This window comes from Microbacterium sp. RURRCA19A (genome assembly GCF_900156455.1).
Lineage (GTDB): Bacteria > Actinomycetota > Actinomycetes > Actinomycetales > Microbacteriaceae > Microbacterium.
Window position 1 is genome coordinate 1597479 of the sequence record NZ_FTNQ01000001.1, and the last position, 56186, is coordinate 1653664.

Annotated in this window: 55 protein-coding genes (2 of these 55 cut by a window edge); 23 read left to right on the top strand and 32 right to left on the bottom strand. The window is 70.8% G+C overall.

The window, feature by feature from the left end; genetic code table 11:
• A protein-coding gene (locus tag BW982_RS07675) for an AlbA family DNA-binding domain-containing protein (protein ID WP_076491532.1) crosses the window boundary here: on the bottom strand, positions 1-4 show its 5' end (the start). 833 nt of this gene lie to the left of the window's left edge; the window shows 4 of its 837 coding nt (coding positions 1-4); the start codon lies at positions 2-4; the stop codon falls past the left edge of the window.
• Between the two features lie 22 nt (positions 5-26).
• On the bottom strand, positions 27-647 hold the full coding sequence (locus BW982_RS07680; protein ID WP_076491535.1) for an NUDIX hydrolase family protein: 621 nt from the start codon (positions 645-647) through the stop codon (positions 27-29).
• Positions 648-857: 210 nt separating this feature from the next.
• Here BW982_RS07680 and BW982_RS07685 point away from each other — a divergent pair, with 210 nt between their 5' ends.
• The 4 genes from BW982_RS07685 to BW982_RS07700 all read left to right on the top strand — a co-directional run bounded on the left by BW982_RS07685 (position 858) and on the right by BW982_RS07700 (position 7672).
• On the top strand, positions 858-1511 hold the full coding sequence (locus BW982_RS07685; protein ID WP_076491538.1) for an alpha/beta hydrolase: 654 nt from the start codon (positions 858-860) through the stop codon (positions 1509-1511).
• A 64-nt stretch (positions 1512-1575) separates the two neighbouring features.
• Complete coding sequence (locus tag BW982_RS07690) at positions 1576-6228, top strand: ATP-dependent helicase (RefSeq protein WP_076491541.1); 4653 nt, start codon at positions 1576-1578, stop codon at positions 6226-6228.
• Positions 6221-6997, top strand: coding sequence for a DNA-formamidopyrimidine glycosylase family protein (locus BW982_RS07695; RefSeq protein ID WP_076491543.1), 777 nt, complete (start codon positions 6221-6223; stop codon positions 6995-6997). The genes BW982_RS07690 and BW982_RS07695 overlap by 8 nt, the downstream gene beginning before the upstream one ends.
• A gap of 267 nt (positions 6998-7264) precedes the next feature.
• A complete protein-coding gene (locus BW982_RS07700) occupies positions 7265-7672 on the top strand; it encodes a transferase (protein ID WP_076491546.1) in 408 nt (135 codons plus the stop codon).
• Positions 7673-7860: 188 nt separating this feature from the next.
• Here BW982_RS07700 and BW982_RS07705 read toward each other — a convergent pair whose 3' ends face one another.
• On the bottom strand, positions 7861-8250 hold the full coding sequence (locus BW982_RS07705; protein WP_076491548.1) for a DUF1304 domain-containing protein: 390 nt from the start codon (positions 8248-8250) through the stop codon (positions 7861-7863).
• 22 nt (positions 8251-8272) lie between these two features.
• Between BW982_RS07705 and BW982_RS07710 the strand changes: the two genes are divergently transcribed.
• On the top strand, positions 8273-9028 hold the full coding sequence (locus BW982_RS07710; RefSeq protein WP_076491551.1) for a LysR substrate-binding domain-containing protein: 756 nt from the start codon (positions 8273-8275) through the stop codon (positions 9026-9028).
• A gap of 19 nt (positions 9029-9047) precedes the next feature.
• On the opposite strand, the gene BW982_RS07715 is transcribed toward BW982_RS07710, so the two are convergent.
• Positions 9048-9365, bottom strand: coding sequence for a hypothetical protein (locus BW982_RS07715; protein WP_076491554.1), 318 nt, complete (start codon positions 9363-9365; stop codon positions 9048-9050).
• A gap of 63 nt (positions 9366-9428) precedes the next feature.
• Between BW982_RS07715 and BW982_RS07720 the strand changes: the two genes are divergently transcribed.
• Positions 9429-10151, top strand: a complete 723-nt coding sequence (locus BW982_RS07720; RefSeq protein WP_076491556.1) for a glutamine amidotransferase-related protein — start codon at positions 9429-9431, stop codon at positions 10149-10151.
• A gap of 91 nt (positions 10152-10242) precedes the next feature.
• Positions 10243-11070 carry a tryptophan-rich sensory protein gene (locus BW982_RS07725; protein ID WP_076491559.1) on the top strand — a complete coding sequence of 276 codons (828 nt, stop codon included), beginning with the start codon at positions 10243-10245 and terminating at the stop codon, positions 11068-11070.
• A 24-nt stretch (positions 11071-11094) separates the two neighbouring features.
• Here BW982_RS07725 and treZ read toward each other — a convergent pair whose 3' ends face one another.
• From treZ to BW982_RS18170, 7 genes are all read right to left on the bottom strand, one after another.
• Positions 11095-12846 carry a malto-oligosyltrehalose trehalohydrolase gene (gene treZ / locus BW982_RS07730; protein ID WP_076491562.1) on the bottom strand — a complete coding sequence of 584 codons (1752 nt, stop codon included), beginning with the start codon at positions 12844-12846 and terminating at the stop codon, positions 11095-11097.
• Positions 12847-12871: 25 nt separating this feature from the next.
• The gene (gene treY, locus BW982_RS07735; RefSeq protein ID WP_076491565.1) at positions 12872-15253 is read right to left on the bottom strand and encodes a malto-oligosyltrehalose synthase; all 2382 of its coding nucleotides are present in this window, start codon (positions 15251-15253) and stop codon (positions 12872-12874) included.
• Between the two features lie 6 nt (positions 15254-15259).
• Positions 15260-17482, bottom strand: a complete 2223-nt coding sequence (gene glgX / locus BW982_RS07740; RefSeq protein WP_254845538.1) for a glycogen debranching protein GlgX — start codon at positions 17480-17482, stop codon at positions 15260-15262.
• Positions 17483-17563: 81 nt separating this feature from the next.
• Positions 17564-18046 carry a glutaminase gene (locus tag BW982_RS07745; protein WP_076491568.1) on the bottom strand — a complete coding sequence of 161 codons (483 nt, stop codon included), beginning with the start codon at positions 18044-18046 and terminating at the stop codon, positions 17564-17566.
• Entirely contained in the window at positions 18043-18888 is an 846-nt protein-coding gene (locus BW982_RS07750; protein WP_076491570.1) for a transposase, read from the bottom strand. The genes BW982_RS07745 and BW982_RS07750 overlap by 4 nt, the downstream gene beginning before the upstream one ends.
• 22 nt (positions 18889-18910) lie before the next feature.
• Positions 18911-19588 carry a GTP pyrophosphokinase gene (locus BW982_RS07755; protein ID WP_076491573.1) on the bottom strand — a complete coding sequence of 226 codons (678 nt, stop codon included), beginning with the start codon at positions 19586-19588 and terminating at the stop codon, positions 18911-18913.
• A gap of 42 nt (positions 19589-19630) precedes the next feature.
• Entirely contained in the window at positions 19631-19768 is a 138-nt protein-coding gene (locus BW982_RS18170; protein ID WP_175611055.1) for a hypothetical protein, read from the bottom strand.
• A gap of 119 nt (positions 19769-19887) precedes the next feature.
• On the opposite strand from BW982_RS18170, the gene BW982_RS07760 reads away from it, so the two are divergent.
• Complete coding sequence (locus BW982_RS07760; RefSeq protein ID WP_076491576.1) at positions 19888-20214, top strand: DUF7882 family protein; 327 nt, start codon at positions 19888-19890, stop codon at positions 20212-20214.
• A 2-nt stretch (positions 20215-20216) separates the two neighbouring features.
• Here the strand turns inward: BW982_RS07760 and BW982_RS07765 are convergent, their stop codons facing one another.
• Positions 20217-20534, bottom strand: a complete 318-nt coding sequence (locus BW982_RS07765; RefSeq protein ID WP_022879211.1) for a DUF7882 family protein — start codon at positions 20532-20534, stop codon at positions 20217-20219.
• Between the two features lie 111 nt (positions 20535-20645).
• Here BW982_RS07765 and BW982_RS07770 point away from each other — a divergent pair, with 111 nt between their 5' ends.
• On the top strand, positions 20646-20963 hold the full coding sequence (locus BW982_RS07770; RefSeq protein ID WP_076491578.1) for a DUF7882 family protein: 318 nt from the start codon (positions 20646-20648) through the stop codon (positions 20961-20963).
• 1 nt (position 20964) lies between these two features.
• Here BW982_RS07770 and BW982_RS07775 read toward each other — a convergent pair whose 3' ends face one another.
• Both BW982_RS07775 and BW982_RS07780 read right to left on the bottom strand, forming a co-directional pair.
• Positions 20965-21219 (bottom strand): hypothetical protein, encoded by a 255-nt coding sequence (locus BW982_RS07775; RefSeq protein WP_076491581.1) that lies wholly within the window; start codon positions 21217-21219, stop codon positions 20965-20967.
• Between the two features lie 89 nt (positions 21220-21308).
• The gene (locus tag BW982_RS07780) at positions 21309-21854 is read right to left on the bottom strand and encodes a MarR family winged helix-turn-helix transcriptional regulator (protein WP_076491584.1); all 546 of its coding nucleotides are present in this window, start codon (positions 21852-21854) and stop codon (positions 21309-21311) included.
• A gap of 147 nt (positions 21855-22001) precedes the next feature.
• On the opposite strand from BW982_RS07780, the gene BW982_RS07785 reads away from it, so the two are divergent.
• Positions 22002-22466 carry a MarR family winged helix-turn-helix transcriptional regulator gene (locus tag BW982_RS07785; RefSeq protein ID WP_076491587.1) on the top strand — a complete coding sequence of 155 codons (465 nt, stop codon included), beginning with the start codon at positions 22002-22004 and terminating at the stop codon, positions 22464-22466.
• Between the two features lie 19 nt (positions 22467-22485).
• Here BW982_RS07785 and BW982_RS07790 read toward each other — a convergent pair whose 3' ends face one another.
• Entirely contained in the window at positions 22486-22731 is a 246-nt protein-coding gene (locus BW982_RS07790; RefSeq protein ID WP_076491590.1) for a DUF3072 domain-containing protein, read from the bottom strand.
• A gap of 79 nt (positions 22732-22810) precedes the next feature.
• Between BW982_RS07790 and BW982_RS07795 the strand changes: the two genes are divergently transcribed.
• Positions 22811-23776: an alpha/beta fold hydrolase gene (locus tag BW982_RS07795; protein WP_076491592.1), complete on the top strand. Its 966-nt coding sequence runs from the start codon at positions 22811-22813 to the stop codon at positions 23774-23776.
• Positions 23777-23779: 3 nt separating this feature from the next.
• Here the strand turns inward: BW982_RS07795 and BW982_RS07800 are convergent, their stop codons facing one another.
• The 5 genes from BW982_RS07800 to BW982_RS07820 form a co-directional block, all read right to left on the bottom strand.
• Positions 23780-25030 (bottom strand): ADP-dependent glucokinase/phosphofructokinase, encoded by a 1251-nt coding sequence (locus tag BW982_RS07800; RefSeq protein ID WP_076491595.1) that lies wholly within the window; start codon positions 25028-25030, stop codon positions 23780-23782.
• 18 nt (positions 25031-25048) lie between these two features.
• Positions 25049-25912 carry a ketose-bisphosphate aldolase gene (locus BW982_RS07805; protein ID WP_076491598.1) on the bottom strand — a complete coding sequence of 288 codons (864 nt, stop codon included), beginning with the start codon at positions 25910-25912 and terminating at the stop codon, positions 25049-25051.
• A 32-nt stretch (positions 25913-25944) separates the two neighbouring features.
• Positions 25945-26790 (bottom strand): carbohydrate ABC transporter permease, encoded by an 846-nt coding sequence (locus BW982_RS07810; protein ID WP_076491601.1) that lies wholly within the window; start codon positions 26788-26790, stop codon positions 25945-25947.
• A 1-nt stretch (position 26791) separates the two neighbouring features.
• Positions 26792-27721 (bottom strand): carbohydrate ABC transporter permease, encoded by a 930-nt coding sequence (locus tag BW982_RS07815; protein WP_076491603.1) that lies wholly within the window; start codon positions 27719-27721, stop codon positions 26792-26794.
• 73 nt (positions 27722-27794) lie between these two features.
• Positions 27795-29087 (bottom strand): ABC transporter substrate-binding protein, encoded by a 1293-nt coding sequence (locus tag BW982_RS07820; protein ID WP_076491606.1) that lies wholly within the window; start codon positions 29085-29087, stop codon positions 27795-27797.
• A gap of 233 nt (positions 29088-29320) precedes the next feature.
• Between BW982_RS07820 and BW982_RS07825 the strand changes: the two genes are divergently transcribed.
• Positions 29321-30127, top strand: coding sequence for a DeoR/GlpR family DNA-binding transcription regulator (locus tag BW982_RS07825; protein ID WP_076491607.1), 807 nt, complete (start codon positions 29321-29323; stop codon positions 30125-30127).
• Between the two features lie 3 nt (positions 30128-30130).
• On the opposite strand, the gene BW982_RS07830 is transcribed toward BW982_RS07825, so the two are convergent.
• From BW982_RS07830 to BW982_RS07845, 4 genes are all read right to left on the bottom strand, one after another.
• A complete protein-coding gene (locus BW982_RS07830; RefSeq protein ID WP_076491610.1) occupies positions 30131-31150 on the bottom strand; it encodes a zinc-dependent alcohol dehydrogenase family protein in 1020 nt (339 codons plus the stop codon).
• 76 nt (positions 31151-31226) lie between these two features.
• Positions 31227-34070: an aminotransferase gene (locus BW982_RS07835; RefSeq protein ID WP_139327353.1), complete on the bottom strand. Its 2844-nt coding sequence runs from the start codon at positions 34068-34070 to the stop codon at positions 31227-31229.
• Between the two features lie 116 nt (positions 34071-34186).
• On the bottom strand, positions 34187-35542 hold the full coding sequence (locus tag BW982_RS07840; protein ID WP_076491615.1) for an APC family permease: 1356 nt from the start codon (positions 35540-35542) through the stop codon (positions 34187-34189).
• A 16-nt stretch (positions 35543-35558) separates the two neighbouring features.
• On the bottom strand, positions 35559-37160 hold the full coding sequence (locus BW982_RS07845; RefSeq protein ID WP_076491617.1) for an amidohydrolase: 1602 nt from the start codon (positions 37158-37160) through the stop codon (positions 35559-35561).
• 172 nt (positions 37161-37332) lie between these two features.
• Between BW982_RS07845 and BW982_RS07850 the strand changes: the two genes are divergently transcribed.
• Positions 37333-37956 carry a TetR/AcrR family transcriptional regulator gene (locus tag BW982_RS07850; RefSeq protein WP_076491619.1) on the top strand — a complete coding sequence of 208 codons (624 nt, stop codon included), beginning with the start codon at positions 37333-37335 and terminating at the stop codon, positions 37954-37956.
• Between the two features lie 3 nt (positions 37957-37959).
• Here BW982_RS07850 and BW982_RS07855 read toward each other — a convergent pair whose 3' ends face one another.
• The 6 genes from BW982_RS07855 to BW982_RS07880 form a co-directional block, all read right to left on the bottom strand.
• A complete protein-coding gene (locus tag BW982_RS07855; RefSeq protein WP_076491622.1) occupies positions 37960-38763 on the bottom strand; it encodes a DUF1206 domain-containing protein in 804 nt (267 codons plus the stop codon).
• 16 nt (positions 38764-38779) lie between these two features.
• Entirely contained in the window at positions 38780-39469 is a 690-nt protein-coding gene (locus BW982_RS07860; protein ID WP_076491624.1) for a phosphatase PAP2 family protein, read from the bottom strand.
• Between the two features lie 149 nt (positions 39470-39618).
• Positions 39619-40197 (bottom strand): hypothetical protein, encoded by a 579-nt coding sequence (locus BW982_RS07865; protein WP_139327354.1) that lies wholly within the window; start codon positions 40195-40197, stop codon positions 39619-39621.
• 126 nt (positions 40198-40323) lie between these two features.
• Entirely contained in the window at positions 40324-41703 is a 1380-nt protein-coding gene (locus BW982_RS07870; RefSeq protein WP_076491628.1) for an HNH endonuclease signature motif containing protein, read from the bottom strand.
• A gap of 266 nt (positions 41704-41969) precedes the next feature.
• Positions 41970-42641, bottom strand: coding sequence for a TetR/AcrR family transcriptional regulator (locus BW982_RS07875; protein ID WP_175611056.1), 672 nt, complete (start codon positions 42639-42641; stop codon positions 41970-41972).
• A gap of 165 nt (positions 42642-42806) precedes the next feature.
• Positions 42807-43577, bottom strand: a complete 771-nt coding sequence (locus BW982_RS07880; protein ID WP_076491632.1) for an SDR family NAD(P)-dependent oxidoreductase — start codon at positions 43575-43577, stop codon at positions 42807-42809.
• Between the two features lie 182 nt (positions 43578-43759).
• On the opposite strand from BW982_RS07880, the gene BW982_RS07885 reads away from it, so the two are divergent.
• Genes BW982_RS07885 through BW982_RS07910 form a run of 6 tightly spaced genes read left to right on the top strand, consistent with a single transcriptional unit; the run spans position 43760 to position 50806 of the window.
• A complete protein-coding gene (locus BW982_RS07885) occupies positions 43760-44185 on the top strand; it encodes a DUF3237 family protein (protein WP_175611057.1) in 426 nt (141 codons plus the stop codon).
• Positions 44186-44217: 32 nt separating this feature from the next.
• Positions 44218-45774, top strand: coding sequence for an ABC transporter substrate-binding protein (locus tag BW982_RS07890; protein WP_076491636.1), 1557 nt, complete (start codon positions 44218-44220; stop codon positions 45772-45774).
• A 48-nt stretch (positions 45775-45822) separates the two neighbouring features.
• Positions 45823-47262, top strand: coding sequence for an amidase (locus BW982_RS07895; protein ID WP_076491638.1), 1440 nt, complete (start codon positions 45823-45825; stop codon positions 47260-47262).
• On the top strand, positions 47262-48281 hold the full coding sequence (locus tag BW982_RS07900) for an ABC transporter permease (RefSeq protein ID WP_076491640.1): 1020 nt from the start codon (positions 47262-47264) through the stop codon (positions 48279-48281). The genes BW982_RS07895 and BW982_RS07900 overlap by 1 nt, the downstream gene beginning before the upstream one ends.
• On the top strand, positions 48274-49956 hold the full coding sequence (locus BW982_RS07905) for a dipeptide/oligopeptide/nickel ABC transporter permease/ATP-binding protein (protein ID WP_076491642.1): 1683 nt from the start codon (positions 48274-48276) through the stop codon (positions 49954-49956). The genes BW982_RS07900 and BW982_RS07905 overlap by 8 nt, the downstream gene beginning before the upstream one ends.
• A complete protein-coding gene (locus tag BW982_RS07910) occupies positions 49949-50806 on the top strand; it encodes an ABC transporter ATP-binding protein (protein WP_076491644.1) in 858 nt (285 codons plus the stop codon). Before BW982_RS07905 ends, BW982_RS07910 begins: the two co-directional genes overlap by 8 nt.
• A gap of 58 nt (positions 50807-50864) precedes the next feature.
• On the opposite strand, the gene adhP is transcribed toward BW982_RS07910, so the two are convergent.
• Positions 50865-51923, bottom strand: coding sequence for an alcohol dehydrogenase AdhP (gene adhP / locus BW982_RS07915; RefSeq protein ID WP_076491647.1), 1059 nt, complete (start codon positions 51921-51923; stop codon positions 50865-50867).
• A 139-nt stretch (positions 51924-52062) separates the two neighbouring features.
• Between adhP and BW982_RS07920 the strand changes: the two genes are divergently transcribed.
• The 3 genes from BW982_RS07920 to BW982_RS07930 all read left to right on the top strand — a co-directional run bounded on the left by BW982_RS07920 (position 52063) and on the right by BW982_RS07930 (position 54656).
• The gene (locus tag BW982_RS07920; RefSeq protein WP_076491649.1) at positions 52063-52899 is read left to right on the top strand and encodes a universal stress protein; all 837 of its coding nucleotides are present in this window, start codon (positions 52063-52065) and stop codon (positions 52897-52899) included.
• Positions 52900-52998: 99 nt separating this feature from the next.
• On the top strand, positions 52999-53355 hold the full coding sequence (locus BW982_RS07925; protein ID WP_076491651.1) for a YciI family protein: 357 nt from the start codon (positions 52999-53001) through the stop codon (positions 53353-53355).
• Positions 53356-53447: 92 nt separating this feature from the next.
• Positions 53448-54656 carry an RNA polymerase sigma factor gene (locus BW982_RS07930; RefSeq protein ID WP_076491653.1) on the top strand — a complete coding sequence of 403 codons (1209 nt, stop codon included), beginning with the start codon at positions 53448-53450 and terminating at the stop codon, positions 54654-54656.
• A gap of 106 nt (positions 54657-54762) precedes the next feature.
• Here BW982_RS07930 and BW982_RS07935 read toward each other — a convergent pair whose 3' ends face one another.
• On the bottom strand, positions 54763-55299 hold the full coding sequence (locus BW982_RS07935; RefSeq protein ID WP_076491655.1) for a pyridoxamine 5'-phosphate oxidase family protein: 537 nt from the start codon (positions 55297-55299) through the stop codon (positions 54763-54765).
• Between the two features lie 119 nt (positions 55300-55418).
• Here BW982_RS07935 and BW982_RS07940 point away from each other — a divergent pair, with 119 nt between their 5' ends.
• Positions 55419-56186: the beginning of a sensor histidine kinase gene (locus BW982_RS07940; RefSeq protein WP_076491657.1), read on the top strand. 900 nt of this gene lie beyond the right edge of the window; only the first 768 of its 1668 coding nucleotides appear in the window; it begins with the start codon at positions 55419-55421; its stop codon lies beyond the right edge, outside the window.

A 56186-nucleotide genomic window follows, 5' to 3' on the forward strand; every position in this document is an offset into this window, starting at 1 on the left:
CCATCGGCATCCGGATCCGGCGAGGGTCAGCGCAGCGCGCCCACCGACGCCAGCCCCAGACGGATGAGCGTGCCGCGGCCGCCCTCCATCTCCGCCGAGAGGGCATCGGATGCCGCCTCCTCGGGCGAGAGCCAGGTGACCTCGAGCGCGTCCTGTCGCGGCTCGCACGTACCGGTGACCGGGACCACGAAGGCCAGCGACACCGCGTGCTGACGGTCGTCGTGGAACGCGCTCATCCCGGGCAGGGGGAAGTACTCGGCGACCGTGAACGGAGCGGGCTGGGGCGGGAGGAGGGGGAAGGCCATGGGTCCGAGGTCGTTCTCGACGTGGCGGAACAGCGCGTCGCGCACGGTCTCGCCGTAGCGCACGCGACCGGACACGAGCGTGCGGGTCATCTCACCCAGCGGAGTCGCCCGCAACAGGATGCCGACCTGGGTCACCGCGCCCATGCCGTCGGTGCGCACCGGCAACGCCTCGACGTACAGCATCGGCAGCCGCCGACGCGCCTCGGCGAGCTCGACCTCGCTCAGCCACGCCGGGTTGGTGTTCGGGCCGGGGCTCGCGGGCGCGCCCGAGAAGGACGCCGAGAGCGACTCGCGCTCGTCGCCGTTGTCGCCGGGTTCGGGGTCGGGTGTGCGCACAGGCATGCTCCCTGTATATCAACGGTCCGCGGGGATGCCTACGCGGGAGGCGCCGCGGTCGAGCCCGGCGAGGTCGGAGACACGGTCGCGGGAGGACATTCGGGGAGCGGAGGATCCGCGGCGCCGCTTGCGTCCTCCCTGCGCCGAACATCCTCCGGTCGCCACCGCGGTCGACCCCGCCGTGCCCGTGTCGGAGGGCTTTGCCACAATGGCCGCATGAGCGAGCGCCCGACCCTCGACCCGTCCGCCGTCCGCTGGTCGGTGCCGCCGGCCGAGATCGGCGAGCGTCCGGTGCTCCTCCTGCTGCACGGGTACGCGGCCGACGAGCACGATCTGTTCGGCCTCCTGCCCTACTTGCCGGCCGAGGTCGCGGTCGCGAGCGTGCGCGCACCACTCACGCCTCCGTGGCCGACGCCCGGGGCGTCCTGGTACCCGATCGAGGGATTGAACGGCCGCGATCCCGACGCGGTCACCCTCGCGGCGGAGGCGCTGCTCGCCTGGATCGCCGAGCATCTCGGGGGCCGCCCCGTCGGGCTCCTCGGCTTCTCGCAGGGCGGCGCGGTCGCGATCCAGACGCTGCGGGTCGCGCCCGAGGCGGTGCAGTTCGCGGTCGTCCTGGCCGGGTACGCCGCGGGCGGCGAGTTGCCGGGCGACGCGGTCCTCGCCGAACGCCGGCCGCCGGTGTTCTGGGGGCGCGGGTCGCGTGACGACGTGATCCCGCCGCACCTCGTCGACATGACGGCGCAGTGGCTGCCGACCCACAGCGAGCTGACGGGTCGCGTGTACCCGGGGCTGACCCATTCGGTGTCGGAAGAAGAGCTCGCCGACGTCCGAGCGTTCCTCGACGCGCGCCTCGCCGCGCGGGACTGACGGTTCCGCGACCAGCGAACGTCAACCCGCCCGCGATGTCGGAGGTCCGGGAGAAGATGTCGGCATGGCCGACGTGCTCGACAGATTCGGTCCTGCGACGCAGGACTGGTTCCGCGGTGCGTTCTCGGCGCCCACCACCGCCCAGAAGGGCGCGTGGGAGTCCGTGGCCTCCGGCCGCAATGCCCTCGTGGTCGCGCCCACCGGATCCGGCAAGACGCTCTCGGCCTTCCTGTTCGCGATCGACCGGGTGTTCCGCGAGAAGGCGCCCGAGGTCCCGGATGCCACTCCCCCGCGCCGCGGCGCGAAGAAGACGCCCACGCGCACCCGCATCCTGTACATCTCGCCGCTGAAGGCTCTCGGCGTCGACGTGGAGCGCAACCTGCGATCGCCGCTCGTGGGCATCGGCCAGTCCGCGCGGCGACTGGGCATCGAGGTCCCCGCGGTCACGGTCGGGGTGCGGTCGGGCGACACCACGTCGAGCGATCGTCGCAAGCTCGTCACCGATCCGCCCGACATCCTCATCACGACGCCCGAGTCGCTGTACCTGATGCTGACGAGCCAGGCCGCCGAGACCCTGCGCGGCGTCCACACCGTCATCATCGACGAGGTGCACGCGGTCGCCGCGACCAAGCGCGGCGCGCACCTCGCGGTGAGCCTCGAGCGGCTCGATGCGCTGCTCGACGCCCCCGCCCAGCGCATCGGGCTCTCCGCCACCGTGCGTCCGATCGACGAGGTCGCCCGATTCCTCGGCGGCGCGCAGCCGGTCGACATCGTCGCGCCGCGGGCGACCAAGGCGTTCGACCTGTCGGTCGTGGTGCCGGTCGACGACATGCTCAACCCGCCACCCCTACCGGGCTCCCCGGCGCCCGACGAGGCGGCCGACGGCGAGTGGTTCTCCGAGCGGCCCGAGAGCACCGAGATGTCCGGATCCGTGTGGCCGCACGTCGAAGAGGCGATCGTCGACCGCATCCTCGAGCGCCGTTCGACGATCGTCTTCGCCAACTCCCGCCGCCTCGCCGAGCGGCTGACCGGTCGCCTCAACGAGATCTACGCCGAACGGCAGGGCATCGACGTGCCCGAGCCGACGGTTCCGGCGGCCACGATGGCGCAGGCCGGATCGTCCGCCGGGGTCGCCGCGATTCTCGCGAAGGCCCACCACGGCTCCGTGTCGAAGGAGCAGCGCGCCCAGGTCGAAGACGAGCTGAAGTCGGGCACACTCCGCTGCGTCGTCGCCACGAGCAGCCTCGAGCTCGGTATCGACATGGGTGCGGTTGACCTCGTCATCCAGGTCGAGGCACCGCCGAGCGCGGCATCCGGTCTCCAGCGCGTCGGCCGGGCCGGGCACCAGGTCGGCGAGGTCAGCCGCGCCGCGCTGTTCCCCAAGCACCGCAGCGACGTCCTGCACACCGCCGTGGTCACCGAACGGATGCTGTCGGGCAAGATCGAGGCGATCTCGGTTCCCCAGAACCCGCTCGACATCCTTGCTCAGCAGACGGTGGCCGCCTGCGCCCTCGGGTCGATCGACGTCGAGGAGTGGTTCGAGACGGTCAAGCGCAGCGCGCCGTTCCGCTCGCTCCCGCGGTCGGCGTACGAGGCAACGCTCGACCTTCTCGCCGGCCGCTACCCGTCGGACGAGTTCGCCGAGCTCCGCCCACGGCTCGTGTGGGACCGCGACGCGGGCACGCTCACCGGGCGCCCCGGCGCGCAGCGGGTCGCCGTCACGAGCGGCGGCACGATCCCCGATCGCGGCCTGTTCGGCGTCTTCGTCGCGGGCGAGTCGCAGAACGCCCGCGTCGGCGAACTCGACGAAGAGATGGTCTACGAGTCGCGCGTCAACGACGTCTTCACCCTCGGCACGACGAGCTGGCGCATCGTCGAGATCACCCACGACCGCGTGAACGTGCTCCCCGCCTTCGGGCAGCCCGGGAAGCTGCCGTTCTGGCATGGCGACGGCCTCGGCCGGCCCGCCGAGCTCGGCGAGGCGCTGGGCAAGTTCTCGCGCGACATCGCCGGAGCCGACCGCGCGAAGGCCGAGGAGCGCCTCCGTGAATCCGGCCTCGACGACAACGCGATCACCAATCTCCTCGCCTACCTCGCCGAGCAGCGTGAGGCCACCGGCAGTCTCCCCACCGACCGCACGCTGACCGTCGAGCGCAGCCGCGACGAGGTCGGCGACTGGCGCATCATCCTGCACTCGCCCTACGGCATGCAGGTGCACTCGCCGTGGGCGCTCGCGGTGAACGCGCGGATCCGCGAACGCCTGGGCGTCGAGGGGGCCGCCGTCGCGAGCGATGACGGCATCATCGCGCGGGTTCCGGATGCCGCGGCCGAACCTCCGGGGGCCGACCTCTTCGTCTTCGAGCCCGACGAGCTCGAGCAGATCGTCACCGACGAGGTCGGGGGCTCGGCGCTCTTCGCGTCGCGGTTCCGCGAGTGCGCTGCCCGCGCCCTGCTGCTGCCGCGTCTGAACCCGAACCGCCGATCACCGCTCTGGCAGCAGCGCCAGCGCTCGGCTCAACTGCTCGAGGTGGCTCGGCGGCATCCGTCGTTCCCGATCATCCTCGAGACCCTGCGCGAGGTGCTGCAAGACGTCTACGACCTCCCCGCCCTCCTGCGCGTGGCCCGGCAGATCGGCGAGCGGCGCATCCGCCTGGTCGAGACGACCACCAGCCAGCCCTCGCCGTACGCGCGCGACCTGCTGTTCGGGTACGTTGGCGCGTTCATGTACGAGGGCGACTCGCCGCTCGCCGAGCGGCGCGCGGCCGCACTGTCGGTCGACCCCGCGCTGCTGAGTGAGCTGCTCGGCAAGGTCGAGATGCGCGAGCTGCTCGATCCCGACGTCATCGCGCAGTTCGAGCGCGAGGCGCAGCGCCTCGATCCGGAGCGCCGGGCGCGCGGGGTCGAGGGCGTGGCCGACCTCCTGCGTCTCCTCGGACCTCTGGATGCCACGGAGGTCGCGGCCCGTCTCGAGGGGGAGTCGCCGACCGAGGCTTCGGCCCATCTGCGGGCGCTGGTCGAGGAACGGCGTGCCATCCCGGTCACGATCGCGGGCGTCTCGCGCGTCGCGGGCATCGAGGACGCCGGGCGCCTGCGCGACGCCCTCGGCGCGGCGCTCCCGGTCGGCATCCCGAACGCGTTCCTCGAGCCGGTGGCCGACCCGCTGGGCGACCTCGTGGCCCGCTTCGCGCGCACGCACGGGCCGTTCACGACCGACGCGGTGGCCGAGCGTCTCGGCGTCGGGGTCGCCGTCGCCCGTCTCACGTTGCAGCGCCTGGAGTCGCAGGGGCGGTTGGCGAGCGGCTTCTTCCTCCCCGAGGCGGCCGGCGGGCGTGGCGACGACACCGAGTGGTGCGACACCGAAGTCCTTCGGCGGCTGCGGATGCGCTCGCTCGCGGCGATCCGCGGCAGCGTCGAGCCCGTGCCGCCGTCGGCGTACGCCCGGTTCCTGCCCGTGTGGCAGCACCTCACGCGGCCCCTGGAGGGCATCGACGGAGTGCTGGCGGTGGTCGAACAGCTCGCGGGCGTGCCGATCCCGGCGAGCGCGTGGGAATCGCTCGTGCTGCCCTCACGCGTGGCGGACTACACCCCGGCGCTGCTCGACGAGCTGACCGCGACCGGCGAGGTCGTGTGGTCGGGGCACGGCACGCTCCCGGGCCGGGACGGGTGGATCGCCCTGCATCCCGCCGAGGCCGCGCCCTTCACGCTGCAGGATCCCGACGATCCGGAAGATCCCGCCCCCGACTCGCTCGAAGCCCGACTGCTGGCGGCGCTCGAGGGGGGCGGTGCCTACTTCGCGGCGCAGCTGAAGCAGCTCACGGGCGCGGAGAACGAGCAGTCCGTCAACGACGCGCTGTGGGCGCTCACGTGGGCGGGACGCATCACGAACGACACCTTCGCACCGGTGCGGTCGTTGCTCGGCGGAGGCGGTCAGGCGCACCGGGTCGCCCGGCGCGCCCCGCGAGCCCGCATGTACCGCGGAGCGACCCTGCCGCGGCCGACTTCCGCTCCCCGTCCACCGTCGCTGGGCGGGCGCTGGTCGCTCCTCCCCGATCGCGAACCGGACGCCGCGGCGCGGGCGACCGCGACGGCGAGTCTGCTCCTCGACCGGTACGGCGTCGTCACGCGCGGCGCCGTGCAGTCCGAGGGGGTGCCGGGGGGCTTCGCACAGGTGTACCGCATCCTCGCCGGCTTCGAGGAGGCCGGGCACTGTCGCCGCGGGTACGTGATCGAGAAGCTCGGTGCCGCGCAGTTCGCGGCGTCCGCCACCGTCGACCGGCTGCGCGAGTTCGCCGCGGTCGCCGACCCGCCGCCGCTGCGGACCGTCACGCTCGCGGCGACCGATCCGGCGAACCCTTACGGGGCGGCGCTCGGCTGGCCGGCGCTGGAGGGGGTGACCCACCGCCCGGGGCGGAAGGCGGGCGGCCTCGTCGTGCTCGTCGACGGCGAGTTGACGCTGTACCTCGAACGCGGCGGGCGCAGCGCCCTCGCCTTCTCCGACGACGAGGCACGGCTGCAGGCCGCCGCGCGCGATCTGGCCGGGACCTCGCGGCGCCGGCGCCTCGACACCCTCACCGTCGAGCAGGTCAACGGCGAGTTCGTCTACGGCACGGCAGTCGGCCGAGCCCTCCGTGAGGCGGGATTCGTCGAGTCTCCGCGCGGACTCACGCTGCGGCGCCTCACCGCCGGCGACAGCCTGCGCGAGGCGGCCCGTGCCTGAGGGCGACACCGTCCATCGCGCGGCCGCGAAGCTCTCCGCCGCGCTCGCGGGCCGTGAGGTGACCAGATTCGACATCCGCGTTCCCGGCAGCGCGACCGCCGATCTGCGCGGCGAGACCGTGCACGAGGTCGTCGCGCGCGGCAAGCACCTGCTCGAGCGGATCGGCGACCACACGCTCCACTCGCACCTCAAGATGGAGGGACGTTGGGACGTGTATCGCCCGGGCGAGCGATGGCGGCGGCCGGCGTTCAAGGCCCGGGCGATCGTCGGCGTCACCGGGGTCGACACCGTCGGGTTCGACCTGGCGATGGTCGAGGTGCTGCCGACTTCCGACGAGGACCGGGTCGTGGGGCACCTGGGGCCCGACCTCCTGGGCCCCGATTGGAACGAGGCCGAAGCCGTCCGCCGGGTGTCGGCCGACTCCCGCGCCGCGCACGTCGCGTTGCTCGATCAACGCAACGTCGCGGGTTTCGGCAACGTGTACGCGAACGAGCTGCTGTTCGTCCGCGGGATCGCGCCGACGACACCCGCGAACGAGATCGACGTGGCGGCGACGATCGCGCTGGGCCACCGCATGATCCACGCCAATCTGCCGCGGCCCGAGCGCACGTTCACCGGCGACAGCCGCCCCGGCCGTCGCACGTGGGTCTACGGCCGCGATGGGGCGCCGTGCCGGCGTTGCGGAACCCCCATCCGGGCGACCACGCTGGGCGCGTCGGCGACGAGCGAGCGCAACGTGTTCTGGTGCCCCACCTGCCAGCCCGGATGACTCAGCGCGCGGGCCCCGCGAGGGCGATTCGCAGCGGGTGCGACCGCGCGGGAACAGTGAGACATTTCCTCCTCGCTGTCAACCCGCCGTCTCCGGATACACGAGCATGCGACAACGGTCTGAGATAAACCGGCGCAACGGAAAATACCGTGATCCGGCGGGAATCCGCCGGGGCGTCCGCGCCGAACAACCATGCACGGGAATGAGAACGCACCCGCATCGGTTGTCACACAAGTCGGCTCACCCGAGAGCCGATCGGAGGGGATCGTGGGAAAGAACTACATCGACATCGAGAACGACCACGGCGAGACGCTGCGTTACCGCAAGCACGTCAACGGTCGTGGACTCGTCGCGCACGGCGCGAAGGTCCACCCGTCGGCACTGGTGGAGAACGGCGCGTACGTCGAACCCGGAGTGCAGATCGCGGCCGGTGTCCGTGTGGGCCGCGGCGCCTGGATCGAGTCGGATGCCGTCATCGGGCCGGAGGCGCACATCGAGCCGCACGCGCACATCTGCTCGGGCGCGGTGATCGGCGCCGGCGCGCACATCGGCGTCCGCACGCAGGTGGGATCGAACGCCCGCGTGGCGGTCGGCTCGCTCATCGGGGACGACGAGGTCATCAACGACGGCGAAGCCGTCGCGACGGACCGACGAGGTCTTCGCCTGGCGGCCTGAGGAACCCGCCTCGAGGCATCCACGACCCGCACGTTCTTCGGAACGTGCGGGTTTCGCCTTTTCCGCGGCGGAAAGTGCTTCGACGTCGAGAAGAATCACCCCGAATTCGGTTCGACGTCGAGCAATTTCCCGCCCGAGGATTCTTCGACGTCGAGATTTCCGACGGCGATTCCCTCGACGTCGAGAAGTCAGGCCAGCAGCGTGAGAACGAAGCCGATGAGCGGGAGCGTGCCCTGGATGACGGCGGGACGCAGGTACTTCCGACCCGAGGTGATGAGCACGAGGGCTGCGGCGAGCATGGAGCCGAGAGCGAAGAGCAGCAGGGTCCGTCCGGCGACGTCGCCGACACCGTTGACGGCCCAGAGCACCACGCCGATGCCCGCGCCGATCGCGAGGAAGAGGTTGTAGAACCCCTGGTTGTACGCCATGGGCTTGGTCGTGTCGGCCGCCTCCTGCGAGGTGAGGCCGAAGATGCGCCAGACGCTCGGGTGCGACCAGCGCACGCTCTCCAGCACGAAGATGTAGACGTGGAGGAGGGCCGCGAGCCCCGCGAAGACGAGCGCCAGGATGCCGAGCATGCCTCCACGTTAGCCTGGGGGCATGGCGAAGAGCGGGAACGGATCACGGGGTTCGCGCGGGAGCGCGGGACGCCCGCGGTCCGGGTCGTCGGCGCGCAAGCCCGCTCCGGCGCGTAAGCCCGCCCCGGCGCGCAAGAACGCCGCGGTCCGAGTGCCTCGCCCGCCGTCGACGCCGGCCGCCGACCTCGCCCGCACATTCACCCTCGGCGCGGTTCCGGGCGCGACGCCGGGCAAGTGGATCGGCGTGTGGCGCGACCGGATGCCGCACGTGACTCTCGACCTGCGCGAGATCGCGGTCTCCACACAGCGCAGCGCGCTCGACGACGTGGATGCGGCTCTCGTCCGCCTCCCGATCGACGCCGCCGACGACCTGCACGTCATTCCCTTGTACGACGAGCTCCCCGTCGTCGTCATGTCGACCGAATCGGCCCTGACCGCGGCCGACGAGGAGATCGCCGCCGCCGATCTCGCCGGTGAGGTCGTGATCGTCCCCGCCGACGATGTGCTCGGCGCGCGGATCGCGGATGCCGTCGCCCCGACGTTCGCGCCCCCGGCCGACACCGCCGACGCGATCGCGACCGTGGCCGCGGGGGTCGGCGTCGTGATCGTGCCGATGTCGCTCGCGCGGGCGAACCAGCGCCGCGACGTGGAGTACCGGGTGCTCGCCGACGGCCCCGTGTCGACCGTCGCGCTCGCGTGGCGGCGCGACGCGACGACGGAGGACGTGGAGACGTTTGTCGGGATCGTCCGGGGCCGTACCGCGCGCTCGTCTCGCTGAGTCGCGCGCGTCCGCGTCGTCAGCGCTTGCCCGTGTGCCGCACCTCGTCGACGGTCGCACCGCCCCGGAGTCCCCGCGCCCGCGCACCGCGCAGAACGGCTTCGGCATCCACAGGCCCGTCCGACAGGGCGTGCAGGTCGACGCGCACCGGGATGGGCAGACGCTTGCGTTCGCGATCCCGACGGGCGGCGGCCGCCGCGTCGGATTCGTCGACCTCGTCGCCGGCGAGCGTGCGAACGGTGAGCCCGCAGCCGAGATCCGCGGCGGCGGCGCGCAGGTGGGCGACGACGTCGCCGAGGTTCTCGACGTCGGTGACGAGCAGTGTCGCGGTGGTCATACCTCCATTGTCGCGGGAGGTCACGCCCTGGGGGCGTGCGCCCGACACGCATAGAATCCCTGGGTGACCGGTCGACTCCTCTACGTCTGCGCACGCCCGCAGCGCGAGGCGGCCGTCGCCGAATGGGCATCGTTCCGCGACGGGCTGGGCGTGACCGACGACGACCTCGTGCATCACGATCTCGTCCGCGCACCGCTCCCGGCGGACCTCGAGCGCTACGCCGGAGTCGTGGTGGGGGGCAGTCCGTTCAACGTGACGGACCCGGACAAGACCGACGAACAGCTGCGCCTCGAGCGCGACCTGGAGTCCCTGGCATCCGCGGGGCTGGAGGGGCGGACCCGGACCCTGTTCACGTGCTTCGGGATCGGCGTCGTCACGCGTCTCCTCGGCGGCGTCGTGACCCTCGATCACCCCGAGGGCACCGGCCCCGCCGAGATCGCGCTGACGGACGAGGGAAGGCGTGACGAGCTGTTCGGCATCCTGAACCCCCGTTTCGAGGCTCTCACCGCGCACAAGGAGGGGACCGCGGTCGCACCCCCGGGTGCGACGCTGCTCGCGCGCAACGACGACTGTCCCGTTCAGGCCTACCGGGCGGGTGCGGCCCTGTGGGCGACGCAGTTCCACCCCGAGCCGACCGCGGACGCCTTCGTCGCGCGGATGACCGTCTACCGCGCGGCGGGCTACTTCGACGCCGACGCGTTCGACGAGGTCGCCGCGCACGTCCGCACCGCGTCGGTCGATCAGCCGACCCTCCTGCTCCGCACGTTCGCCGCCCTCGCCGCCTGACCCGCGGCCCCGGCGCGAGTCCGACCGCACGACGGCTCGATCGCTGTCAAGCCGGAGCGGAGAACTGGCTAGCTTATCTAGTGTTCTTTCTATGAACGCGAGAGATCACGTCACGAAGACCACGCGCGGCTCCGACCTCGGGCGCCAGATCGTCGTCCTGTCCGCCCTGTCGTTCATGCTCATCGCGGCGGTGATCGGGGCGGGGGCCTTCGGCAACACCGCCGTCCAGGACCAGCAGGGCGGCGCCCTCAACACCGACGGTTCGTATCTGGCCCCGGCCGGGCCGGCGTTCTCGATCTGGTCGGTCATCTACCTCGGACTCATCGTCTACGGTGTCTGGCAGGCCCTGCCGCGCCAGCGCGCCTCCGACCGACAGCGCGCGATGGGCTGGCCCATCGCCGTCACGATGGTGCTCAACGGGCTGTGGCTGGTGGCCGCACGCTTCGGCACCCTGTTCCTCACGGTCGTCGTGATCGTGCTGCTGCTGATCGCGCTGGGCTGGGCGTTCCGCACGGCGGTGCACACGCGCGATCCGCGCGGCGGCGTGGTCGACTCCGTCCTGATCGACGGGGTCACGGGGCTGCACCTCGGTTGGGTCACCCTTGCGACCGTCGCCAACACCGCGGCCTGGCTGACCACGGTCGTGCCGCCGTCCTGGGAGGGCGCGGCGAGTGCGATCGGTGTCACGGTGCTGGTCGTCGTCGCGCTGATCGGCCTCGCCATCGCGTGGCGGAGCGACTGGCGGGTGGCGCCGGCGCTCGCCCTCGCGTGGGGACTGTCGTGGCTCGCCGTGGAGCGTCTCACCGGATCGCCGACGAGCACCCCGATCGCCATCGCCGCGATCATCGTCGCGCTCATCGTCCTGCTTCCGCCGGCCGTGGTGTCGGGTCTGCGCCTCATCCGTCCGTCGGTCGACTGACGCCGCGGGACGCGAGCCCCCGCGTCAAAGTGCGGGGGCCGCGATCGCGCTGCCCCCGGCGGGCACGGTGAGCAGCCCGTCCGCGAGGATCGCCCCCTCGACCGTGGCGAGCAGCACACCGGACCCGGATGCCACGGGCACCGCCGCCTCGGCATCCGAGAGGTTCACGAGCACGACGAGGTCGCCCCGGCGCAGCTCGTACACGCGGCCACCGGCGGCGTCGAGCGCCCGCGCGGACAGGCCCGTGCGCGAGGGATCGGTCAACTCCGGCCGCGCCCGCCGCAGGCGTGCGAGTTCGCGGTACAGGCCGAGGAGGAGGGCGTGGTCCTCGCCCTGGAGCTCCGACCAGTCGAGCTTCGACCGGTGGAAGGTCTCGGGGTCCTGGGGATCGGGGACGACCGATTCGTCCCAGCCCATCTTCTCGAACTCGGCCACGCGACCCTTCGCGGTGGCCTCGCCGAGCTCGGGCTCGGGGTGCGAGGTGAAGAACTGCCACGGGGTCGTCGCGCCCCACTCCTCTCCCATGAACACCATCGGCGTGCCGGGGGCGGTGAGGGTGAGCACGGCCGCGGCGGCGAGACGGTCGAACGGCAACGACGGCGAGAGGCGATCGCCGGCGGCCCGGTTGCCGATCTGGTCGTGATCCTGTGCGAAGGTCACCAGGCGCCAGTTCGGCACCTCGGCGGGGACGGGGTTGCCGTGGGCGCGACCGCGGAACGTCGAATAGGTGCCGTCGTGGAAGAACCCGCCCTCGGACACCTTCTCGAACGCCTCGATCGCGGCGAAGTCCTCGTAGTAGCCGATCGTCTCCCCCGTGAGCGCGACGTGCGCGGTGTGGTGCCAGTCGTCCGACCACTGCGCGGTGAGCCCGTACCCGCCCGCCTCGCGCGGGAGGATCAGCTTGGGGTCGTTCATGTCGCTCTCGGCAATGGTCGTGAGCGGGATGCCGCGGTGCGCCGACAAGGCGTCGGTGCGTTCGGCGATCTCCTGCAGCACGTGCACCGGGCGCTCGTCGAGCAGCGCGTGCACGGCATCCAGGCGAAGCCCGTCGACGTGGTAGTCGCGCATCCACATGAGGGCGTTCTCGACGATGTAGGCGCGCACGGCGTCCTCGTCGAGGTTGATCGAGTCGCCCCACGTGTTGCGGCTGCCCTCGCGCAGGTACGGCCCGAACTCCGGCAGGTAGTTGCCCGACGGTCCGAGGTGGTTGTAGACGACGTCCTGTACGACCGCGAGCCCCGCCGCGTGGGCGGCATCCACGAACCGCTGGTACGCGGCGGGGCCGCCGTACGCCTCGTGCACGGTGTACCAGAGCACGCCGTCGTAGCCCCAGTTCCAGACGCCGTTGAAGCCGTTGACCGGCAGCAGCTCGACGTGGGTCACGCCGAGGTCGACGAGGTGGTCGAGGCGTCCGATCGCGGCATCCAGGGTGCCCTCGGGCGTGAAGGTGCCGAGGTGCAGTTCGTAGATGAGGCCTCCGGCGAGCTGACGCCCCGTCCAGGCGGCATCCGTCCAGGAGAAGGTCGACGGGTCGAACCACTCGGATGCCTCGTGCACACCCGCGGGCTGCCGCCGCGAGCGCGGGTCGGGGCGCAGGTCGTCGCCGTCACCGAGGACGAAGCCGTAGCGTTCGCCGTCGGCGAGGACGACGGGGGCGGTCCACCATCCGCCGGACGCCGGCTCCATCTCGATGTCCTCGACGACGGTGTCGCCGCTGTCATCGAGCCGGCGCAGTCGCACCCGCTGCACCTTCGGCGCCCAGACGTCGATGCTCATGTGGTCGTTCCTTACGCGTGAGGGATCAGAAGATCAGCAGGGCCACCGGGTACACACCCAGCAGGTCGGCGAGGGGCGTGGGACCGCCGGCGAAGGCACGACCGGTCAGCACATCGATCACCGGCGTCTCGGGCAGCAACACCACGGTGTCGCGCCATCCGCCGGCCGCCGCCAGCCCGTGCGGCAGACGCGTCGCGACCGCGAACACGCCGCCGCGGTCGAACGCCACGACGTGATCGGATGCCACGCCCGCCGCCTCCAGCGGACGGTAGATCTCGAGCGGGTGCTCGCGGCGCAGGCGCAGCGCACGAGAGGTCACGAGCAGCTTCGCCGCGCCCGTGGCATCCACCGCCGGGGGCCTCGCCCCGGGCGCGTCGATCTCGGCGAGCAGCCGACGTCGCTCGGCGAAGTCCACCGCGCGACGATTGTCGGGGTCGACGAGGGACTGCTCCCACAGCTCCGAACCCTGGTAGACGTCGGGGACGCCCGGGCCCATGATCTGCAGCAGCTTGGCCGACAGGCCGTTGGACCAGCCCGCGGGGGAGATCTCGTCGACGAAGGCGCGGACGCGCTCGGCGGCGGGACCGGTGGCCGCGTCGACGACCGCGTGCATGCGCTCCTCGAACGCCGCGTCCTGCTCCCACCATCCGGTGACCTCGCTCGCCTCGCGTGCCGCCTTCTCGGCGTACGCGTGCAGGCGCTCGCGATAGTCCTTCAGCCCCTCGGGGGTGGATGCCGACGCGGGCCACGCCCCGACGATCGCCTGCCACAGCAGCGCGTCGAAGGGCCCGTGACCGGTCGAGGCGATCCCACGGAACTCGTCGAGCACCTCGGCCCACCGCGCGGGGATCTCGGCGAGCACCGCGATGCGGGCGCGCGTGTCCTCGCCGCGCTTGGTGTCGTGCGTCGACAGCGTGGTCATGGCGGTGGGCCACGACGCGTGCCGCAGAGCCTGCGCCGTGTGGAAGCCCGCGACGTCGAGGGAGAACTCCCCCGGGTCGCCGCCCACCTCGGTGAGCGACCCCAGCCGGGTGTAGCGGTAGAACGCGGTGTCTTCGACGCCCTTGGCCATGACGGGACCGGTCGTCTGCTGGAAGCGCCAGGCCACTTCCAGACTCGTGTCGGCCAGCACCGGGACGAGCTTCTCGATCACGTCGCCGAGCTCGGGACGGCGCACCTCGGCCTCGCCCGCGGCGGCGTCGAGGTGCTCGCGACCGGCGGGCAGGTACGAGCGGTACACGGGGAAGCAGGCCAGGATCTCGGCCAGCGCGTCCTGAAGGACGTCGGCTCCGAACTCCTCGCGGAGCTGCGCGTGGAGCCCCCGCACGAGTCGACGGATCTCCGACACCTGGATCGAGTCGGCGATCCTGCGCTTGGTGTCGTGGATGAGGTCGTGCCACCCCGTGAGGGCGGGCAGGCCGCTGTCGGCGCGCAGCCGCGCATCGAGCGCGTCGAGCGCCGCCTCCCCCGCCGGGTCGGTGAGCACGCGGTCGATCTGGGCGAGCGCGTCGTATCCGGTCGTCCCGGCGGTCTTCCACCACGACGGCAGCGCTTCGCCGCTCTCGAGGATCTTCTCGCCGAGCACGTAGCCGACCTCGCCGTCGCCGGCCTCCTCGAGCGCGACGGCGAGTCGGTCGAGGTACCCGCCCGGGTCGACGAGACCGTCGGGGTGGTCCACGCGCAGGCCGTCGGCGATGCCCTCGCGCACCCACCGCAGGATCTCGGCGTGGGTGGCGTCGAAGACCTCGGGCCGTTCGACGCGGACGCCGGCGAGGGTCGTGACGGCGAAGAAGCGACGGTAGTTCAGGTCGGCGGCCTCGTCCTGCCAGAACCGCAGCTCGAAGTTCTGCGCGTCCAGGAGCGCCCGGACGTCCGCGGTCGCGGTCCCCGGCGCCACGGGGAACACGTGGTCGTAATAGCGGATCAGTCCGTCGGGGGCGTCCGCCGCGGGCGTCGGGTCGTAGGAGATCTCGTCGATCGCCTCGGCGAGGTCGGCGCCGAGCACGGGCACGCGCACCTTTCCACCACCGAACTCCCAGTCGATGTCGAACGCGTCGGCGTGGGCCGAGGCGCGCCCCTGCCGCAGCACGTCCCACCACCACGCGTTCGCGCGCGGCTCGGACACGCCCATGTGGTTGGGCACGATGTCGATCAGGATGCCGAGCTCGTCGGCGCGGGCGGCTTCGGCGAACCGCGCCAGCCCCTCCGCGCCGCCGCGCGCGGGGTCGACGCGCGTGACGTCGACGACGTCGTAGCCGTGATCCGACCCGGGCGTGGCCTCGAGCAGTGGCGACAGATACGCCCACGACACCCCGAGGTCACGGAGATAGCCCGTGACCTCGGCGGCGGTGTCGAGGGGGAAGGATTCGCGGATCTGCAGGCGGTAGGTCGAAAGCGGATGCCGCATTCTGGATCAGAGCTCCGGTTTGGGGGCCTGCCCGGGCAGGTCGTCGGTGGCGGTGATGGCGATCTGCGCCGTGAGGGACGCGGCCACCGTGTGGTCGATCTCGGGCTCGGGCAGGTGGTGCTCGCGCAGCACGATGAGCGACTTCGGCTCGAGCTGCAGAGCCTCGCCCGGGAGGATCGGCTCGGTGTTCGCCCGCTCGCCCGCGGTGTCGACGTACACGTCCCACTCGGGCGAGTACTCGAGGTCGGGCACGTGGAAGTCCACCGGCTCGTCGCCGGCGTTGAAGAGCACCAGGAAGTGGTCGTCGCTGATGGTCTCGCCGCGGCGATCGCGTTCGCGGATGCCCTGGCCGTTGAGGAACACGCCCACCGCGCGGCCGAAGCCGGAGTCCCAGTCCTCCGGCTGCATGAGCGTGCCGTCGGGGCGGAGCCACACCACGTCGGGGATGTTGTCGCCTTCCTCCATCTTCACGGGGCGGCCGTCGAAGAACCGGCTGCGGCGGAAGGTGGGGTGCTCCTTGCGGAGGCGGGCGAGGGCCGCGGTGAACTCGATGAGCGGGTGGTCGACGCTGGACCAGTCCACCCACGTGATCTCGTTGTCCTGCGCGTAGCCGTTGTTGTTGCCGCCCTGCGTGCGGCCCAGCTCGTCGCCGTGCAGCAGCATCGGGACGCCCTGGCTCAGCAGCAACGTCGCGATGAAGTTGCGCTGCTGCTGGGCACGGCGCTTACGCACTTCGGGGTCGTCGGTCGGACCCTCCACGCCCATGTTGCTGGAGCGGTTGTGCGATTCGCCGTCGTTGTTGTCCTCGCCGTTGGCCTCGTTGTGCTTCTCGTTGTACGAGACGAGGTCGCGGAGGGTGAAGCCGTCGTGGGCGGTGACGAAGTTGATGGATGCCACGGGCCGACGGCCCGAGTGCTCGTAGAGGTCGGCCGAGCCCGTCAGGCGCGAGGCGAACTCGCCCAGGGCCTGCGGCTCGCCGCGCCAGAAGTCGCGGACGGTGTCGCGGTACTTGCCGTTCCACTCCGTCCACTGGGGCGGGAAGTTCCCGACCTGGTAGCCGCCGGGGCCGACGTCCCACGGCTCGGCGATGAGCTTGACCTGCGAGACCACCGGGTCCTGCTGGACGAGTTCGAAGAAGGTGGCGAGGCGGTCCACCTCGTAGAACTCGCGGGCGAGCGTGGATGCCAGGTCGAACCGGAATCCGTCGACGTGCATCTCCAGCACCCAGTAGCGCAGCGAGTCCATGATGAGCTGCAGCGTGTGGGGGTTGCCCACGTTCATGCTGTTGCCGGTGCCGGTGTAGTCGGTGTAGTAGCGCTTGTCGTCGTCTTCGAGACGGTAGTACGCCTCGTTGTCGATGCCGCGCATCGAGAGCGTCGGGCCCATGTGGTTGCCCTCGGCGGTGTGGTTGTAGACCACGTCGAGGATGACTTCGATGCCGGCGGCGTGCAGCGCCTTGACCATGGCCTTGAACTCCTGGACCTGCTGACCGTGGTCGCCGGTGGAGGAGTAGGTGTTCTGGGGCGCGAGGAAGGCGATGGTGTTGTAGCCCCAGTAGTTCGACAGGCCCTTGTCCTCGAGCGTCGAATCGTTGACGAACTGGTGCACCGGCATGAGCTCGATCGCGGTCACGCCGAGCTTGCGCAGGTGGTCGATGATCGCCGGGTGGGAGATGCCGGCGTACGTGCCGCGCAGTTCCTCGGGGACGTCGGGGTGCAGCTTCGTGAGTCCCTTGACGTGGGCTTCGTAGATGAAGCTCTCGGCGTAGGGGGTCTTCGGGCGGCGGTCGCCGGTCCAGTCGAAGAACGGGTTGATGACCACGCCCTTCATCATCTGCGCGGCCGAGTCCTCATCGTTGAACGAGTCCGGGTCGCCGAACTCGTAGCTGAAGACCGGCTGGCCCCACTCGATCTGCCCCTCGACGGCCTTCGCGTAGGGATCGAGCAGGAGCTTCGACGGGTTGAACCGCTGACCGTTCGCCGGGTCGTAGGGACCGTGCACGCGGTAGCCGTACCGCTGCCCGGGTTGGATGTTCGGGAGGTACGCGTGCCAGACGAAGGCGTCGACGTCGACGAGCTCGAAGCACGTCTCGTTCCCCTCCCCGTCGAACAGGCACAACTCGACGCGCTCCGCCCCCTCACTGAAGAGGGCGAAGTTCGTCCCGTTGCCGTCGTACGTGGCCCCGAGGGGATAACTGGATCCTGGCCATACCTGCTGCACGTCGCTCACGATAGACCAGGGAAGTTACGCCCGATGAGCGGGGTCATCGTCGTTGACAGCACCCCCGCCGCCGACTATGCGTGTGGGCTGCTACGCGCGCTCCGGCGGGTGGACGAGGAGGTCGATCCGCTCGTCGAGGTACCGCGCCAGCGGCATGTACCCGCCCTGCGCGCTCCACTTCACCGCGGGATCCCCGTCGCGCAGCGCAAGCGGTGCCGATCGGTCGTCGAGGGAGGCGAGATCGAGCGGATGCCATCCGATGTGCACCGTCTCGCCCTCGGGCACGCCTCCGCGGTGCGCGGCGGCGGCGAGCTCGGCGCGACGGCGCTGCGATTCGGCCGGGAAGCCGCGGCGGACTTCGGCGCGCGAGCGCACGATGTCGCCGGTGGCGAGGACACCGTCCTCGGCGAGCAGCAGCACGCCCAGATGCCAGGCGCGCCCGCGGTCGACGATGCGGGAAGCACGCGGGATGCCGAGCAGACGCCGCCCCTCCTGCAGTTCGCCGAGCCGCTCGCGCGGCGCCCCGGAGAGCCGGGCGCGCGCCGCGGAGAGCAGTTCTTCGATCGCGCTCACGACATCCCCTCCCCCGCGGAGCGGGCGCGGTCGAGGTCGCGCGCGCGTGCGGTCGCGGTTGCACGCGCCGCCGCGGTCTCCTCCTCCGCCGCGTCGACGGCCGATTGGGCCGCCTCGGCATCCTTCTCCACCCGGGCGATCTCGGCGCGGAGGGTCCCCAGCCGCTCGTGGATCCGATCCGCGCGTTCCCGCGCGTTCGCCTCGCGCGTCTTCGCCCCGGTGAGCGCACGGTCGGCCTCCGTGCGTGCCCGTTCCGCGTCACGGATCGCGCGCTCCGCGGCCTTGCGCGCCCGGCGCTGAGCGAGGTCGTCGCGCGCGGGGGCCTCGTCCACGGCGATCCCGTCCGGGACGGATCCGGCCACCGCCGCGCTCGGATCGACGTCGTCGGCGAGATCGACGGATGCCACCAACCGCCCGGTGAGAACGATCGCCGCCGCATGCGGGTCGATGATGGCCGCGTTGACCGTCTTCTCGACCGCGTCCCGCATCGTCGCGCTGAGGGGCGAGCCGGCCCCGGCGGCGAGATCGGCCGCGCGCCGCGCGAGGGCGGCGACCAGTTGACGACGCTGACGACCGAGGCGCGTCATCTCCGCGGCATCCGCGTCGTCCTGCGCCTCGCGCAGCGCCTGCGCCAACTCGACGGCCTCGGCGAGCTGACCGTCGCGCGCGAGCAGGTTGACCGCCCACGCCGCCAGCGTCGGTTTGCGCAGCTTCGCGATGCGGCGACCGACGGTGCCGCCGATCTCCGCGGCGCGATCGTTGCGCGCCTCGGTGAACCGGGCCGGGGGAAGGGCGAGCAACTCGGACGCGATCTCGTCGAGGAGAGTCGCCGCGTCGCTCATCCCCCCATTGTGACCCGTTCGGTCAGAGCGGGACCACCCCGGGGCGCGGGCCGCGGATCTGCCGGTGCAGTCGTTCCATGCGGGCGTCGAGTTCGGCGGCGGTGTCGGCGGCGTCCTTGAGTTCGGCCAGCAGCTCGTCGGGGACGAGCCGGTCGTACTTGTAATAGATCTTGTGCTCGAGGCTCGCCCAGAAGTCCATCGCGATCGTGCGGAACTGCACTTCGACCGGGACGTCCACGCGCCCGGTCGAGAGGAAGACCGGCACGTCGACGATGACGTGCAGGCTCTTGTACCCGTTCTCCTTGGGCCGCGCGATGTAGTCCTTCACGTCGCGCATGGTGATGTCGTCCTGCTGGGTCAGCAGATTCGACAGCCGGTAGGCGTCGTCGACGAAACTGCAGGTGATGCGGATACCGGCGATGTCGGTGATCGTGCTGCGGATCGAGTCGAAGTCCGGCTCGATGCCTTTGCGCCGCACCTTGTCCACGAGGCTGTCGGGCGACTTCACCCGGCTCGAGACGTGCTCGATCGGGTTGTAGTCGTGCATCTCCTGGAACTCTTCGCGCAGGATCGTGATCTTCGTCTCGACCTCGGCGAGACCGAACCGGTACTCCATGAGGAAACGCTGGAATTCGTCGCGCATCGCGCGGAGCGAGGCGCCGGACACCGTGATCTGCTGATCCTCCAGCGGGTCGGACATGTATCCGACGCTACCGGCGACTGCTACGAGCGCCCTGGGAGGTCACTCAGCCGCGGGCGGAGACGAGCGCGGGATCAGCTCACCGTCGACGACGTCGATCCCGGTGAGCTGATCGAACACCTCTGGGAGGTCGTCGGCGTCGCCCGGTTCGGGGATCGGGGGGAATCGGCTGTCGCTCACGGCGGGGTCCTTTGGGTGGGTGAGTCCACCCTGACAGAGCCGTCTCGCGCAACGGGTGGCCTTGACACCCCGGCGAAGGCCACGTACCTGCCCGGAGCGCCGCCGGTATCGTGGACGGCATGGGCACGATCTTCTACGGTGGCAGCGGTACGGCGGTCCACATCGACGACCGGGCCCTCGCCCATCTCAAGGTCGTCATCTCGACCAAGCTCCGCCGCGGCGAGAGCTTCACGCTCTCGTGGCAGCACCCCGACGACCAGCCGCGCGGACGCAGCACGCTGTGGCTGCACCCGGCGATCCCGCTCCGCTTCGTCTTCGACGACGCCGAGCCCACGAAGCTCAGTCGCGAGTGGATCGAGCGCCTGGCGGATTCGGCCAACTCGTCCGGTGGGATCATGCTCGTCCCCGAAGACATCGCCCCCGTCGAGGGCGCGTCGAAGCGCTGAGGTCAGCCCTCTTCGACGAGGGTGTCCTCCGACGGCTCGGGGGTGATCGCGAGCCCGTTCGGACCCGAGGCCGCCAGCATGAGGTCTTCGACCCACACGCGGTTGATGCGCGGCTGACGGCTTCCGTAGAAGTGGAACTGGATCGGCACCGACGGGTGCATCCAGAAGCTACGGCGCCCACTGCCGTCGCCGACTTCGACGTCGAACATGAACGACTCCGAGCGCCGGAGCTTGTTCATCACGACGATGCGGAGGTGCGCCAGCGTGCGGTCATCGATGTCGACGGCGTTCGCGACGGTGTCGTAAATGAAGCGGCCCATGGGAGCGAGCCTATCCGAACACCCGCGCGTGGCCGCCGCGCGAATGCCATGGCACGGGCCGTCGAATCAAGCCCCCGGGCGCGGGCAGGTCGGCGGTGTTGACTGGCCGACGTGGGAACGTTGTACTACGGCGATGTCGCGACCCCGATCGAGATCGAGGATCGCGCGCTCGCGCACGTCAAGGTCGTGATCGCCACCAAGCTTCGCCGCGGCGAGAGTTTCACGCTGTCCTGGACGCACGGACCCGGGCAGGAAGTGGGGCGCAGCACGGTGTGGCTGCATCCCTCGATCCCGTTGCGCTTCGTGTTCGACGACCCGGAACCGGCGTTGCTCAGCCGCGCGTGGATCGAGGAACTGGCCAACTCGGCGAACTCCTCCGGCGGGCTGCTGCTCGTGCCGGAACCCGGGGGCGAAGTACCGAAGACCTGAGTCAGGCCGAGCGCTGGTCCAGGATCTCGCGTGCGCCCTCCTCGACGGCGGTCGGCACGACGAGCGGGCGTCCGGCGGAGAACGCCTCCCACTCGCGCAGGACCACCGTCTCGATGTGCACGGGGTCTTCTCCGGGGTAGTCCAGGCGAAGTCGCGTGACGACAGAGTGGAGGGATGCCACCGGCACGCCGTCCACCGTCTGGACGGCGTCGACGGCGGTCACGCTCGTGCGTGCCTCGATCGCGTTTTCGTCCATGACCTCATGGTTCCACGGACGCGGACCGATTCCTAATACTCAGAATTCAACTAGGCTTCCTAGTTTCTTACGCGCGGAGTGCATCGCGGTCAGAGCGAGACGTCGGCCCCCATCGACGACTCCGCGGCCTCGTGGTGCGGGTCGACCTGATCGACGGCGTCCTGAAGTCGGCCGAGGCAGGCGATCACCGTCGCGGCCTCCTCGGGGGTCATGTCGACGACGGCCGCCATCATGCGCGAGTGCATGGAACCGAGGGTGGCGCGCACCTCGGCGTCGCTCGCGGCGGTCGCCACGATGTAGATGCTGCGCCGGTCGGTGGGGTGCGGCACCCGGGTGACGTGTCCGGATTTCTCGAGCCGGTCGACGATCGCCGTCGTCGACGCCGTCGAGACGCCGAGGTAGCGGGTCAGCTCGCTCGGTGAGACCTGACGGCCCTGCCCGGAGGCGCGCAAGAGGTAGCGCAGCACGAGGAGCTCGTTCTCGCCCATCGACATCGACTCGCGGGTCCGACGGCGCATCGCGACCTCGGCTGCACGGTACACGCGGAACGCCTGAAGCACTTCCACCGCGCGACGGCGGCGGTCTTCGTCGCTTCCCCCGTACCAGTAGCGCGACGATTGCGAGGCGTTCTCCACCTCGGCATCCTACGTCAGCGGCGCACGACGGAGCCCCGGCCGATTCGTATGGCGTACAGGTACGATGGTAAATATATCGGCCCGCTACTTGATGGGTAATTGAGATACGAGGAACACGAACTATCCCGATCAGGGGGTGACGAGAACATGGCCACGGAAGAAGACGTGGTGAAGGCCGTCAGCGACCTGTCCGAGTCCGGCGCCGTCTCAGAGCGCGTCGCACTGCATTCCCTCGGCATCGGCCCGAACGACGCCAAGGTGCTCCGGTTCCTCCTCGACCGGGAAGAGAGTGACGAGCAGGTGACTCCCCGCCTGCTCTCCGAGATGCTCCGCATCTCCTCCGCCGCAACCACGGCCCTCATCGATCGTCTCGCCGACGCCGGGTGGGTCGAACGCGTCCCGTTCCCCGGCGACCGCCGCTCGATCGTCGTGCGTGCGACGATCGCCCACGACTCCCCCGCCCGCCAGCTGCTCGCGGTCCGTCGCTCGTCGGTCGCCGAAGCGGCATCGCGGCTCGGGGCGGCAGAGCGCCGCGTCGTCGCGGATTTCCTCGACGAGGTCGCCCGCGCGGAGACGCAGCGCGTCGAGCACCTGCAGTCCCGCCCCGCCTGAGCGGCGGGGCGGGAACGGATCAGTCGTTCGCGCGACCCGTCTCGTGCTGGAGGCGGTCGATCTCTTCCGAAGCCTCCGCCTTGGTCAGGTCGGCCGTGATCTCCTCGCCCGCCTCGCGGGCGAGCGTGTCGAGGTAGCTGCGCTGCGGAGCGGTCATCGGCTCGTCGCCGGTGACCCAGTCCGAGGGATCCTTCTCTACGGGGTCCTGTCCCTCATGCGCGGCACCGAGGGTCTCTTCTTCATGGTCACGGGGAGCATCGGTCATCGCGCCAGGCTAGGTCGGCGACCTCGGCGCTTCGCCGGGATTGACAGCCCCCGCCCGGCGGGTGCGGCATCCTGGAGGGGTGCCCGAACGGATCCGCCCCGCCGACCTGGACGTCCAGGTGTACCGGGACGGACCCGCGCAGACCCGCGTGACGATCGTGTCGTCGGGAGCGACGACCGACCGCGCTTTCGTGCTCGTGGCGGGGATCGGCGTCGCGGCGAGCTACTTCGAGTTCCTCGCTCCGCTGCTGGCGGAGCACGGCGACGTCTACGCGCTCGACCTGCCCGGCTTCGCCGGGATGCCGGCGTCCGGCGAGGAGCCGACGGCGGCGTTCTTCGCCGACCAGGTGGAGGGCGTGATCGCCCACTACGGCCTCGTCGATCCGGTGCTCATCGGTCATTCGATGGGCACGCAGGTGGTCACCGAGGTGCTGACCCGCCGCGACGACCTCACGCACGCCGTGCTGGTGAGCCCCGTCGTCGACGAAGCCGAGGCGAACGCGCTCGTCCAGGCCGTGCGCTTCGTGCAGTCGACCGTCCGGGAATCGGCGCACATCGCGATCATGGCGTTCTCGGCCTACCTGCTGTGCGGGATGCTCTACTTCCTCGAGGTGCTCCCGCACATGCTGCGGTACCGGATCTCCGACCGGATCGGCCTGGTCCGGGCGCGGCTGCTGCTGATCCGCGGCGAGTTCGACCGCCCGTCGCCCCGACGCCTGCACTCGCGGCTCGTCGCCCGCGCCCCCCGTGCGCGCCGGTGGGAGATCGAAGGAGCCGCGCACTCGATCATCAACGGCCACGCCGTCGGCGTCGCGCGTCTCGTGCACCGGCACCTGGCCGACGACCTCGCCGCGCGGGGGCGGATGCCCGCCGCCGAGGCGAAGGTCCCGCCCGCGCGGCACGCCGATCTGCAGATGGTCCTGGACGCCACGGCCAGCCGCATCGCGGAATGGTTGAGCGCCGTCCGCCGCGATCAGGACGGTGTCGAACGCGCCAAGTCGCGTCACGCCCGCCTCCTGTGGCGGGCCTACGTCTCGCGTTCCTGAGCGTCAGCCCACCCGCTGCCGCGAGGTCGCGGCATCCAGTGCCCGATCCAGCGCCGCGGCCGTGGCGAACCGCACCGCCGCCGGGACGGCCGCGAGGAAGCCGCCCACGAAGGTGTCGCCCAGGCCGATGGTCGTCGGGCGCGCCACGTCGACGACGTACGCGGGCACGCCCACGGCCGGCAGCCGCTGCTCGGCGGCCGCGACCACGGCGGCCCCTCCCGCGTGACGCGGCAGACGCGCCGTGTCGTCGAGATCGTCCGCGCGACACGCGTCGCCGAGCCGGTAGCGCGTCGCCGCGGTGCGGGTCGCGCTCTCCAGCGCGGCGCGGTGTCGGGCGGCCTCGGGCCCGACGGCCACCGCCCAGTACTTCGTGTGCACCACGAGAGCGGGTGCCGGGATCAGCGCGTGGGCCTCCGCGAGCGCCGCGACGACGTCGTCGGGGGAGAGCAGATCGAGGGGCCGGCCGAGGTACTCCTGCAGCTCGTCCTCGTTCATGCCGTACACGTCGATGCGCTCCATCAGACGCGTCCGCACGAGACCGGCGAACGAGCGCTCGTAGAACCCGGCGTCCTCGTAGTACACGAGCGCCGACGGCGGCAGGCGCCGCATGGCGGCGCGCACGTCCTGCAGCCGACGGTCGAGCAGCGCGGCATCCTGCATCGTGTTGAACCCCGACACGAGGAACGCCGACGCCTCGGCGAGGGCTTCGCCCAGGTCGGCGGCGATCGCCATCTCGCGGTTCGGGGCGTCGTTGGCGAAGATCAGGCGATTGGATGCCGGAGCGACGACATCGCCGCCCTCGACGCGCACCACCGCCCCCTGGGGGTACTGCACGATGAGGTGCGGGTCGAGGGTGTCGCGGGTGGCGGAGGAGACCACGCGCATGGACGGGGGCAGGAGGCGCCGGACGTTGTCGTCGATGCTCACGAGATGCTGCACCGTGGGCACGCCGATGCGGTCCAGCGCGATGCCGGCCCGGACGCCCGTGCCGCCGAGCGTCACCTCGACGTCGAAGTGCGCGGCGAAGCGTTCGACGATCTCGCTCGACAGGACGAAGCGCTCGCCTCCCCCGCCCGTGGCGAGGAAGGCGAGCACCGTGACGACGAGGGCCCTCTCGTCGATGATCGGCGTCGTGGTGGTCAGCTCGTCCCGGTGGATGCCGTACTCCCCCGCGAGGGTGCTGAGCACGTCGGCATCCCACCGGATCTCGTAGTCGACGGTGCCGCCGAGTCCGAGGACGAGGTCTCCTGCCATGACGCCGATCCTCCCCGATCAGTACAGGTCGGCCTTGCCGGCGGCGCCGAACAGGTCGATCTTCTCGGCCGCGGTCACCTTCATCGCCGCGATGGGCTCGGGCTGGATCGCGTTCGGCTCGCGGAGGCGCCGGTCGGTGCCGAGCACCTCGCGCATGCGGTCGTGGTACGCGACCTTGATGTCGCTGGAGATGTTGATCTTGTTGATGCCCAGCGACACGGCGCGCGCGAGCTCGGCGTCCGGGTTGCTGGATCCGCCGTGCAGGACGAGCGGGATGCCGACGGCGGCCTTGATCTGCTCGAGCAGGTCGTGCCGCAGCTCGGGGTTCTTGTCGGACGGGTACAGGCCGTGCGAGGTGCCGATGGCGATCGCCAGGCTGTCGACGCCGGTCTGCTCGACGAAACGCACCGCGTCGTCGACGTTCGTGTAGATGATCTCGGCCGCACCCGACTCGCCGTAGCTGTCGTTCGCGCCGATCGTGCCGAGCTCGCCCTCGACCTGGATGCCGGCCGCGTGCGCCGCCTCGACGACCTTGCGGGTGATCGCGACGTTCTGCTCGAACGGCTCGAGCGAGGCGTCGATCATCACCGACGTGAAGCCCGAGTGGATGGCCGTGATCATCTGCTCGTACGACCCGCCGTGGTCCCAGTGGATCGCGACGGGAACGCTCGACCGGTGGGCACGGGCGTGCATCGCGGGGATCAGATCCGTGGTGATGTGCGACACCTCGTCGGGGTGGATGGCGATGATGACCGGGGCGGACTTCTCTTCGCTGATGTCCATGATCCCGGTGAACATCGCCCAGTCGGAGATGTTGAATGCCGGGATGGCGAAGCTGTGGGCGTTCGCCACGTCGAGGATGGACTTGCCGGTGTAGAGCACGGATTTCTCCTTGTCGGGGTGGTGGTCGAGAGTCAGCTCTTCACCGAGCCGGCCGTCAGGCCGCTGATGAAGAAGCGCTGGAAGAAGAGGAAGAGGACGAGCACGGGGATCGAGCCGAGGATGCTCATCGCCATGATCTGGTTCCACTCGTACGAGTGCTGGCCCATGAGCAGCTGGATGCCGATCGGCACCGTACGCATGTCGAGGGTGCGCGTGAGGGTCAGCGCGAAGAGGAACTCGTTCCACGCGATCATGAACGTGTAGATGCCGACCGACACGATCCCGGGGATGGAGATCGGCACGAGGACGCGCCAGAGGGCGGTGAACGATCCCGCGCCGTCGACCCGGACCGCCTCGTCGAGCTCCTTCGGGAGGGTGTTGAAGTAGCCGGTCATCATGATGATCGCGTAGGGCAGCGTGAACACCATGTAGGTGAGGATCAGGCCCGGGTAGGTGTTGTAGAGCTTCAGGGTCACCATGAGCCCGAAGTAGGGGATCAGCAGCGTGATCGGCGGGACCGCCTGGACGCTCACGATGATCACGTTGACGATGCGCTTGCCGCGGAACTCGAACCGACTGAACGCGTACGCCGCCTGGATCGCCACGAGGAGGGTGAGGATCGTCACCGCGCCCGCGACCACGTAGCTGTTGATGAAGAAGCGCACCGTCTCGGGCGTCGTGAAGATCTTCACGTAGGCGTCGAACGAGAACGTGTCGGTGATGAGCCGCGGGGGGAGCTCGAAGATCTGCGTGTTCGATTTGAACGAGCTCGAGAGCATCCACAGGACCGGGCCGGCCGCGAAGACGGCGCCGAGGATCAGTCCGATCAGCACTCCGGTCCGGGCGACGCGGGTGCGTGCGACGGTGGTCAGGGCCATGTCAGTCCCTCGCCTTCTGGTGGCGGACGTAGAGGACCGCGATGATCAGGGACATCGCCAGCACGAGCACCGCCGAGGTGGAGGCCGTCGAGAAGTCGTACGTGGCGAACGCGAGCTTGTAGGTGTAGGTGCTGAGCATCTCGGTGACGTCGATCGGGCCACCGCCGGTGGTCAGCCAGATGAGGGCGAACTGCTGCGACGTCCAGATGAGGTCGAGCAGCACGAGGCTGACGATGATCGGGCGCAGCTGCGGGATGGTGACGTTCCAGAAGCGCTGGACGGGGCTCGCACCGTCGACCGTGGCGGCTTCGTACAGATCGCTCGGGATGCCTTGGAGGCCGGCGAGCAGGCTCACCATGAAGAAGGGGTAGCCGGCCCAGATGTTGATGAAGGTGACCGTGCCGAGAGCGAGCTGCGGCGAGGCGAGCCACTCGATGTTCGTGTTCAGAAGGAAGTTGACGATGCCGTTGGGGGCGAGGAGCATGCGCCACAGGACCGCGATGACGGCGACCGTGAAGAGCCAGGGCAGGACGTAGAGGCCGCGGAAGATCGCGCGGGGCACGGCGCCGATGAGGCGGCTGTTCAGCAGGAGCGCGAAGCCGAGGCCGAGGACGAGGTGGGCGGCGACGCTCGTCAGGGTGAAGAAGAGCGTGTTGCCGGTGGCCTTCCAGAACCCCGAGTCGGTGAGGACCGCGATGTAGTTTTCGAGCCCGACGAACTGCGGGTTCTTGTTGGTGATGACGTTGTCCTGGAACGAGTAGCCGATGACCATGACGATCGGCACGATCATCAGCACGAACAGGAGGATCAGCGTCGGCGACAGGAAGCCGTAGGCCTCGGAGGTCTTGCGGAGCTGGCGCGTGCGCCGGGACGTGGGGCGCCCCGTGACGATCAGCTCGGTATCGGGGGGAGTGAGGGTGCGCATGGTCATGGTGTGCGGCCTTCCTGGCGGGGATGCCGCACCGCCCGGCTTCATCGGTGCGGCATCCCCTGTCAGCGTCGGATCAGAACTTCGACGTCCACTCGTCCTGGGCCTTCTGCAGCGCGTCCTTCATGGACTGCTGGCCGTCCAGGGCGGACTGGAACTGCTCACCGAACTGGCGCATGAGCTCCTCGGCGACGGGGAGTCCGGTGAACTCGTTCGCCGGGTAGCCGGCCTTGTAGATGTCGAACGCCGTCTTGAACAGGGCGTCGTCGTTGACGAAGTCCGGCACGGACTCGGTGTTGCCCGGGAAGGCCTTGGCCATCGTGGACAGCTGCGAGTTGACGTCCTTGCCCATCAGGAAGGACACGAGCTTGAACGCGGCGTCCTTGTGCTCGGAGTTCTCGGCCACGCCGATGCCCCACGAGGCGTACGGGATGCCCCGCTCACCGGTGAAGCCGTCCTCGGCGGGGATGGCCGAGATCGAGAACTTCAGGTCGGGGTTCGACTCGCGGATGAGGTTGATGTGGGCGAGCGAGTCGATCATCATGCCGACGCGGCCGTTGGTGAACTCCTCGACCTTGTCCTGCTCCTTCATGGTGAAGGATCCGGGCGCGATGACCCCGTCGTTCCAGAGCTGCTGAATGTAGTCGGTCGCCGACGTGACGTCCTTGTTCGTCAGGTCGGGCTTTCCGTCCTTGAGCATCGATCCACCGGAGGCCCACACCCATGACATGACGTCGTTCTGCACGCCGTTGGGGGCTTCGAGCGAGAGCGGGAGCACCCAGCCCGAGACGTCGCCGCCGAGGGCCTTGATCTTCTTCGCCGCGTCGGCGAACTCGGTGCGCGTGGACGGGGGTGCGCTGACACCGGCCTGCGACAGCAGGGCGTCGTTCGTGAACATCGGGTACACGAAGTTGACGACCGGGATCATGTAGGTGCTGCCGTCGACCTTGATCTGGCTGGCGAGCTGGCTCTCGTCGTAGCCGGAGTCGCTCATGAGCTTCGACAGGTCGGCGATGACGCCCTGCTGGGCGAAGTCGCTGACCCACGCGCCGTCGAGACCGACGACGTCGGGCATGGTGCCGGAGGCGGCACCCGCGAAGAGCTGCTCCTTGGTCGAGGCGTACGGACCGCTGACCAGGTCGACCTTGATGCCCGGGTTCTCCTGCTCGAAGGTGTCCATGAGCGCGCGGAACTGGCCGTCGGGAAGCTCGGGCTCCCACCACTGGGCGAACTCGATCGTCACATCACCGCCGTCGGAAGGGGCCGCCGAGTTCGACGAGCACCCCGCCATCGCCAGGAGGGTCGTGGCCGCTGCGGCGGCACCGACGAGCTTGATGGCGTTTCGACGCCCGCGCCCGCTGTTGTCCATCGTTTCTCCTCATTGAGATCTGCTGTTATTCGCGCTGTTCTGCGCGTTCTTGCGTCTTTCAGCATGAGTATGCGCGGATCTGCGGCCTGCGTCAAGGTTGCGATGCAGATTCGTGACAATTCCGGCACGCGACAGCGTCGATCCCCCGAAAGAAACGCAGAATTGTGCCGTTTCGTGCGGATTTCGACCGAAAGAGGTCGATCGATTTGCCGCTCTGTGCTAGAGATGACGGCATGGAGGGCACAACCACTCACACCAAGAAGCGACTCCCGGCCGGGCGGAAAGCCGAGCTCGCCGCGTACGTCGCCGAAACCGGACAGGTCACGGTCGTCGATCTCGCGTCGCACTTCGGCGTCTCGATCGACACCGTGCGCCGCGATCTCGATCAGCTCGACCGCGAGGGCATCGTCGTGCGCACGCACGGAGGTGCGGTGAGCGCGATGTCCGTTCCCGGACGCGATCGCGGGCTCGACGTGCGCCTGCAGATGCAGACCGCCGAGAAGGAGAAGATCGCCGCGATCGCCGCCGACCTCATCGAGGACGGCTCCGTCGTGATGCTCAACGCGGGGACGACCACGCTCGCCGTGGCGCGGGCGCTCCGCAACCACCGCAACCTCACCATCGCGACGAACAATCTGCGCATCCCCGCCGAGATCTCCCCCGGCGTCTTCCGCGACCTGTTCATCTTCGGCGGCGCGGTGCGCACGATCACCCAGGCGACCACCGGTCCGGTGACGCTCGCCGCCGCATCGAACAGTGCCGACGTGGAGATCCGCTGCGACTACGCGCTGATCGCGGTGGGGGCCGTGGACGCCTCCGGCTTCTCGACCAGCAACCTCGGCGACGCGACCATGATGAGCGAGATGATCCAGCGCGCCGATCGCACCGCGATCCTCGCGGACTCCACCAAACTCGACCGGCGCCTGTTCGCCCAGGTCACGGCGCTGGAGAAGGCCGACTACCTCATCACCGACGCCCCTCCGTCCGCAGCGCTCGCCGCGGCTCTGGAGGAGGCCGGAGTGACGGTCCTCACACCCTGAGGATCAGACCGTGAGCAGCACCTTCGTCGCGCGGCGTTCGTCCATCGCGCGGTAGCCCTCCGCGGCCTCCTCGAGCGGGAGGGTGAGGTCGAAGACGGCACCCGGGTCGATCTCGCGGTCCCAGATGAGCTGGATGAGCTCCGGCAGGAAGCGTCGCACGGGCGCAGGACCGCCGTGGAGGTGCACCGCGGAGCGGAACAGCTCCTGCCCCTCGAGCGTGACGTCGTGCGAGACGCCGACGAACCCGATGTGCCCGCCGGGGCGCGTCGAGCGCACGGCCTGCTCCATCGACTGCTGCGTGCCGACGGCCTCGATGACGGAGTGCGCGCCGAGCCCGCCGGTGAGTTCCTTGACCTTCGCGATCCCCTCGTCGCCGCGCTCCTCGACGATGTCGGTCGCGCCGAACCGACGCGCGAGCTCCTGGCGGTCGGCGTGACGCGACATCGCGATGATGCGCTCGGCGCCGAGCTGCTTCGCGGCCAGGATGCCGAGCAGCCCGACGGCTCCGTCGCCGACCACCGCGACCGTCTTGCCGGGGCCGACCTCCGCCGCCACCGCGGCGAACCAGCCCGTGCCGAGGACATCGCTCGCGGCGAGCAGCGACGGGATGAGGTCGGCATCCGGCTGCCCCGGGGTCGCGACGAGAGTGCCGTCGGCGAGCGGGATGCGGGCGAACTCGGCCTGGGTGCCGACGCGCCCCATCGGGACGACGTGCACGCAGCGCGACTGATACCCGGCCTGACAGATCTCGCACGTGTTGTCCGAGGCCATGAACGAGCCGACGACGAAGTCGCCCACCTTCACGTTCTCCACCGCGTCACCGATCTCGGTCACGACCCCGACGTACTCGTGGCCCATGGGGGTGGCATCCACGGTGTCCGCCCCACGGTAAGGCCAGAGGTCCGAGCCGCAGATGCAGGACGCGGCGAGGCGGATGATGGCATCCGTCGGCTCCTGGATGACCGGGTCGTCGCGGTCTTCGACGCGCACGTCGCCGGCGGCGTGCATGATGACTCCACGCATGGGGGCTCCTCTCGGGTGGAAGGTCTCGACCACAGGTCTACTCCTCCCACCCGAGCGGCGGGCCGGGCTTGCGCGATCAGAACCCGGTGGACAGCACCCGGTCGAGCATGTCGGCGAAGTAGTCGGCCGAGGCATGCGAGACGCACAGAGGCGGCTTGATCTTCAGCACGTTCTGGTGATCGCCGGTCGGCTGCATGACGACGCCGAGCTCGAGGAGGCGGTCGCAGATCGCCGCGGTCTCCTCGGTCGCGGGCTCGAGCGTCGCGCGGTCGCGCACGAATTCGAGGCCCAGGTACAGCCCCGACCCGTGCACGGTGCCGACGAGCGGATGCCGCTCCCCCAGCGCCTCGAGACGGGCCTTCAGGTGTCCGCCGACGACACGGGCGTTCTCCTGCAGCCCCTCGTCCTCGATGATGTCGAGGATCGTGCTGCCCACCACCGACGACAGCGGCGAACCGCCCGTCGACGAGAAGAAGTAGCCCTGCGTGCGGTAGCGGTCGGCGATCTCGCGGCGCGTGATGACGGCGCCGAGCGGGAACCCGCCGCCGATCGACTTCGCGACCGCGACGATGTCGGGCACCACGCCCTGCTGCCGGAAGCCCCAGAACCACGACCCGAGACGGCCGAACCCGACCTGCACCTCGTCGGCGATCGCGAGACCGCCGAGCTCGCGCACCGCGGCGTAGACCTCGCGGAGGTAGCCGTCGGGGAGCGCGACACCCCCGGCGTTGCCGTAGAAGGTCTCGCTGAGGAAGGCCGCGGGCGCGTGCCCTTCGGCGGCGAACGCGCGGATGCGTTCCACCGCCTCGGGCGCGTAGCGCGCGGCATCCGCCCCGCGGTGACGACCGCGGTAGGAGTTCGCGGCGTCGACCGTGTGCACCCAGTCGGGGCGGGTCTCCAGGGCGTTGGGGTTGTCGGCGATCGAGGTCGACACCGCGTCGCTGGCGTAGGTCCAGCCGTGGTACGCCTCGGCCATCGCGATGACGTCGCTGCGGCCGGTCGCGGCCATGCCGAGACGGATCGCGAGGTCCACCGCCTCCGAGCCGGAGTTGACGAAGAACACCGTGTCGAGTTCGTCGGGCAGGGTGGCGGCCAGCCGCTCGCCGTACTCGGTGATCGCGGCGTAGTGGAAACGCGAGTTGGTGTTGAGCAGGCGCGTCTGACGCGAGACGGCGGCGTGGATCCGCGGGTGCGCGTGGCCGACCGAGGCGACGTTGTTCACCATGTCGAGGTAGACGCGTCCGTCGACGCCCACGAGGTACTCGCGCCACCCGCGCTCGATCTGCGGCGGCCGGGAGTAGTAGTGCTCCTGCACCTCGGCGACGACGGCCTCACGGCGTTCGAGCAGATCGTCCGGTTCGGCCGCGGGCGCGGCGACACCGAGCGCGGGGGTCGCATCGCCGATCACGGCACGCCAGCCGGGCAGGTCGCTCGGCCGCACGGCATCCGGGATCTCCGCCGGGTCGAGGGCGCTGAGCAGCACGCGCACACGTGTCCGGGCGGGCACCTCGACCGTGCCCGCACCGGAGCTCGGGATGCCGTCTCCCACGCGCACCGAGAGCGCGCCGTCGGGCAGTTCGAGGCTCGTCGGCGTCGCGAACCACACCGACGCGGCCGTCGGCACGGTCGCCGGCTCCTCGGGGGTGCGGGAGGGGGCGCCCAGGAGCGTCGGCACGAGGGCGGGGAGGACGACCGCGTCGGCACCGCCGTCGATCAGGCGCTGCGCCGCCCGCTCGAGGGCATCGGCGTCGAGCCACGCCCCTTCGTCCGACAGCGGCGACAGGGTCGTGGCATCCAGGACGACGGGACGGAGCGTCGCGGGGAGGATCGGCGCGCTCTCCCAGGCCGGGAGGTCGGAGGTCGGACGACCGAGGGCTCGGCGGATGCGGGCGGTCGCGACCTCGACCGGCACGGCGACGGCGCGGCGGAGGATCTCGAACTCGCGGTCGAGCGCGTTGGTGGCGTAATCGTTCGCATCGTCGAGCCGCACCTGCTGACGGCCGCTCAGCACGAGGACGACCCCGCGCAGCACGACGAGGGGCCACAGCGCCGTGATCTCGTCGTCGGACAGCGGGCGGCGACGATCGAACGCCGCGATCGCGGGCAGGGTCGAGGCGTAGGTCGCGCCGTCGTGGTGGAGCACCGACGACACGGTCACCGCGATCTCCCCCACGGACCACGATTCGATGACGTCGCCGAAGTCGATGACGGCGTCGGGGAGGGTCGCGACGCCGTGCGGGCGCAGGACGTTGTCGTCGGTCACGTCGAAGTGACCGAGTTGCCGCGGCAGGGCGTCGGCGACGGGGTGCAGCACGGCGAGGGCGGCGGCCGTGGCCGCGGCGCAGTACTCGCGCACCCCGGCATCCGGTTCGGTCGCGGAGATCTCGGCGATCACGCGCTCCGCGTGCTGCAGATCCCACTGCAGCACGCGACCGGACGCGGGGTGCGTCTCCCCCGCGAGCGCCACGCTGACCGCGGCCGAGAGTTCACCGAGGCGTTCGACCACGCGCGGCGACAGGTAGCCCGATCCCATCAGGGTCGAGCCCGGGACGAACGAGATCACCCGCGCATGCAGCCGACCCTGGCTCGTCTCCCACCAGCCGGTCATCGGACCGCGGGGGCCCTCGACGATCTCGGGGACACGCAACCCCGGCTCGGCCCGCGCGACGGCGGCGGCCGCGGCATCCTGCATGTCGATCTCGATCTCGCTGAACACGGGGTTGCTGATCTTCAGCACCCCCAGCGGTTCGCCGCCCCCGGCGGGACGGACGAGGAAGTTCTGGTCCTGCTGGCTGCCGAGGCTCTGGAGCTCCACGTCGAGCCCGTGCACGTCGCGGAGGAGCGCGACGGCCTCATCGGTGGAGAGGGTCGGCGTCGGCAGTTCGCCGGCCGTGAAGTAGTCGAACAGGGTGTCGGTCATGACGGGCTCCATGGGGCGCGGAACGGGATGGGGCGGCAGCGCCCCGGGTCTTCGGGTGACGAGAAAACACTAGGGCGGCGCGGCGCCCCGGGGAACGGGACGCCGCGCCGGACGGGTCAGGCCAGGACGCGCTCGGGAGCGGGGGCCTCGTCGTCGAACTCGACCTCGGGCGGGCGACGACGGAATCCGCGTGTGAGGATCGCGAGCCAGACGATGCCGACGCCGATCCACACCAGCCCGACCGTGAGCGCCAGCGGCGAGAGGCTGAACCACAGCCACGCGGTCAGGGCGAACCCGAGGGCGGGGAGCACGCCGTAGCGGAACACCGCCGCTCCCCCGTGCCGCTTCTCGTCGATGAGGAAGTGCTTGATCACCGACAGGTTCACCAGCGAGAAGGCGGCGAGCGCGCCGAAGCTGATGAGGGATGCCACGGTGTTCAGGTCGGCGAAGAGCGCGGCCAGCGACACGACGCCCACGAAGATCGCCGCACCGATGGGCGTCTGGTAGCGACGGCTCAGCCGCGCGAAGAACCGCGGCAGCACGCCGTCACGGCCCATCGCGAAGAGGATGCGGGAGACGCTGGCCTGCGAGGCGAGGGCCGCGGCGATGCACCCGGCGATGTAGGCCACGAGGAAGAAGACCTCGAGCCAGCGGCCCGCCGCCACCTCCATGATCTGGTTCGCGGCGGCATCCGGGTTGGTCAGGTCCGCCACGTTCGGGATGACGAGCGTCGAGACGTAGGCGATCACGGTGAAGATGAGTCCGCCGATGATCGTCGTGAGGATGATCGCGCGCGGGACGGTGCGCTGCGCGTCGCGGGCCTCTTCCGACAGGGTCGAGATCGCGTCGAAGCCGAGGAACGACAGCGCGAGCATCGCCGCGCCGGCCAGCAGGCCCGGGAAGGTCAGCCCGGCGTCATACAGCGGCTGCAGCAGCGACACCCCCGGGTTCTGGGCGACGTGGGCGATCGCGCACACCACGAACACGGCGGCGAACACCAGTTGCAGCCCGACCAGGACGAGGTTCGCGTTTCGCACGACCGTGATCCCGACGATGTTCAGTCCCGTGATGAGCAGCACGCCCGCGAGCGCGAACACCCAGGGCGGGATGCCGGGGAGCTGCGCGTTGAGGTAGATGCCCATGAGCACGTAGTTGATGAGCGGCAGCAGCAGGTAGTCGATCATCAACGACCACCCGGTGAGGAAGCCGACGTGGCCGCCGAACGCCCGACGTGCGTACGTGTAGGCGCTGCCGGCACGCGGGAACGCCTTCACGAGGGCGGCGTAGCTGAACGCGGTGAAGAGCATGGCCACGAGCGTCACGAGGTACGCCGTCGGCACGTGGCCGCCGGTGGTGACGGCGACGAGGCCGTAAGTGGTGAACACGGTGAGAGGCACCATGTACGCCAGGCCGAAGATGACGAGGGAGGGCACTCCCATGACTCGCCGCAGCGAGGTGTCGGTGGAGGACATCGGGTTCCTGTTCGGGTCAGAGAACGGCGGCCGCGGGGACGGCGAGGAAGGTGGGGATGCCACGGCGCCAGGTGCCGCGGACACGTGCATCGGCGATCCGGGACGCCGGGGTGCGGCGGATGTCCCGGTCGATCCAGACGAGGTCGGCGACCATTCCGGGTCGCAGGGTCCCCCGGTCGTCCTGGTCTCCGGCCTGGTGGGCGACGCCGAGGGTGGCGGCGTCGAGAGCCTCGTCGACGGTGAGGCGCTCGTCGGGCTGCCATCCACCGGCGGGGAGTCCGTCGGTGTCCTGGCGGGTGACGGCGGTGCGGATGCCGGCGAGCACCTCGGGCGAGGTGACCGGCCAGTCGCTGCCGAAGCTGAGGCGGGCACCGGCCTTCTGGGCCGAGTGCATGCGGTACTGCCGTTCGCGCCCGGGTCCCAGGCGCGGAAGAGTGAGGTCGGTCATCACCGCGTCGGGCATGGCCCACTGCGGCTGGAAGCAGAAGGTCACGTCGAGGTCGGCCAGGCGATCGAGGTCGACGGGGTCGATGACCTGGGCATGCGCGATCGTGAGCCGGCGCCCCCCGCGGAGGCTCTCGCGGATCCGTTCCGCGGCGTCGATCGCGGCACGGACCGCGGCGTCGCCGATCGCGTGCAGGTGCACGTCGAACCCGGCCGCGTCGCACGCGACGACCGCGTCGGCCAACTGATCGGGCCGCCAGTTGGGGAGTCCCCGGGTCTGGGCGTCGTGGTAGCACTCGAGCAGGTGCGCCGTATGGTTCTCGAGGATGCCGTCGACGAAGAACTTCACCGTACGGCAGGTCAGTCCCGGTTCGTCCCGCACGGCTCGGGCGGTGCGGCGGAGGTGCTCCAACTGCCCGGGCCACCGCTGCGGGTCGGCGCGGAGCGCGAGGTCGACGTCGACGGCCAGTCGGCCGGCGCGCGCCGCCGCCATCCAGGAGGGGACGTCGTGCTCCTCCGCCCACGCCTCCTGCGCCCAGACGATGCCGTGGGTCGCGAGCTGCTGCGTAGCCCACGCCAGCGCGTCGACATCCGCGGCCAGGCCCGGCCGAGGGGCGCGATCGAGCACGAGATCGATCGCGGGCCGCTCGACGAGGGTGCCGCGCGGGGATCCGTCGGCCCTTCGCAGGATGCGCCCGAGCGCGGGGTCGGGGGTGTCGGCATCCACCCCCGCGGCCTCGAGGGCCGCCGTGTTGACCCAGGCCGTGTGGTAGTCCCACGCGTGGAGCACGACCGGGCGGTCGGGAACGGCCGCATCGAGCCACCGTGCGTCGAACACGCCGCCGTCGACGAGAGTGGCGTCGTAACTGCCGCCCACCAGCCACGGCTCGTCGGACTCGGCGGCCCACGCGCGCACCCGCTCCACGATCTCGTCGACCGAGCTCGCATCGCGCAGGACCGGGCCGCGGCGCTCGCGCCCCGCCAGGAGCGGATGCGCGTGACCGTCGCGGAAGGCGGGGAGCAGCAGCCCGCCCTCGAGGTCGACGGTCTCGGCGTCCGCGGGCACGGGATGATCGGGGTCCGCGATCACCCCGTCGACGACGACCAGTCGGTCGGCGTCGGGGCCGACGCCGTCGACCCGGATCGCGCCACCGTGGAATACGACGACCGCCATGGAAACCTCCTCGAGACCACGCCCGAATGAAACATACAGCGTAGGTTTTACGAACGCTACGGTTTCTTTCCCGCGGCCGTCGCCCGTTTCGCCGACTCTTCACCGCACCGATACACCGTCGAAACACGAGCGATCGCGTAGCGTTGTCGAACCCCGACCGAAAGGCTCCGTCGTGCCCCGGCCGTCGCATCCGAAGCTCTCCCGCGAAGCGATCGCGCGCGCAGCCCTCGCCCTCGTCGACCGCGACGGATCCGACGGGGCGAGCATCCGCCGCGTCGCCGACCGATTGAACGTGCACCCGACGTCGCTGTACAACCACGTGCCGAACCTGGCCGCCCTCATCGAGGACGTGCGCGCCCTCGTCTCCGCGCGCATCGACTCGACCGCCCTGCGCGAGCAGGACTGGGAGGAGGGTCTGGCGCTCTGGGCGCGCTCGTACCGCGACGCCTTCCGCCGGCATCCGAAGACCATCCCGCTGCTGATGTCGCACCGGTCGTCCGCGCCGCTGCTGATGTCGCAATACGAGGACTTCGCGTGCGCCGCCGAGCGGGTCGGCTGGACGAGCGACGACATCCTGCCGCTCCTGACGGCGTTCGAGTCGTTCATCCTCGGCAGTGTGCTCGACATGTCCGGGCCGAGCGTCATGTTCGACCCCACCGGCCAGGAGGCGACCGTCCCGCGTTTCGCCGCCGCCTACGCGGCGCTCGAGAATCACGACCCCGTCGACCCGGTGGCCACTCGCGCTTTCGAACTGGGCCTCAGCCTGCTCATCGCCGGAGCGCGCCCACGGCGCTGAGGCTCACATGCGGGCGTAGCGCGAACGGGCGAAGCAGAACAGGCCGTAGACCACGAGTCCCGCGCCCACGAGCCAGAGCACGATCTGGCCGAACGGGAGGCCCGCGAGCGTGCGGAGAGCTCCATCGAGTCCCGTCGCGGCGTTCGGGTCGTGGGTGAGCGCCGCGACCACGAACAGGATGCCGGCCACCCCCACCGCGATGCCCTTCGCGATGTATCCCCCCGTGCCGAACGCCCGGATGCCACGGCCCGCGGCGCCGCTCGGGACCGAGATGCTCTTCAGGAACGCGCGGGTGATGCCGCGGACGACGAACGCCACTCCCACCGCCGCGACGGCCACGCCGATGAGGACGAGGAGGAAGACGCCACCGGGCGACGCGAGCAGGGTGGCGCTGAAGTTCTTCGTCTGCTCCGAGGACTGCGATCGTCCCCCCGTCGCCGCTGTGAATGCGGTGCCCGCGATCGCCGCGTAGGCCACCGCGGTACCGACGTACTTCGCCCGATAGCCCCACCGCTTCTTGGCATCCGGGTTCCGCTCGACGACGGCCTCGCTGATCTGCCAGATCGCCAGCGCCGCGAGACCGACGACGATGACCCACAGCAGGAGCAGTCCGGCGGGAGCGGCGGCGACCTGGGCGAGCGCTCCCGACTGGTCGGCGCTGTCACCCGCGCCGCCGGTGGCGATCGTGATCGCGATGACGCCGATGAGGAGATGGAGCACCCCGAGCACGACGTACCCGACACGGGCGGCGACACGGAAGGCGGTCGAGTCTTGTGCTTTGTCTGCGGCGGCGCTGGCGGAGGTCATCCGTGCACCGTAGCGCTCACGGCGCCGGGACGGCAGCCCGTTGCGCTCGTCGCTCTCGTCCTGTTTCGACGGCCGCCCACACGAGTGTCGCCACCGCGATCCCCTCGAGCAGGCCCGCCGTGACGTCCGACAACCAGTGGGCGTGCAGGTACGTCCGGCTCCACATCATCAGCACGACCCAGATCGCACCGGCCGCCCACACCCATCGCCGTCGCAGGATGAGACCGAGGGTCACGACGATGGTGGTGGCCACCGCCGTGTGGCCCGACGGGAACGACGTCGCGACCGTCTCCGCCAGGGAGTCGGTGGGGCGCGCGCGGGCGATCACCGCGGCCATCGGTGCGCCGATCGCGACGACCAGGGCGATGGCTCCGCCGACGTTGAGCGCATCCCACGGTCGTCGGAGCACGAGGAACACCACCGTGGTCGCGACCCCGATCAGGATCATGCCGATCGTGCCGCCGACGATCGCCGGCACCCACGCGACGAGGACACCGACGGGTGAGGCGATGGCCGACATCAGGTCATCCCACGCCGCATCGACCGGCAGCGGCGCCGAGTTCGCCAGGGCGACGAAGAGTCGCAGTGCGACGAACAGCACCGTGGCGACGACACCGACGATCAGCGCACGCGCACGGCGCGCATCGGGGGCGGCCGGCGAGATCGGGTCGGCGTCGGCCGAGGGGTGGTCGGCAGTGGCATCCATCCCGCGATCTTCGCAAGAGCGGCCGGGACGGAGCGAGAGCTTGCGCGAGAGCGACGAGGCGGTCGTTCACCACCGATCCGGTGAAGAACACCCCGATCCACCCGATGATCGGCGCGAAGAGCGGGAAGAGCGGGCCCACATCGCGTCGTTCATCGCGGCCCGGTTCCGTAGGCCAGCGTCACGGTCCAGGAGTCGCGCGAGAGGTCTGCCAATGAGTAATGGACAGAGCGGTCCGGCACCCATCCGCGCGAGAGATCCTCATCGAGGCGGACGCGCTCGGGCTGTACCCGGGATCCGCGTCCGTCGGCATGGCGGACGGCGGTGACGCGGGTCCAGTGGGCGAGCAGCTGCGCCGCATCGGCATCCGGGAAGAGGTGCGAGTGCCGGCGCATCTCGTCGAGTTCCGCCGGCGTCGGATGCGCGGCGCGCACGTCGACGCCGAGGGGGATGACGATGTCGGCGACCGCGACGACGGTCGCCGGGCCCCGACTGCACGTGTGGATGGACAGGGGCACCTCTTCGCCCCGCACCGTCGCGAGCAGGCGGGGGTGGTAGCCGAACTGCGCGGGAGCCTCGCGGATGACCCTGACCTGTCGAGGCTCGGCGTCGAGGAGGGCGGCGATGACGCGGCCCGCGAGAAGACGTTTGCGCTCGTGGTGGTCGAGTCGGTCGCTGACGCCGAGAAAGGCGGCGACTCCCGCCGGTGCTGACAGAGCTTCTGAGTCCACGAGCTGCCCTTCTCTCGGCACGGCGCACAGGCCGCGACACCGGCTCCACGCTAGCGAGAATCGGGACATTTCTGATTGACTCCCCGCGGAGTCGACCGACAACGGCCGGGCCGGAAGCGGCACGTCTCAGAACGGTGCAGGTCCGGGGTCATGATCGCCGGGCCGGGACGGTGGTGACGGCGTGGGGGCGGGTTCGCCGGGCAGGAATCTCACTGCGGGTGCGTAGGGCTGTGGTTCGTCGGTGTAGACGCGTCCGGTGGGGGAGGTCCATTCGAGCACCCCGCCCGGAACCTGTCTCACCTTCCAGCGGGTGAACTGCTTCTGGGTGTGGTGTCTCTGGCAGAGGTGGGCGAGGTTGGTGACGTTGGTGGGGCCGCCGAGGGCGTGGTCGTGGGTGTGGTCGACCTCGCAGCGGACGGCCGGAGCGACGCAGCCGGGCCACCGGCAGTGGCGGTCGCGGGCGCGCAGGTGGCGGTCGATCGCGGCGGTGCGGTGGTAGGTATCCGTGTGCAGCACCGCGCCGGTGACGGGGTGGGTGATGACGCGGTCCCACGGGAGCGGGGTGGCTTCGGCGAGGTTGCGGGCTGTGTCGGCGTCGATGGGGCCGTGGCCGACGAGGGCGGCGGGATCGGAGTTCTCGTCGCCGGGGCGGAGCATCGTCAGCGCGGGGACGACGACCTGCACGCGCGCGCGGATCGCACCGAGTGTGCCGGGGCCGTCGTCGCCGCGGGTGGGGTCGGCATCCGGCGCGGCGGTCAGGAGGAGGTCGGCGAGGATGTCGGCGCGGACCTGGTCGGCCGTGCGCGAGTCTGGGGTTTGCGTGTCGGGTGCGGTTTCCTCCCGGTCATCTCCCGGCGCCTCCCGGCGCGCGTCGATGATCGCCGCGCTCTGCTGCACGAGCCGGTCGTAGATCCCCACCGCCAGCACCGTCGGCAGTGTCGCGATCAGGTCGGACATCCCGTCGACCCCGGGAACGACGCGGACGCACCGGGTCTCCCGGCCGCGTCGGTGGCGTTCGGTGAGGGTGGTGGGCTGCAGGGATTCGGCCAGCGCGGCGAGGCGCGTCTTCAACCGCCCGGGACTCAGCCCGTCGGCGGTGGCGACGGCGAGGACATCGAACTCCGCCCGACGATCCTGCGGCAGCGGGGCCCCGGCATCCACGATCACCCGCACGTGCGCGCGCGTGAGCGCCCCTGCTTCCCACGCGTCGAGGGTCACGGGGAAATCGTCGGTGAGGGTCATCGCCTGACCGATCTGCCCCTGCACGGCGCGATCGGACACGCACTCGGCGGCCGCGATCTCGGATGCGACCTCCCGCAGCGCCAGCTCCGCCGCCCGCAGCCCCGCGGTCGCGTCGAGGGCGAGGTGCCCCGCCCGGGCCAGCGCCCGCACCCGCCGGGCCTCGGCGGAGGCGACCTCGGCATCCACTCCACGCACCTCCGCCAGCACCGCCGACAGGGCGGCAGCCCCGTCATCGGCCGGTGCGAGAGGTGGTTCCAAGGTCATGTATGCATGCTAGCGAGGGGGTCCGACATCAGAGCGGCCCCGAGGCGCCACATGGGGACGGACCCTGCCCCGGGAGCACTGGGGAGGAGGGGTCGAGCCCGTCACCGGCCGCGACGACCGGCCGCCGACCTGGGCTTTCGTCGACGGAACCCGGCGAGGGTGAATTCTCCGCGTCGCGCGGCAGCGCTCGATGGAGTTCTCCGACCGGCCCCTGGGAGGGGCGACTCGTCACCCCGGGCGGAACGCCCCGACGCGCCGGCGTGGACTCAGACGGTCCGGGCCACGGTCAACTCGAGAGCGGACAGGTACATCTCCAGCTGCATGGCGAACACCTCGCGGTAGTTCATCATCGCCAGATCCGCCTTGGCGGCCTCGGCGTGCGGATACTGCGACGGGTCGGTCGGCGCGTAGACCTGGATCCAGCCGTCCGCGACTTCCCGGCTGCCGGCGCTGATCAGCCGTGCGCCGTAGGCCGACGCCGCCCCGAGGACGGTCTGCGCGTACACCTGGTACTGCACGACGGCCGCGCGCCCGCGGAGTCCGGCACGGTCCATCGCGCGGAGGATCCATTCCACCGCACGCAGTTCGTTGATGCTGTTGGCGACCGTGAGCAGGGTGAGCGCCGCCGCGGCCGGGTGCGCTTCCGCGGTGCGCCACGCACGCCAGGCCAGGTCGGTGAGATCGGCGCGCCAGTCATCGGTGGGCTCGTAGCCCGCGAGCGAGATGCCGTCGAGGTGATCGGCGAGCGCGGCGAGCAGCTCGTCACGACTGGTGAAGTGCCGGTACACCGCGGTCGGCGACGACTTCAGTTCGGCGCCGAGCCGCGAGAAGGTGAGGGCGGACTCGCCCTCGCCGTCCATGAGCCGCAGAGCGGCGTCGACGATCTCGGCGCGGGTGATGGAACCCCGCTTGCGCCGGGTTCGGATCTCCTCGGTCATGACGACCCCCCGATCTGACATCCGGTGTGCGCGCCCCGCGGACCGGTTGCCCGGCGTGGCGAGGAGCCCAGGCTATCCGGTCGACGGCGGCCACGAGAGCCGAGCGGGCGCGACGTGGCACCCCCGAAACGGGACGCACTCATGGCATCCGCCCTTCGCCGGAGCTCATCCGCGCTCCTCGTTGATGGAGTTCGCGCCGTCGACCACGAGCAGCTGGCCCGTCATGTAGGACGCTGCGGGCGACGCCAGGAAGGCGATGACCGCGGCCACCTCGTGCGGCGTCCCCGGGCGGCCCACGGGCGTCGCGCGGCCCATCGCCCGCTCGTGGTCGCTCGACGACGATGTGGCGATCCACCCCGGCGCGACGGCGTTGACGGTGATGCCGGCCGCCGCCACATCGACGGCTGCGGCGCGCGTGAGACCGAGCATCCCGGCTTTCGCCGCGTGGTAGGCGACGTCACCCGCGTACGCCATGACGGGGCCGGAGAGGGAGGCCACATTCACCACCCGTCCGTAGCCGACCTCACGCATCCCCGGGAGGACGGCCCGCGTCATGCGGAGCGCGGTGGTGAGGTTCCGGTCGATCGAGGAGGCCCACTGATCCATCGAGATCTCGTCGATGGATGCCGGCTCGTCCGGGTTCGACGTCGAGGTCATTCCGGCGTTGTTCACGAGCACGGTCGGCACGCCGAAGGCGTCGAGCGCCGCGGCGACGACGGCATCCACTCCCTCCGCCCGAGTGAGGTCGGCGGCGACCCCGTGGGCGTCCACCCCCTCGGCGCGCAGTTCCGCGACGCGCTCGTGGATGCGGTCGGTGGTCGAGGCGACGACCACGCGCATCCCGGCCCGGCCGAGGAGCAGGGCGGAGGCCAGGCCGATCCCCTCGGCGCTGCCTGCTCCGGTGACGATGGCGATGTCGTCGGTGCGCTCGGTCATGCTGCGGTCTCCTTCTCGGTCGTTCTCATCCTGCCCGGCCCCGAGCCCGGTCCTTCCCGGGAAATTTCGATCAGCGACGACGGATGTTACGAGTTAGTGAATGCTGTTGACTACAACATCCACTATGGGGATACTCGGGGCAACGCGCAACGAGGCGCGGCACATCCGTCATGGAGGAACTGATGAATCCCGCTCCATCGCTCCGCCCCTGCTTCACCATCACCGCCCGGGTCGATCCCGGGATCCCCGTCGAACGACGAGGTGACGACGTCCTCGAGTTCATCCCGATCACCGGCGGACCCGTGTCCGGCGACATCGAGGGCGAGATCATCCCCGGCGGCGGCGACTGGTGCCTCGTGCGCGCAGACGGAAGCTACGACGTCGAGGCGCGCTACCTCATCCGCACCGCGGACGGCGACGTCATCGACGTCGTCAACGTCGGCGTCGTCCGCCCGCCCGAGGGCGACCGCGCGGAGTACTTCCTCACCACCCCGCGCTTCCGCACGGTCGCGCCCGCGCTGCAGTGGCTGACGCGATCGATGTTCGTCGGCCGCGCCCACGCCCACGCCGACAGCACCGCCATCGACGTCTACGAGGTCCTCGACTGACACCCGCACCCCACCCACCCGAGAGGCACAGCATGAGAAAGAGACACGGCGTCATCGCCGCATCCCTCGCCCTGACCGTCGCGATCGCGACGGCCGGGTGCACGACCACGTCGTCCACGGCGTCGTCGTCCACCGACACGATCCGCACCACCATCGACATCCCGGCGACGTTCGACCCCACCTTGGCCACCTCGCTCCCCGACTTCCTGCTGGCGCGGACCGCGTACGACACGCTCGTCCGACGCGACGCCGGCGGACTGGTCGCGGGCCTCGCCACCGCGTGGACATCGACCCCCACGCAGGCGAGCTTCACCCTTCGCCCGGATGCCACCTGCTCCGACGGCACCAAGATCACCGCCACCGTGGTGAAGAACTCGCTCGACTACTTCGCCCGCCCCGGCAGCGGGTCGACCCAGGTCGTCTACACGTTCGGCCCCGGCAACACCCCCACCATCACCGCCGACGACGCCGCCGGCACCGTGACGATCGACATCGCCCACCCGTGGCCGTACATGGTGGATGCCATGTCGGTGGCCAGCAGCGGCATCATCTGCCCCGCCGGTCTCGCCGACCCGGCGGCCCTCGCCGCCGGCACCGCCAAGGGCAGCGAGTCCGGGCCGTACGTGCTGAAGTCCGCCGAGCCCGGGGTGAAGTACGACTTCACCCTGCGCGACGACTACGCGGCGTGGCCGTCCTGGAAGACGGAGGTCGCCGGCGCCCCCGCGAAGAACCTCGAGTACACGGTGTCGCCGGACTCGACCGCCACGGCGAACCTCATCCTCGGCGGACAGCTCGACATCGGCAAGATCCAGGCCACGACGCGCGACCGCTTCCAGGGCCAGTCGGGCTACACCGTCAGCGTGAATCACTTCTCGGACAGCTACCTCCTCTTCAACGAGCGCGAAGGCAGCCCCTTCACCGACCAGGCGACGCGCAAGGGCGTCGTCCAGGCCATCGACCGCGCGATGTTCGGCAATGTGACCTCGCAGGACACCGGCGACGTGCTCACGAGTCTCGGCGCCCCCGACGTCGGCTGCGTCGCCGACTCGGAGATCGACATCCCGTCGCAGGACGTCGCCGCCGCGACGTCGGCGCTGTCCGGAAAGACGATCCGGCTGGTCGCGCCGACCATCGTCGGGCCCGCGGGAGCCGGCAACGAGTACATCGCCGAAGCACTGCGCGCCGCCGGGGCGACGGTCGACCTGACGAACACCGACGTCGGCAGCTGGATCACGACCGTCGTGGCCAAGCCCGGCGACTGGGACGTGACCGTGTTCGCCGACCTGAACTTCCTCGGCTCGCTGGCCAGCCCGCTGCTGAACTTCACGGGCCCGACGATCGACGAGGGCGGCACCAACTACGGCGCCGTCGCCAACGACGCCGCCGCCGCGGCCCTCGCCGCGGCCAACGCCGAGCCCGACGAGAAAGCGCGGTGCGGCCGGCTCGACGCCGCCGTGCAGGCGCTGGTCGATCGCTCCGACACCCTGCCGCTGCTCAACGACGCGTTCATCTACGCCTCCCGCCCCGGCTTCACCGTGCAGATGCTCGGCGGAGCCCTCGACGACCCCATCTTCCGTATCGCCCAGTGACCACCGGAGGCGCCGGGCCCCGTGCCCGGCGCCTCGAAGGGAACCCTCATGATCTCCTCCTCCATCTCCGCCACCGAGCTCGCGCAGAAGCTGCGCACGGGCGAGGTCTCCGCCGTCGAGACCGCCCAGCACTACCTCGACCGCCTCGACGAGGTGAACCCCGCGGTCAACGCGATCGTCTGGATCGACCGGGACGACGTCCTGCGCCGCGCGCGCGAGTCCGACGAGCGCATCCGCCGTGGTGAGGCGCGCGCCTTCGAGGGCGTGCCGATGCCGATCAAAGACCTCGTCGGCGTGCGCGATCAACCACTCACCTACTCGTCCATGTCGGTGGAGGAACGTCCCGCCGAGGCCAACGAGATCACCGTCGACCTCATCGAGGACGCGGGATTCGTCCTGTTCGGGCGCTCCAACAGCCCGGAGTTCGGCGCCCTGACCGCAACCGAGAACGCCCGGCACGGCAAGACGCGCAACCCCTGGAACCTCGACTACACCTCCGGCGGCTCGTCGGGCGGGGCGTCCGCCGCGGTGGCGGCCGACATCTCCCCCATCGCCAACGCCTCCGACGGCGGCGGCTCGATCCGCGTGCCCTCCGCGGCGACGGGTCTCGTCGGCCTGAAGCCCAGTCGCGGACGCATCCCGAACGACATCCGCGCGTGGGAGCACTCCACGACGGAGGGCGCGATCACCCGCACGATCGAAGATGCGGCGGGAGTCCTCGACACCCTCGCCCGGCTCGATCCGCTCGGCTGGTACTCCGCCCCCGCTCCCGCCCGCCCCTATCTCGAGGAGATCCGTATCGCCGGCCCACGGCTGCGCGTCGGCCTGCTCCTGGAGGCGCCGACCGGCGTCGCCGTGCACCCGGAGAACCGCGAAGCGGCTCTGGTGGCGGCGCGGGCGCTCGAGGCGCTCGGCCACCACGTGACGCCGGTGTCGCCGTTCCTGTTCAGCGAGCGCGCCACCCGCGGCTTCGCCGATCTCATCATCAGCGCGTCGACGTGGGCCTCCCCCATCGAGGATGCCGACAAGCTCGAGCCCTACATCCGCTACCGGTACGACCGCGCGGCGTCGTTCCACGCGGGCGAGTACGCCGAGATCGCCGCGCTCCTCCAGTGGGAGACGCGTCAGGTCAACGCGCAGTGGGGACGCGACTTCGACGTGCTGCTGACTCCCACCACCGCCGTCCCCACGCCCCGGGTCGGCTCGGTCTACGACGAGGCGAACAATGACCCCGCCGGTGAGCGTCTGACGGAGTTCTCGACGATCTCGTTCACCGCCTTCTGCAACATCGCCGGGCTCCCCGCGATCTCGCTGCCCGTCCACACCGGCGCGAACGGGATGCCGCTGGGTGCGCAGTTGGTCGGCGCACCGTACGACGAGGCGACGCTCCTGCGCGTGGGGGCCGAGCTGGAGCCCGTGTTCGACTGGCAGCACCGTCAGGCCCCGCTCGCTCTCGGCGCCGCGCTCACGGGGAACACGGGGGACTGATGTCCGGTGTCGACCTCGCGGTCATCGCGGAGGCCCCCGCCCCGCCGGTCCGCCGGCGGGGCGGGGGCACCGGCTGGGGAGCTTTCGCCCTCCGCCGCCTGGGCGGGCTCGTGCTCTCGCTCGGGCTCCTCGTCCTGCTGACCTTCCTCATCGTGCCCCTCATCCCCGGCGATCCCGCCGTGGCGATCCTCGGGCCGAACGCGTCGGCCGATGCGGTCGCGGCCCTGCGCGAGCGCCTCCACCTCAACGATCCGCTGCCGGTGCAGTTCCTCGACTACCTGCGCGGGCTGTTCACGTTCGACCTGGGGGAGAGCTTCCGCTACAACACCCCCGTCACCGACACGATCGCCACGAAGCTCCCGTACACCGCGACGACGGCGTTCGGCGCGATCGTCGTGGTGATCCTCGTCGCCATCCCGATCGGGATGACCGTGGGTGTGCTCACCCGCAGCGGTCGACGCCCCTGGCTGGCCGTGGGCTTCGGCGCCGTCGCGGGGTTCTTCGCCTCGGTCCCGGCGTACGTGGCGGGCACGCTCCTCGTCGTCGTCTTCGCGATCTGGTTGAAGGTGCTCCCCGCCGGCGGAGCGTCGACGCAGTCCGCCTACGTGCTGCCGATCCTCGCCCTGGCCGTCGGTCCGACGTTCGCGGTCGCCCGCGTCGTCGTGCAGGAGACGTACGCGGTTCTGCATCAGGACTACATGCGCACCGCGCGCGGGCGGCGCCTCTCCGCTGCGCGCCTGTACATCCGGCACGCGCTGCCGAACCTCATGGCCAGCACGCTGACGCTGACGGGCCTGATCCTGGCCAGCCTGCTCGGCGGCGCGATCGTCATCGAGACCGTGTTCAGTCTCCCGGGTCTGGGACTCGAGGTCGTGCAGGCGATCATCTTCCGCGATTTCCCGGTGATCCAGGGCATCGTCCTCACCGTGGGCGCGCTCGCGATCCTCATCAACCTGCTCATCGACGTCGTGCTGGGGTTCATCGACCCCCGCACCCTCGGAGGTCCGACGCATGTCTGAACGCCGCTCCCGTCACCTCCCGGCATCCCTCGTCGCCGGCGTGGTCATGCTCGGCATCCTCGTGGTCATCGCCGTGGTCGCCCCGCTGGTGTGGGGCTCCGCCGCCACCACCGTCACCCCGGACACCCGGATGGCACCCTCCCCCGCGCACTGGCTCGGCACCGACGATCTGGGCAGGGACGTGCTTGCGCGCACCCTCGTCGCCACCCGTCTCACGCTCCTCATGGCCGCCGCGGCGACCGCCGGCTCGGTGGTGCTCGGCGTACTCATCGGCGGGTTGGTCTGGGTCGGGCCGCGCGTGCTCCGCGAGGCCGTCCTGCGCATCATCGATTCCACCGTCGCCTTCCCCTCGCTGATCCTCGCGCTGGTGATCGCGGCCATCCTCGGCGCAGGCACGCTGCCCGCGATCGTCGCGATCGCGATCGCCGGCGTGCCGAGCTTCGCCCGGATCACCTCGAACATGACCGGCGCCGTGGCCACCCGCGACTACGTCGGGACGGCCCGGCTGCTCGGGGTCCCGCGCTTCCGCCTGTTCTCACGGCACCTGCTGCCCAACATCTCGGGGCCCCTGCTGGTGCTGATCGCGTCGAGCTTCGCCCTGACGCTGCTGGACATCTCGAGCCTGTCGTTCGTGGGTCTGGGCGTGCAGAGCCCCGAGTTCGACTGGGGGCGCCTGCTGAACGAGGGGCTGCCCGCGGTGTACTCCCAGCCGCTGCAGGTCGTGGGTCCGTCCGTGATGCTCGTCTTCGCCGGCGTCGCCGCGATGCTCACGGGTGACGGCCTGGCCGTGTGGCTCGATCCGCGCAGCGCGCGCGGCGTCCGCGCCCTCGTCGCCCGCCGCCGCACGGCCGGTGCGAGCGCGCATCCCGACGCGCTCGTGGAGGTGCGGGGACTCACGGTCCGCGCCCCGAGCGGGAAGACGCTCGTCGACGGAATCTCGTTCGAGATCGCCCCGGGCGAGATCCTCGGGCTGGTCGGCGAGTCCGGCTCGGGCAAGTCCATGACGGCGATGTCGCTCGCCCGGCTCCAGGCGGACGGGGTCTCGATGGATGCCGAGGTGCTCCGCCTCGACGATCTCGACCTGCTCGCGCCGGGGCACCGTTCGCGCCTCGCGCGCGAGATCGGGCTGGTCTACCAGGACCCCGGTTCCACGTTCAATCCCGCGCTGCGGATGGGCGCGCAGCTCACCGAGGTGGCGCGCGTCCACCTCGGTCTCTCGCGGCGCGCCGCCCGGGAGCGCCTCGGCGAGGGCCTCGGGGAGATGCGCATCCGCGAGCCGGAGCGGGTGATGGGGCAGCACCCGTTCCAGCTGTCCGGTGGCATGCTGCAGCGCGCCGGGATCGCCAGCTCGCTCGTGACCGACCCGCGTCTGCTCATCGCCGATGAGCCGACCACGGCCTTGGACGTCACCGTCCAGGCCGATGTGCTGCGGCAGCTGAAGCGTCTGAACCGCGACCACGGCACCGCGGTGCTGTTCATCTCGCACGACATCGGCGTGGTCGAGGCGCTGTGCGACCGGGTCATGGTGATGCGCACCGGGGAGATCGTCGAGCGTCTCACCGCCGACCAACTCCGTCGTCGCGACGTGCAGCACCCGTACACGCGGGCTCTGCTGGCGGCGACCCCGACCCTGACCACCGTCCCCCGTCCCGTCGAGGAGCACGACCGTGTCTGACACCCCTCTCCTGCGCATCAGCGATCTGTCGGTCGATCTGGGACACGGCATCCTGAGCACCCGCGTCCTGAACGACGTGAGTCTGGGGGTCGACCGCGGACGAACGGTGGGGATCGTCGGGGAGTCCGGGTCGGGCAAGTCGACGTTGGCCAAGACGATCGTGGGGCTGCACCGCATCGCCGCGGGGTCGATCCTGTTCGACGGAACCGAGCTCGCCTCGGCGCCGCGGGCGACGATCGCCGCGGTGCGGCGGCGCGTGCAGTACATCCCGCAGGATCCGTTCTCGTCCCTCGACCCGCGCCGCACGATCGGACAGACCCTCGCCGAGGCGATCGATCCCGTGGGCGCGCGCCTCCGCCGACACCGGTCGCGGATCGTCGAGGCCCTGGCGTCCGTCGCCCTCGGAGAGGATGCCGTGGACCGCTACCCTCACGAGTTCTCCGGTGGACAGCGTCAACGCATCGCGATCGCCCGGGCCCTCGTGGTCGATCCCGACGTGATCGTGGCCGACGAGATCACCTCGGCGCTGGACGTCTCCACGCAGGCGGAGATCCTGCGCCTCCTCGATCGCCTGCAGCGCGAGCGCGACCTCACCATGCTGTTCATCTCGCACAACCTCGCGGTCGTCGAACACCTCTGCGACGACGTGGTGGTGCTGCTGCACGGCCGCATCGTGGAACAGGGGGCGATCGCCGACGTCTTCGCCGACCCGCGCGAGCCCTACACGCGGCGGCTGCTGGAGTCGGTTCCCGGGGGCGCGGCATTCGACGTCTCGGCGCCCGTCACGACGGCCGCGGTGCGCACGGTGACGACACCGGTGCGGAGACGCTGGTTCGCGACGGGCGGGTGAACGACCGGACGCCGGTCCGCCGCGCACCGCGGTCGGGCCGGCGTCCGACGGCACCGCTCTACGAGACGGTCTCCACCGCCTCGGTCACGGGCACCAGGTCGGCCGTGTGGTACGCGAAGACCAGCCGCGCCGGAACCGCACCCGCGAGCACCTCCGCGACCGAGCGGTTCACGTCCGCCAGGTCGCGGGTCTCGGTGATGACCCGCGTGCGACCGAGGGCGTGGAGCGCGAACACCTCGACGAGGTCCTGGCGCGTGCCCACGATCGAGCCGATGACGCTGATGCCCTTGAGCACCGTGTCGAACACGGGGATCGTCAGCTCGCCGTCCGCGGGCAGCGACACCAGCACGAGCCGGCCGCCGCGGTTCAGCGAGTCGAACGCCTGACGGAACACCGTGGGCGCGACCGCCAGGACGATCGCGGCGTCGGCCCCGCCGTGCTGCCGGATCGCCTCGACCGGGTCGGTCTCGCGGGCATTGACGACGAGATCGGCGCCGAGCTCGGTCGCCAGTCGCAGCTTCTCGTCCGTCACGTCGACCGCGATGACCTTCGCGCCCACGAGGCGGGCGTACTGCACGGCGAGGTGACCGAGGCCGCCGACGCCGAAGATCGCGACGGTCTCCCCCGGCGTGACGCGGGCGTTCTTCACCGCCGCGTAGGTGGTGACCCCGGCGCAGGTGAGCGGTGCGGCATCGAGCGGAGTGACCCCGTCGGGCACCGGCACGGCGAACCGGGCATCGGCGAGCATGTACTCGGCGTACGCGCCGTCGACGCCGTAGCCGTTGTTGTACTGCTGCTCGCAGAGGTTCTCCCGCCCATCGACGCAGTAGCGGCACTCGCCGCAGGCGTGGCCGAGCCACGGCATCGCGACGCGCTGGCCGACCGTGCGCGTGGTCACGCCCTCGCCCAGTTCCTCGATGATGCCGACGCCCTCGTGCCCGGGCACGAGCGGCAGGGGCGGCTTCACCGGCCAGTCGCCGTTCATCGCGTGGATGTCGGTGTGGCACAGCCCGCACGTCTCGAGACGGACGAGCACCTGCCCGGGTCCGGGGTGGGGGATGGCCCGCTCCTCGACCTCCGCGAGCGAACCGAACCGGTCGACGACTGCTGCACGCATGATCTCTCCTTGGATTCTGTGTCTGACTCGAGTCTTCGCCGAAGGGCCCTGGGGCGGCGGGTCGAAGGTCCCGCGAAGTTCGCCCGGCCGGAGGGACGATCGAAACGAGCCGATCCACGGCGCGAACGGAGGAGCGATCATGAACGGGATCATCGCGGTCGGAGTCACGGATGCCGCGGGGGCGCGGAGCGCCCTCGAATGGGCGATCGACCGCGCTGGCGCGCGGCGGGAACGATTGCTGCTGGTGTCCGTCGTGGGCTCGGCGTGGGGCGTCGGGGGCGAGGAGACACTCGTCGAACGGGCGGTCGTCCGGGCCACCGCCCTGCTCGAGAGCAGCGCCGACCGGGCCCGAGAGGCCGGAGTGGATGCGCAGACCCTGATCGAGCGCGGAGACCCGGTGGCGCGGCTGATCGACGTGTCGGAGCGCGCCGACCTCCTGGTGCTGGGCAGCGACTTCGCGCGGGACGGCTCGCGCCTACGCGGAGTTCGCGGGGTGCGGATCGCCGCGGGGGCCCACTGCCCCGTCGTCGTGGTCCCCGAGACCGTCGACGGCGGTGGCGCCGGCGTCGTGGTGGGGGTCGACGGTTCGGATGCCTCGGAGAAGGCCGTCGCCTTCGCCGCGGCTGAGGCGGACCGCACGGGCGAACATCTCACCGCCGTCATGACGTGGTCGCCGGTGCCCGTGCCCTTCGAGCTGGACGAGTACCCGCAGGACTATCTCGATCGGATGCAGTCCCTCACGGCGGAGGAGCTGGCGATCTCGCTCGCCGGGCTCCGGCAGGACTACCCCGACCTCGCCGTCTCCACCGTCATCGAATCCGGATACCCCACGGGCGTGCTGTTGCGCACGGCGCGATCGGCTCGGCTCCTCGTCGTGGGCAGCCACGGACGCGGGCCGGTGGCCCGGTTCCTCGTCGGCTCGACCAGCCAGGCGGTGCTGTCGCATCTGCCCACGGTCACCGCCGTCGTCCGGTAGGAAAAAACTGGTCGGATTGTCGATCCGGCGGCAGGCTGTTCGTCGTCAGGATGACGGAGCCGGACTGGCCGGCCCGCGGCCCAATGCAGGAGGCATCCCATGGCCAAATACGCGATCCTCATCTACGAAGACCCGAACTTCTACGCGACGATGTCGCCCGAGGCGTGGAGCGCGGTCATCGACGCGCACGACGCATTCACGAAGCGGGTCTTCGAGCTCGGCGCGTCCATCGAGGGCGGCGCGGCACTCGCGTCCATCACGACGGCCACCACGATCAAGAACGGCGGCACGGTGACCGACGGTCCCTTCGTCGAGACCAAAGAGGCCTTCGGCGGCTTCTACGTCGTCGAGGCGCGCGACCTCGACCACGCCGTCGAGATCGGAAAGCTCTGCCCCGCCCCCGGTGGCGGCGTCGAGGTGCGGCCCGTCGTCGACCCCACGACGAACCCGTTCTGATCGCTCCTCGCGACGAGTCGACCGCGTCCGCCGGGCAGGCGGACGCGGTCGTTGCCGCGCTGGCGGAGGCCCACCGCTCCGAGTGGGCCTTCGTGCTGTCCGCCACGGTGCGCGTGACCGGCGACCTGGATCTCGCGGAGGAGTGCGCGCAGGAGGCCTACGTCAGCGCACTGCAGGCCTGGACTCGAAACGGCATCCCGAAACGGCCGGGCGCCTGGCTGACGACGGCCGCGCGGAATCAGGCGCTCGACCGTCTGCGCCGGGAAGTCACCCTCCGACGCAAACTCCCGCTTCTCGTGGAGCCCGCGGGCGTTGACCCGCACGATCCCGTCGGCGGGGAGGGGGGTGACGCCGTGCCGGATGACCGACTCCGGCTGGTGTTCACGTGTTGCCACCCCGCCCTCGCACCCGAGGCGCGAGTCGCCCTCACGCTCCGCCTGGTCTGCGGTGTTCCCACTCCCGATGTCGCACGCGCCTTCCTCGTGTCCGAGTCGACGATGGCCGCGCGGATCACCCGTGCCAAGAAGAAGATCTCCGAAGCACGCATCCCCTACCGGGTGCCGGACCGGGCCGAGCTGCCCGAGCGACTGGACAGCGTTCTCACCGCCGTCCATCTGCTCTTCAGCACAGGCCACACCGCCGGCGAGGGGGACGCGCTCGTCCGGGAGGACTTGTGCGACCGGGCGCTTCACCTCGCCCGCACATTGGCCGCGCTGCTGCCCGAGCAGGCCGAGACCCGCGGTCTCCTCGGCCTGCTGCTTCTCACGGACGCCCGCCGAGCCACCCGCACCGACGAGCAGGGTCGGCTCCTGCTACTCGCAGATCAGGACCGGACACGGTGGAACCAGCGCGCCATCCTCGAGGGGCTCACGGCGACGGCCGGGGCACTGGCGTCCGGCCCGCCGGGGCGCTTCACCCTTCAGGCGGCGATCGCCGGCGTCCACGCGGTCGCCCCGTCCGAGGAGCAGACCGACTGGCCGCGCATCGTGCACCTGTACGACCTTCTGCTGACGATGTGGAACACCCCCGTGGTCGCGCTCAATCGGGCCGCGGCCGTGGCGTTCGCCGACGGACCGGCCGCTGCCCTGACTCTCGTCGACGCGCTGGCGACCGATCCCCGGCTCAGCGACTACCCCTATCTCCACGCCACCCACGCCCACCTGCTGCAGCGTCTGGGCGACGCCGCCGGGGCAGCCCGGTCCTACCGGCGCGCGCGGGAGCTGACAGCCAATGCCGCGGAGCGCGCCTTCCTGGAGCATCGACTGTCCGAGGTCGAGAGCGCCGATCCGCCGGGCGTCTAGGGCACCGTTCACGCCGGGTCGCGGTCCCCGGGCCGTCGTCCGGTGAGGGTCACGGCGACGAGGCGTCCCGAAGCCCCGCCTCGTCGCCGGACGGTACCGGCGAACCTCACGCGTCCCCTCGCGGTCTGATGCCCGCGATCGGGTGCGGCGGTCGCGCCGCCGCGGGGAGGGTGTCCTCGGGCGGCCGGAAGATCCGCGGCCGCACCGGGTCGTCCTCCTCGTCTCGCGGACGCTCGGCGAATCGACGTCCCGTGACGCTGCGCGGCAGGATGCGGACGACGTACGGTTTGGGCTCCGGGCTCATCGACCGCAGCCCGGTCGCACGGGCGCGGCGGATCTCGGCATCCCTGTCCACCCGGAACGCGTGTCCGAGGACGACGACGCTCCATCGATCGCCGGCCTCCTCTCCGTCGATCTCGAATGCGACGGCCGGCCGGGAACGCAGGGAACGCAGTTTGGCGTCGTCGGCGCTCCGGAGGTGAATCACCCCGTCGCTGGCGGAGAAGTTCACGGGATAGATCCTCGGCTCGCCGGAGGCGTCGACGAGCGCCAGCCGACCGAGGCGTTCGGACTCGAGCAACCGCCAACACTCCGCGGTGCCGAGGTCGACGACGGGCGCGGCGGGGTTCTGATCATGGGTCATGGTGGACCTCCCTCTCACAGTCCAGCGCGCGCCGGTCCGTGTGCGCGGGTCGAAGGTCCCTCCGATCTGGTCAGATACCGGCACCGGTCATAGGTTTGAGGTGGGGAGAGGGGTACCGGATGCCGAGCGAGGACGACGGCAGGGTCGCCGTGGAGCCGCAGTCGTCCACGTCGGACCGCCTGCGCGGGCTTCTCCGCGCCATCGAGACGGTGGTCGGCGAGATCGAGCTGCCCGTCGTCCTGCGCCGAGTCGTCGAGGCGGCCGTCGAACTGGTGGATGCCGAATACGGGGCTCTCGGCATCATCGCCGCCGACCGTTCTTCCCTGGATCAGTTCATCCACGTCGGCCTCTCGTCCGAGCAGGCGGATGCCATCGGGCACCTCCCCCGCGGACGCGGTGTCCTCGGAGCCGTCATCGCGCACCCCGCGCCGATCCGCCTCGACCATCTCGGGGGCGATCCGCGGGCGGCGGGCTTCCCCGCCCATCACCCGCGCATGGAATCGTTCCTCGGGGCACCGATCCGCGTGCGCGGTGAGGTGTACGGCAACCTGTACCTGACGAACGCACGGCGGGGCGCGTTCTCGTCGGAAGACGAGGAACTCGTCCGCGCCCTGGCATCCACCGCGGGTTTCGCGATCCAGAACGCGCGGCTGTTCGACGAGGCCCGGGCGCGCGCGACGTGGATGACGGCGACGGCGGAACTGTCCGCGGCGATCCTCTCCACCCCGCCGGACAACGTCTACGACCTGCTGGCGGGACGCGTCGCCGACCTGGTCGACGGGAGTCTCGTGACGGTGCTCGTCCCGGTCGAGGGGACGATGACGCTCCGCGTCGCGGCCGCGCGAGGTCCTCGGGAGGAGGACGTCCTGGGCGTGACCGTCGACGAG

Bases quoted from the DNA above. Each gene is read 5' to 3' on its own strand.
- BW982_RS07895 (WP_076491638.1), top strand. From the start codon at position 45,823: ATGATCTCCTCCTCCATCTCCGCCACCGAGCTCGCGCAGAAGCTGCGC.
- BW982_RS07920 (WP_076491649.1), top strand. From the start codon at position 52,063: ATGAACGGGATCATCGCGGTCGGAGTCACGGATGCCGCGGGGGCGCGG.
- BW982_RS07710 (WP_076491551.1), top strand. From the start codon at position 8,273: ATGGCGAAGAGCGGGAACGGATCACGGGGTTCGCGCGGGAGCGCGGGA.
- BW982_RS07890 (WP_076491636.1), top strand. From the start codon at position 44,218: ATGAGAAAGAGACACGGCGTCATCGCCGCATCCCTCGCCCTGACCGTC.
- BW982_RS07775 (WP_076491581.1), bottom strand. From the start codon at position 21,219: ATGGACGAAAACGCGATCGAGGCACGCACGAGCGTGACCGCCGTCGAC.
- BW982_RS07900 (WP_076491640.1), top strand. From the start codon at position 47,262: ATGTCCGGTGTCGACCTCGCGGTCATCGCGGAGGCCCCCGCCCCGCCG.
- BW982_RS07875 (WP_175611056.1), bottom strand. From the start codon at position 42,641: ATGACCGAGGAGATCCGAACCCGGCGCAAGCGGGGTTCCATCACCCGC.
- BW982_RS07680 (WP_076491535.1), bottom strand. From the start codon at position 647: ATGCCTGTGCGCACACCCGACCCCGAACCCGGCGACAACGGCGACGAG.
- BW982_RS07835 (WP_139327353.1), bottom strand. From the start codon at position 34,070: ATGACCGACACCCTGTTCGACTACTTCACGGCCGGCGAACTGCCGACG.
- BW982_RS07705 (WP_076491548.1), bottom strand. From the start codon at position 8,250: ATGCTCGGCATCCTGGCGCTCGTCTTCGCGGGGCTCGCGGCCCTCCTC.
- BW982_RS07690 (WP_076491541.1), top strand. From the start codon at position 1,576: ATGGCCGACGTGCTCGACAGATTCGGTCCTGCGACGCAGGACTGGTTC.
- BW982_RS07725 (WP_076491559.1), top strand. From the start codon at position 10,243: ATGAACGCGAGAGATCACGTCACGAAGACCACGCGCGGCTCCGACCTC.
- BW982_RS07810 (WP_076491601.1), bottom strand. From the start codon at position 26,790: ATGGCCCTGACCACCGTCGCACGCACCCGCGTCGCCCGGACCGGAGTG.
- BW982_RS07830 (WP_076491610.1), bottom strand. From the start codon at position 31,150: ATGCGTGGAGTCATCATGCACGCCGCCGGCGACGTGCGCGTCGAAGAC.
- BW982_RS07785 (WP_076491587.1), top strand. From the start codon at position 22,002: ATGGCCACGGAAGAAGACGTGGTGAAGGCCGTCAGCGACCTGTCCGAG.
- treZ (WP_076491562.1), bottom strand. From the start codon at position 12,846: ATGAGCATCGACGTCTGGGCGCCGAAGGTGCAGCGGGTGCGACTGCGC.
- BW982_RS07880 (WP_076491632.1), bottom strand. From the start codon at position 43,577: ATGACCGAGCGCACCGACGACATCGCCATCGTCACCGGAGCAGGCAGC.
- BW982_RS07905 (WP_076491642.1), top strand. From the start codon at position 48,274: ATGTCTGAACGCCGCTCCCGTCACCTCCCGGCATCCCTCGTCGCCGGC.
- BW982_RS07860 (WP_076491624.1), bottom strand. From the start codon at position 39,469: ATGGATGCCACTGCCGACCACCCCTCGGCCGACGCCGACCCGATCTCG.
- adhP (WP_076491647.1), bottom strand. From the start codon at position 51,923: ATGCGTGCAGCAGTCGTCGACCGGTTCGGTTCGCTCGCGGAGGTCGAG.
- BW982_RS07935 (WP_076491655.1), bottom strand. From the start codon at position 55,299: ATGACCCATGATCAGAACCCCGCCGCGCCCGTCGTCGACCTCGGCACC.
- BW982_RS07855 (WP_076491622.1), bottom strand. From the start codon at position 38,763: ATGACCTCCGCCAGCGCCGCCGCAGACAAAGCACAAGACTCGACCGCC.
- BW982_RS07870 (WP_076491628.1), bottom strand. From the start codon at position 41,703: ATGACCTTGGAACCACCTCTCGCACCGGCCGATGACGGGGCTGCCGCC.
- BW982_RS07845 (WP_076491617.1), bottom strand. From the start codon at position 37,160: ATGGCGGTCGTCGTATTCCACGGTGGCGCGATCCGGGTCGACGGCGTC.
- BW982_RS07925 (WP_076491651.1), top strand. From the start codon at position 52,999: ATGGCCAAATACGCGATCCTCATCTACGAAGACCCGAACTTCTACGCG.
- BW982_RS07885 (WP_175611057.1), top strand. From the start codon at position 43,760: ATGAATCCCGCTCCATCGCTCCGCCCCTGCTTCACCATCACCGCCCGG.
- BW982_RS07685 (WP_076491538.1), top strand. From the start codon at position 858: ATGAGCGAGCGCCCGACCCTCGACCCGTCCGCCGTCCGCTGGTCGGTG.
- BW982_RS07825 (WP_076491607.1), top strand. From the start codon at position 29,321: ATGGAGGGCACAACCACTCACACCAAGAAGCGACTCCCGGCCGGGCGG.
- BW982_RS07760 (WP_076491576.1), top strand. From the start codon at position 19,888: ATGGGCACGATCTTCTACGGTGGCAGCGGTACGGCGGTCCACATCGAC.
- BW982_RS07765 (WP_022879211.1), bottom strand. From the start codon at position 20,534: ATGGGCCGCTTCATTTACGACACCGTCGCGAACGCCGTCGACATCGAT.
- BW982_RS07815 (WP_076491603.1), bottom strand. From the start codon at position 27,721: ATGACCATGCGCACCCTCACTCCCCCCGATACCGAGCTGATCGTCACG.
- BW982_RS07750 (WP_076491570.1), bottom strand. From the start codon at position 18,888: ATGAGCGACGCGGCGACTCTCCTCGACGAGATCGCGTCCGAGTTGCTC.
- BW982_RS07790 (WP_076491590.1), bottom strand. From the start codon at position 22,731: ATGACCGATGCTCCCCGTGACCATGAAGAAGAGACCCTCGGTGCCGCG.
- BW982_RS07800 (WP_076491595.1), bottom strand. From the start codon at position 25,030: ATGGCAGGAGACCTCGTCCTCGGACTCGGCGGCACCGTCGACTACGAG.
- BW982_RS07840 (WP_076491615.1), bottom strand. From the start codon at position 35,542: ATGTCCTCCACCGACACCTCGCTGCGGCGAGTCATGGGAGTGCCCTCC.
- treY (WP_076491565.1), bottom strand. From the start codon at position 15,253: ATGCGGCATCCGCTTTCGACCTACCGCCTGCAGATCCGCGAATCCTTC.
- BW982_RS07755 (WP_076491573.1), bottom strand. From the start codon at position 19,588: ATGTCCGACCCGCTGGAGGATCAGCAGATCACGGTGTCCGGCGCCTCG.
- BW982_RS07715 (WP_076491554.1), bottom strand. From the start codon at position 9,365: ATGACCACCGCGACACTGCTCGTCACCGACGTCGAGAACCTCGGCGAC.
- BW982_RS07820 (WP_076491606.1), bottom strand. From the start codon at position 29,087: ATGGACAACAGCGGGCGCGGGCGTCGAAACGCCATCAAGCTCGTCGGT.